Source organism: Bacillus cereus group sp. MS39 (assembly GCF_040448665.1).
Classification (GTDB): Bacteria; Bacillota; Bacilli; order Bacillales; family Bacillaceae_G; genus Bacillus_A; species Bacillus_A wiedmannii.
Window position 1 is genome coordinate 2,643,018 of sequence record NZ_CP123058.1, and the last position, 57,671, is coordinate 2,700,688.

The window sequence follows — 57,671 nt, forward strand, 5'->3', positions numbered from 1 at the left end:
AGAAGAAAAAGAAGAACATTTAAATGAAAAAGATGCGATTGTGAATTTCCGTAAGCATTTAATTCATGAAGCGCTATTAACTGAATCTGAACTTGTCGATATAGAAAAGGCAGTAGATGAAGCAGTTCAAAGATCAATTGAATTTAGTGAAAATAGTCCATATCCAGAGGATGAAGAATTATTAAAAGATGTATACGTTTCTTACAAATAAGAGGAGGGTGAAAAATAATGACTAGAACAGTAAGTATGTCAACTGCAATTAATGAAGCGATGAAAATATCAATGCGTCGTGATGAAAATGTAATTTTAATCGGAGAAGATGTTGCAGGCGGTGCACAAGTTGATCACTTGCAAGACGATGAAGCATGGGGCGGTGTGCTCGGTGTTACGAAAGGCCTTGTACAAGAATTTGGTCGAAATCGTATTTTAGATACACCTATTTCAGAAGCGGGTTATATGGGAGCGGCAATGGCAGCTGCTGCAACAGGATTACGTCCGATTGCTGAATTAATGTTTAATGACTTTATAGGTAGTTGCCTTGATCAAGTATTAAACCAAGGCGCAAAGTTCCGCTACATGTTCGGTGGTAAAGCGAAAGTGCCAGTTACAGTACGTACGATGCATGGTGCTGGTTTTAGCGCAGCGGCACAGCATTCACAAAGTTTATATGCGTTATTTACGAGCATTCCAGGTATAAAAGTTGTCGTACCTTCTACTCCGTATGACGCAAAAGGCTTATTATTAGCGGCAATTGAAGATGATGATCCAGTAATCTTCTTTGAAGATAAAACACTTTACAATATGAAAGGCGAAGTACCAGAAGGGTACTATACAATTCCTTTAGGGAAAGCAGATATTAAACGTGAAGGTTCTGATGTAACAATCGTCGCAATTGGAAAACAAGTTCATACAGCACTTGCAGCTGCTGAGCAATTATCGAAAAAGGGACTTGAAGTAGAAGTCATTGATCCACGTTCTTTATCACCACTGGATGAAGATACGATTTTAGCATCTGTTGAAAAAACGAATCGCCTAATTGTTATTGACGAAGCAAATCCAAGATGTAGTATCGCAACGGATATTGCAGCAATTGTAGCGGATAAAGGATTCGATCTGTTAGATGCACCTATTAAACGAATTACAGCACCACATACACCAGTTCCGTTCTCTCCACCACTTGAAAAGTTATATTTACCAACGCCGGAAAAAGTAATTGAAACCGTATCAGAAATGATCGGAGACCAATCTTTATTACATGTGTAATGAAACGATGAGAAGGGAGAGAGAAACATGGCTGTTGAAGTTGTAATGCCAAAGTTAGGTATGGCGATGAAAGAAGGTATTATTACAAGCTGGAATATTAAAGCAGGTGATAATGTAGAAAAAGGTGAACTAATTGCTAGTATTAACTCGGAAAAAATCGAAACTGAAATAGAAGCACCAGCGGATGGAACTGTTCTTGATATAGCTGTAAGTGAAGATGAGGGAGTGCCGCCGGGTACTGTAATTTGCTATATCGGTAAGCCGAACGAAAAAGTAGAAGTCTATGAAAATACAAATGTTGTAGAAGAAAAAACACCTAATGCAGAACCTAAAAATATACAACATACAGAACCATATGCGAAAGAAGTAGCGAAGCAAAGAATCAAAATATCTCCAGTTGCGAAAAAGATTGCAAAAACTGAAAATCTTGATATTAGATCATTAATTGGTACAGGACCTGGAGGAAGAATTACAAAGGTAGATGTTTTAAAGACACTTGAGGAAAGAGTTGCAATTTCAGAAGTACTTGAACAAGAAGAAAGTAAAGTCATTCCTGTTACTGGTATGCGAAAAGCAATTGCGAACCGTATGCATGCTAGCTTACAAAATAGTGCGCAATTAACATTAACGATGAAAGTAGATGTGACAGATTTAGTAGCTTTACATAAAGAAATAGCGGAAGTTGTACAAAAACGCTATGATAACAAACTAAGCATTACGGATTTTGTTTCTCGTGCTGTTGTATTAGCACTTGGGGAGCATAAAGAAATGAACAGCGCATATATAGATGACGCAATTCATCAATTTGCACATGTTCATTTAGGCATGGCAGTCGCGTTAGAAAAAGGACTAGTCGTTCCGGCTATTCGCTTTGCTAATAATCTATCTTTAGTCGAGTTATCTAAAGAGATTAAGAATGTGGCACATAAGGCACGAGCAGGCAGTTTAAGTAGTGATGATATGCAGGGGACAACCTTTACAATTAGTAATTTAGGTAGCTTTGGGATTGAATATTTCACACCAGTATTAAATACACCTGAAGCAGGTATTTTAGGTGTAGGTGCAATTGAACATGTTCCTGTATATAAAGGGAAAAAATTAAGAAAAGGAAGTATGTTACCTTTAAGTTTAACATTCGATCATCGTGTACTAGACGGTGCACCAGCAGCTGCATTTTTACGTACAATTAAACGTTATTTAGAAGAACCTGTAACAATTCTTTTATAAAGAGAAGGTGAGAAAATGAGTAAATTAGTCGTTATTGGAGGCGGACCTGCTGGTTATGTAGCAGCAATTACTACGGCTCAAAATGGGAAAGATGTCACTCTTATTGATGAAGCTGATCTTGGCGGGACTTGTTTAAATGTTGGTTGCATGCCTACAAAATCATTGTTAGAAAGTGCGGAAGTGCATGACGTTGTGAGAAAAGCGAATAATTACGGAGTTACGCTTAACAAAGGAAGTATATCAATTGATTGGAAGCAAATACAGGCGAGGAAATCACAGATCGTAACGCAGCTTGTCCAAGGAATTCAATATTTAATGAAGAAAAATAAAATAAAAGTTATACAAGGTAAAGCGAAATTTGAAACGGATCACCGTGTACGAGTTACACACGGTGATAAAGTAGATGTAGTAGATGGAGACCTGTTCATTATAGCAACAGGTTCAGAACCGACTGAATTACCATTTGCTCCATTTGATGGGAAGTGGATTTTAAATAGTAGCCATGCAATGTCCCTAGAAAATATACCGAAATCATTATTAATCGTTGGCGGTGGTGTAATAGGTTGCGAGTTTGCAAGTATTTATAGTCGTCTTGGAACAAAAGTTATGATTGTTGAAATGGCACCGCAATTATTACCTGGTGAAGATGAAGATATCGCACATATTTTAAGAGATAAACTAGAAAATGATGGCGTAGAAATATTTACAGGAGCTGCTTTAAAAGGATTAAATAATTATAAGAAGCAAGCTTCATTTGAATATGAAGGAAGTATCCAAGAAGCCAATCCGGAATATGTTCTCGTTTCTGTCGGCCGAAAACCACGTGTACAAAAATTAGATTTAGAAAAAGCAGGTGTTCAATTTTCAAATAAAGGAATTTCTGTGAATGAACATATGCAAACAAATGTATCACATATTTACGCAGCAGGTGATGTGATTGGTGGAATACAACTTGCTCACGTTGCTTTCCATGAAGGAACGACAGCAGCGTTACATGCGAGTGGAGAAGATGTGAAAGTTAACTATCATGCAGTACCTCGATGTATATACACATCCCCAGAAATCGCAAGTGTTGGTTTAAATGAAAAAGATGCAAGAGAACAATACGGTGATATTCTTATCGGAGAATTTCCTTTTACAGCGAACGGAAAAGCGCTTATTCTTGGAGAACAAACGGGTAAAGTAAAAGTTATCGTGGAACCTAAATATCAAGAAATTGTTGGGATTTCTATTATCGGTCCTCGTGCAACTGAACTAATCGGACAAGGAACTGTAATGATTCATACAGAAGTTACCGCTGATATTATGAGAGATTATATTGCAGCGCATCCAACTTTATCTGAAGCGATTCATGAAGCATTATTACAAGCTGTAGGGCATGCCGTACATGCTTAAATAGAAAATTAATAAACCACTATTCTCTAAATGAATAAACCACTATTCTCTAAATGAATAAACCACTATTCTCTAAATGAATAAGAGAATAGTGGTTTGAATTTTTACAGGAAAAATTGAATATCTTATTATTTTTTTACGTCAATTGCTGAAGTAATATCGTTCCAATCAGCAGCTAAATTGGCAGTCTTACCGTACCAATCAGCATGTTTGAATACAACACCTTTTCCATAGCCTTGTGTTGAAGTATGCTCCCAAAGTGTCGTTGAATAACTTGCTGAAGGCGATGCTGTACTTACAGAAGAAATTCTGTCATTCCAGCTAGAAGGTAAGTTTTTAAAACCGCTGCTCCAGTAAATATATTGGCCACCTTTATCTTTATGTTCATAAAAATCAGTACTACCAGCACCGCTACCTAAAGGATTAATTTTATTTTTAAGTACTTTTTTATCCTTTTCAATATAAGAATCTAATGTTTCGCGGCTAGTAAAACCATAAGCTAGCCAATCTCCATTTTCATTTTGCTCTGGTAATACCATTGTAATTTGGATGTCTTTCTTATCTTGATCACTTAATTTTGTAAGTGAATTAACATTCTGTTCATCCACTTTTAAATAATCAAAAGACTTAATTGTGTTACTTTTTTCTTCAGCACTTGCTACTCCTAGTCCTCCAGTTAATGCAAATCCCGCTACTAATGTACCTGCTACTAATTTCTTCAACATATAACCATCCCTTTTTGTTTAGATTTTGTACAGGTGAAACTTTGTACTAGTAAAATGTATTCTAATTATCAACTATTGTAAATATTCTGAAGTTTTAGAAATAAAAGGCGGAATATTTATAGTTTTGCATTTTTTCTTTAGAAAAAATAGTTATTGTAATGATATAATAAATAGATGTATTGCTTTTGTTGGATGTTAAAATGTTTTAGGAGGGAAGCGATTGAAGTATTTCAATAAAGATTGGTATAAAGAAATGCAAGTATCTGGATTTTTAATTTTCCCAGAAACAGTAGAAGAATGGGAAGAGTTATTACGAGAGAGCGAAAAGATTGGAATGGATTATAAACAAAGTTTAAGAGAAGACGTGGAAGAAAAGAAAGAAGATCTATTAAAGTTTCTACCTAAGTCATTACATCCATACATTCATGAAAATACAATTAATTTAGAATACCCATCGGAAAAATTAAAGAAACTTATGCTTGAGTGGAAAGTAGATTATGAGAAAAGAATGAGTGATTTAGAATAAGCGTATTTAGATAATTATAATACTATAAAAGAAAAGCTTGCGCAGAATGTCGTTCAACTACATGCATACTCACTACATGACAGTGTAGTCAAATCAGTAGAAAGAAGGTCAGAAGATAAGCTAATAATAACTTTAGATTGCAGTGGTACTTTCAGTGAATTTGATAAACTGGAAGTAACTTTTACAGGCGTAACGAAATGTTCTATTCCGGAACATTTTGAAGGTGCTTGGTGGTTATGTCATGAAATAGATTTTATTAATGAGGGTTTCGAATTGGGTGTTTTATTTGATTGCCCATTTGAAGAAGTGACGATTTGTGCAAAAGACGTATTGCTTGAGATAGGTAACTAGTAAACTTTATAACTTTACAAATAAAAAACAGTCCTATATGACTGTTTTTTATTTAGATGCTAAATTATCAAGTTTCCAATATATATCTGTTAAAGGGCAGCTTTGCTATCTATATATAAATACATATTATTTAATTATTTTGGTGAAGTTTTCAAGTTAAAAAGGATAGAAAGAGGGAGAATACTGTATAAAACGGAATAAATAAGAATTGAAAATATTGTAAAATGGAAGAGGTGTGCATATAATTAAAATAAAGATTAAATTTCTGAATCTTCAATAATGGTGGTGGGAACATGTTTACTGAAGAGCGTAGAGAAAAAATTTTAGAGTTACTGAAGAAAGATGGAAGGGTAATTGCTAAAGATCTTGCGGAAAGTTTCGATATGTCTATTGATTCTATAAGAAGAGATTTATCTATTATGGAGAAGGATGGCTTGTTAAAAAGAACACATGGAGGTGCAATCGAACTTACTAGAGTAAGGAATTTAACTGCTGAACCATCGAAACGTTATCGTGATAGTTCACTAGGTGAAGAAGCGATTGCGAAAGTTGCTGCATCCTACATACAAGAAGGAGATTCTGTTTTTATTGGCGGGGCCTCTATTCATTATACTATGTTAAAATATTTACCTGAAACATCGTTTACAGTGATTACGAATGCTTTAGAAATTGCTAGTATGTTACGGGAATATAAGAACATTGATACGTACTTAATTGGTGGAAAGGTGAAACCATCAGGAAATATGACAGATACACTTGCCTCTGAAATGATAAGTAGATTATCTATTGATCTTTATTTCTCTACAGGTGGTGGCATTTCATTGAACGGTATAAGTACTGCAACTCCGGAAGTTGCTTATTTTGGAAAAACAGTAAGTAAAATTGCTAGAAGAAATATTTGTTTAGCTCCTCATAGTAAACTCGGAACAAATTGCTTTATAAAAGGAGAGTCACTGAGAGAAATTGACCTTATTATAACAGATGAAGAGACTAGTAAAGAAACGATTCAACAATTTGAGAAACAAGGCAAAGAAATTTTGATAGCATCAATAGACTGCATTTAAAAGGAGTTTGTAATGTTTATAAAAGGACAAGAGTTTCATATAAATGGATTAACTTATACAATTCGTTCTGCATCTGAAACGGATGCTGAGCAGTTATCGGAAATTAGAGTTCAGATCGATGGCGAAACTGAAAATATGGATAGAGAAGCTGGAGAGGGATTTATAGATAAGATAGGTTTTCAAAATATAATAAAAACAGATAGTGAAGAGACGAAAAATCTCTTTTTAGTTGCAGAAGTGCACAATCGAATCGTTGGATTTTCAAGATGCGAAGGTTCAAATCTGAAGAGATTATCTCATAAAGTAGAATTTGGCGTTTGTATTTTAAAAGAGTTTTGGGGATATGGAATGGGTAAGAGTTTATTGCAACAATCTATTCATTGGGCTGATGAAAATGAGATTAAAAAGATATCATTACAAGTATTAGAGACAAACGAAAAAGCCATTCAGCTTTATAAAAAATTAGGATTTGAAATAGAAGGTATTTTGAAAAATGATAAAAGGCTTTCGGATAGGAAGTATTATAATACGGTTGTAATGGGAAGGTGTATTTGAGTCTGTTCATAAAAGAGGGGGAAATGTATGTTTTATATAAGAAAGTACTATATAGTAAAAAATGAATTTATTAAAATATTTAATGATCATTTCAATAACACGAACTTACCTAATCAGTTAAAGCACGGCTCTAGGCTAATAGGGCGCTGGATGAAAGATAATAAGAATGACACGACTGAAGTGTTTGCCATATGGGAATATGATAGTTATGAACAGTATAAAGAAATTGAATCAAAAATTAGAAGTGATAAGATGCATGTTAAAAGAATACATGATTGGTATGAAAAACATGGCGGAAGAGAATATGTTTTACAGAAGTACATAGTAGAGTTAAAAAATGAAGAGTTAATATGTACTGTAAAGTGATAGAGGAGTGATGGATAATGAGAATTAAACCAAAATTATATTTTAGTTTAGCATCTACCATTTTATTTGCAATAGCGGTGATAGTTTTCTTTATAAACGGCACTCCACAAAAGTGGTTTTGGTTATGTATTTTCTTTGCGTCCATTATACAAAATATAGTTTTACTAAAAAAGAATAAAGAAGCGAATTAGGATATTCAAATTATTAACATATTTGTGTCGTCTTTCTAGTTTTATTGAAAACGCTTTTATTCAGTTTTATAATAAAAGTATGTTTTTACAGATCTCCAAAACAATGAATAGGGAGATGATACAATGTTAGCTTCACCGTTTTACTTACATACATGGAAAAAGTTTGTTGATGAAGGAGTCCTTGATTCGAACCGTATAAACGAAAGAATTTCAGAGTCATGGCATCGATGTAAACAAGCAAATGTGAATCCTCATATGAATAAAGGTCAGAAAATTTTGTCTTCTAATATTTTTCAGGATCAAAAGAAAAAGAGTGAAATCTTCCTTGATATAGCAATACCTCAATTACAAAATATGAGGAAAACCATTGATGAACTGCAAATGATGGCATTATTAATTGATCCAGACGGTTACGTTCTATCGCTAAGTGGAAATCAACAAACGTTAAAACGAGCGAAACATATTAACTTCATTGAAGGTGTGAAATGGACGGAAGCAGCTGTTGGTACAAATGCGATAGGAACCGCGTTACAGATTGAAGAGGCTATTATGATAAGTGGTACAGAGCATTATTCTGTCGCATCTCATAGCTGGAGCTGTGCGGCCGCTCCCATTCATAATGATGACGGGAAATTAATTGGAGTTCTAGATTTCTCTTGTCCAATTGAATTTTCACATCCGTATATGCTCGGGATGGTAACCTCGATTGCACATGCGATTGAACGTGAATGTAGTATTCGAGTGCATCAAAATGAATTACATTTAATCCATCGTTTTTTAGATGTAATTGACAGTGATGAACAAGTTGTCATTTGTAATCATCGTGATGTTATCGTTTCTGCAAGCAAGAAGGTTCGAGAACGAGTTTCTAATTGGTCACGAATGAAACTTGAAGATTTAATGCAACATGGATTGAAGCCTAAATTAGAAGTACCAGTATATAGTAATGATAGAATGATTGGGAAATGTATTTATGTAAAGGAAAATAAACAAGGAAATGTATTTTCAACTTCCCCATTTATAAACGGAATTACTTTCCCAGGAGTTATTGGGACAAGCAATGCATTTCAACATACTTTAGAAGAAATTAAGCTTGTATCTCCAACTGACGCTAGTGTATATGTTTGTGGTGAAACAGGTGTAGGGAAAGAATATGTAGCGAGAGCGATTCATGAAAATAGTCCAAGAAAAAATGGCCCTTTTATAGCTGTTAATTGTGGTTCATTGCCGAAAGAATTAATGGAAAGTGAATTATTCGGTTATGCTGAAGGTGCGTTTACAGGTGCGCGGCGCCAAGGATATAAAGGGAAATTCGAACAAGCAGACGGTGGAACAATATTTTTAGATGAAATTGGTGAAGTGCCGCCAGAGATGCAAGTAGCATTATTGCGTGTTTTACAAGAACGAACAGTAACCCAGATTGGCAGTTCAAAAGAAGTACCAGTAAATATTCGTATTATTACAGCGACACATAAAGATTTACTGCGATTAGTAGAAGAAGGGAAATTCCGTCAAGATTTATATTATCGGTTACATGTTTATCCGCTATATGTTCCATCGTTAATAGAAAGAAAAGAGGATATTCCGTACTTCATACAAGATTTTTGTGAACGAAAGAATTGGAATGTTGTATTTCCAAAAAGCATTTGTAATCAATTTTCTCAGCATACATGGCCCGGAAATATTCGAGAATTATTAAATGTAGTAGAACGCATTTACATTTTGTCGCAAGGTCGCGAAATATGCGAAAAACAAATCTCTTTTTTATTACAAACTATGATGGAAAATCAACATCAACTTGCATTGCAAACAGAAAATAAAACGGAGCATACATTAAATTTCCGGGAAAAAATACAGCGTGATAGCATGATTGAAGCGCTAGAAAAGACAAACGGAAATGTTTCATTAGCTGCCAAACTTTTAGATGTACCTCGAAGTACATTTTATAAACGAATGCAAAAATATAAGCTATAAAGTAGATTTTTGTAATCTACTTTTTCTTTGTGGGCTCATGTTCTGTCGGAATGTGCGCTTACCGGGGAAATAATAGAATAGTTAGAAATTAATTTCCGGCAGGTGGACTTTTGTGAAGTATATTGAAATTGGCATCGGAAATAGGTGGTTTGTTCGAACGGAAACTGAAAATAAAGATGGAACTGAATTTGAGGAACGAGGAATTATAAAACCTATTTATTTTGAGTCTTTATATGTACGAATTTGGTTTCGGAAAACGTGTTTTATTTTTGATACGAAAGAAGGGGTTAAGAAAGTAAGAAAAAGTAGAGATGAGTATAAGTTTATTGTTGGAATTGTAAGTAGGTTAAAACAATAGAATTAAATAGGGGGCTGTTACTTTTACTTACATCGCTATTTTGTATTATTGTATCGTTAATGAAATATTTAAAATGAGCTTTTACTTAACATGTTGAGTAACAGCTTATTTTTTGAAGTTTTCTCATTAAAAATAGTAGTTGCTGTTTGGTACATTTCTTTATCAATGCAAAATCTTTTTGTTATCCAATAAGCAATCTCAGATGTGGTAAGACTATGTTCGCTTTTCTTACCTTGGAAATATCGTTTTAAGACATTATCATTAAATGATAGAAATTCGTTTACTAGTTTTTCTGATGACATATTTTTTTCCTCTCTATATAGAAGTTAGCATTAAAAATATTATACAATTAATATCAGAAAATACAGTTATTCATTAATAGAGTGGGAGAGATTTATATGTCGATGTCGCTATATTATAAAAAAATCCGTGAGCAATTAGGCCATGAACTAATTCTAATACCGAGTGTAGCTGCTGTTATTAAAAATGAGCAAGAGAAAATCTTATTTCAATATCCTGGTGGAGAATACTGGAGTTTGCCAGCTGGAGCAATTGAACTTGGGGAAACTCCAGAAGAAGCAGTAGTTCGGGAAGTTTGGGAAGAAACAGGATTGAAAGTGCAAGTGAAAAAACAAAAAGGGGTATTTGGAGGAGAAGAGTACCGTCATACATATCCAAATGGCGATCAAGTGGAATATATTGTTGTTGTGTTTGAGTGTGAAGTTACTAGTGGCGAGCTAAAATCGATAGATGGTGAATCTTTAAAACTACAATATTTCTCTTTATCCGAAAAGCCACCTTTAGCGTTACCGTACCCAGATAAAATATTTTTATAGATGTAAAATAGCACACCTTACTTCTTGAAGGTGTGCTATTTATATAATCCTGTCGTATACATCTCAGTTAACGTATGTACAATCTCTTCTAAGTCGATCTCTTTATCATTTTTCACAATCGCCCAAAGAAACATTTCATTCATCGCGAACCAAGCACGTGCTACAATTTCTTTATTTAATTCAGGCTGTGCTAATCCACTTTCTTGAGAGTACGTAATATCTTGCGTAATATTTTTTATAAAGCGTTCCCGTATCTCGTCCCATTTTTGACGTATCTCTTTTGATAATCCGATTGCTTCTTGTACAACTTGCAATATAGCTCGTTCTTTCTCTGCTAATTGTAGAAATGCTCTAACTTGATTTTGAATCATGCTACGTGCTTCTTCTTTTGTTTGAGGCGAAAAGGAGCGCTCAGCAATATCATAAAATTGATTCATAACATTTTCCATTAAAACTATGAGGAGATCATCTTTGTTTTTAAAGTATACATATGCCGTTCCATAACCAGTTTCTGCATGTTTAATAATTTGTGTAATTGTCGTTTTTTGAAATCCGTTACGTATAAAAATAGTGTACCCAGCGTGTAATAGTTTCTTCTTTGTTTCTAAGGAGCGGTGTTTTCTTGCTGAAAGAGTATTGTTTTTCAAAGAATCACCTCTTTATACTGAAATATCTGAAAATATAACTGTATTGTAAAAGGAATTTATATATAAAGTCAACTGACATAATATCATTGACGTTATATCAACTAAGGTGATATATTTCAATTAGTTAGAATAAAAAGAAAATTAAAAGAAGGTGACACCATGTATAAAGAACCATTTCAACCAACTTATGAATATGCGCTTGAATGTGATAAACATGATGAACTGAAAGATTTTCAAACTGAATTCTATAAAAAAGAAGGAACAATATATTTAGATGGAAACTCATTAGGACTACTTTCAAAAAGAGCAGAGAAATCGTTACTTACGTTGCTACATTCATGGAAAGAGTATGGAATTGACGGCTGGACTGAAGGTGAGCATCCGTGGTTTTTCCTTTCAGAGAAATTAGGTGAATTGACAGCGCCTCTTATTGGAGCTTTACCGGAAGAAACAATTGTAACCGGTTCCACTACTACGAATATACACCAAGTTATTGCGACGTTTTATGAGCCGAAAGGAATACGCACAAAAATCCTTGCTGATGAATTAACATTCCCGTCAGATATATATGCACTTCAAAGTCAAATTCGTTTAAAAGGATTAGATCCAGATGAGCATTTAGTACGAGTGAAAAGCCGAGATGGTAGAACACTTTCTGAAGATGATATTATTCACGCAATGACAGATGATATCGCGTTAATTTTATTACCTTCTGTACTATATAGAAGTGGCCAAATCCTTGATATGAAACGTTTAACAGCGGAAGCACATAAGCGTGGTATTCATATTGGATTCGATTTATGTCATTCAATCGGTTCTATTCCGCATTATTTCAAAGAATGGGATGTTGATTTCGCAATTTGGTGTAATTATAAATACTTAAATGCAGGACCTGGTGGTGTTGCGGGCCTTTATGTAAATAAAAAGCATTTTAATAGACTTCCTGGATTATCAGGGTGGTTTAGTTCTAGAAAAGATAAGCAGTTTGATATGGAACATACATTAACAGCTGCTGATCATGCAGGTGCTTATCAAATTGGTACACCGCACGTATTAAGTACTGCACCTTTAATCGGTTCTCTTGAAATTTTTAAAGATGCTGGAATAGAACGTTTACGTGAAAAATCGCTACATATTACAAGATACATGCTTAATTTAATTAATCATGAATTAAAAGACTTTGGATTTACAATTGGAAATCCATTAGAGGATGAAAAACGAGGCGGGCATATTTATTTAGAGCATGCAGAAGCAGCACGCATATGTAAAGCGCTAAAAGCAAATGGAGTGATCCCTGATTTCCGTGCACCTAATGGCGTTAGACTTGCGCCAGTTGCTTTATATAATACATACGAAGAAGTATGGCATTCTGTTCGAATTTTAAAGAAAATCATGAAAGATGAAGAATATAAGCAGTTTGAAAATAAGCGAGAGGTTGTGGCATAAACATGAAATCATCAGAGTGGATTGATATTTCACAACCGCTAAATAATGATATTGCCACTTGGCCAGGAGATACACCGTTCTCGTATGAAGTTTCATGGTCAAAAGAAGAAAGTGGTTCAGTAAATGTCGGAAAGTTAACGATGAGTATTCATACAGGTACTCATATTGACGCACCGTTTCATTTTGATAATGATGGAAAGAAAGTAATAGATTTAGATGTTCAAGTTTATGTCGGTCCAGCACGGATCATTGATGTTTCTAATCTTGAAAGCATTGGGAAAAAGGAATTAGAAAACTTTCATTTAGAAGGCGTAGAACGCTTGTTGTTACGCACATCTTCACATGGTAAAGCGAATGAATTCCCAGTTGTAATCCCGCATTTACGTGCTGATATAGCACCATTTCTTTCTGAAAAGGGAATTCGTTTAATTGGGGTAGATGTACCATCAGTAGATCCATTAGACGATAAAGAATTAGCAGCGCATCACCAATTGTTTAAACATGGTATACACATTTTAGAAAATGTCGTACTAGATCATGTAGCAGACGGCGATTATGAATTAATCGCATTACCACTTGCCTTAACAGATGCAGATGGAAGTCCAGTTCGAGCAGTTATTAGACCAATATAAGTAGAATTATATAAAAAGGGGCAAAGGGGCGTTTGGCTAATATGAAAGAAAATGAAAAGGTAATTATGGAAAAAGGAATTCATACGGACTTTAAAGAGAATATGACATACGGGGAGTATTTACAATTAGATAGTTTACTATCTTCTCAAAAGAGATTATCAGATCATCATGATGAAATGTTGTTTATCGTGATTCACCAAGCAAGTGAACTTTGGATGAAGCTTATTTTACATGAGTTAAACGCAGCAATCGAATCTATTAAAAATGATAAATTACAACCAGCTTTTAAAATGTTAGCACGTGTATCAAAAATTCAGTCGCAAATTATTCAATCTTGGGATATTCTTGCGACATTAACGCCATCAGAGTACATTGAGTTTCGTGATTCACTCGGTCAAGCTTCTGGTTTTCAATCGTATCAATATCGTATGATTGAGTATGCGCTTGGCTATAAAACGCCTCACGCATTAAAAATTTATGAAAAAGATCCAGAATTACACGCTCGCCTTCATACAGCGCTACATACACCAAGTTTGTATGATGTCGCAATTCAAGCTCTTGTAAAAGAAGGATTCCCTATTCATAAAGATGTGTTAAACCGTGATATTACGCAGCCTTATGAAGAAGATGCAACGGTAGAAGCGGCATGGATAGAAGTGTATGCAGATGTGAAGAAATATTGGGATTTATATCAGCTTGCTGAAAAATTAATTGATATCGAAGATTGGCTACAACAATGGCGTTTCCGTCATATGAAAACGGTAGAACGCATTATCGGACATAAAATGGGAACAGGTGGATCTTCTGGTGTATCTTATTTGAAAAGGGTACTTGATCAATGTTTCTTCCCAGAGCTTTGGAATGTTCGTACAAAATTATAAAAAACAAACCTGTCAGTTTATTACTGGCAGGTTTGTTTTTTATTTGAACACATTTATGTTTTAATTAAAGCTACAAGATATAATAAATAAGGTAATGATTTAATTGGAGGTAAAGTGTTGGATTTCAAGCAACTAGAAAATAAATTTGAAAAGAAAAAAGTAAATACATTTCTCGTTTATCAAAAAGGTGAGCTAACAAATGAATATTATAAAACGATAGAATGTGCAAGTAATTTATATAAAATAAATTCGATTACAAAAAGTATTGTGTCCATATTAGTAGGTATTGCAATCGATAAAGGATATATAAATGATATACATACACCGATTACAGAATGGATTGAAAATGTATCTAATGAAAAGCAGGGTTTGACTCTTTATCATTTATTAACGATGACTACAGGTGAGGATTGGAAAGAGTTCGGAAATGGAGTAGTGTTCCCAAATGATTTTGTAGAATCGGAAAACTGGGTGCAGTACATATTAGAAAAACCAATAATTGAAGAATCCGCTACAAAAATGAATTATAACTCAGGGTCTTCACATTTGCTTAGTTATATTATTCAAGAAGCTACTGGAATACCGACAGAACAGTTTGCGAAAAAATATTTATTTGATCCTTTACAAATTACTGAATATGAGTGGCAGCAAGATCCTCAAGGCATACATGTCGGCGGCTTCGGTATGAAAATGAAATCTAAAGATTTATTAAAGCTCGGAATATTATGTTTGCAGAATGGATATTGGCAGGGGAATGAAATTGTATCCTCGAAATGGTTAGAAGAATCAAGTACACCTCTATTTGAAACGTATGAACATGTCGGGGCATATGGATATCACTGGTGGGTATTGAATAACGAAAGATTTCACATACCGTATTGTATGTACTTTGCTATGGGGTACGGCGGACAATACATCGTTATCATACCTCAATTAGAGCTTGTTGCTGTAATAAGTAGTCATATGCCAAAACGTGGACTCGTTCCATTGAAATTATTTATTGAACATGTACAAGAGAATGATAAGTTGATATAAGAAGAGGAGAGAATGTATGAGAAGTGTAAAAACATTATCTTTATTTAGACTATGTTTAAGTCTTCTAGCATGTAGCGCCATTATTACGCAATTTATAATAAGGGCACAAGTGAAACCGTTCAATCCAGTTAACTTTTTTAGTTTCTTTACGATCGAAAGTAACATCTTAGTTGCATGTATTCTCCTTTTAAGTAGCATCGGAACAGCTACATTTGGTCGGTCAGAGCAGTTTAGTATACTTCGTGGTGCCGCAACTGTATATATACTTACGACAGGACTCATTTATTTTTTGCTATTAAGAGGATTAGAAGAATCACTTCAAACCGCAATACCATGGGTAAATACGGTGCTACATTATATCATGCCAATTGCCATGCTTTTAGATTGGATTATAAATCCACCTAATAAGAAAATCACTTGGAAACAAGCTGCAAGTTGGCTCTTATTCCCGTTCTTTTACGTTGTGTACAGCTTAATACGTGGCACGATTGTAAATTGGTATCCTTATCCGTTTTTAGATCCGAGAATAGGCGGATATGGTAGAGTACTTTTATACAGTATAGGGATAGCGATTGCAATTGGTGCTATTTGTATATTGGTAAGGTTTTTAGGGAATCGAGATTTTAGGAAAGAATTTTAGAAATGAAAGAAACCCCACTGTTAACATTTTAATAGTGGGGTTTCTTTCATTTTATCTACTTGTCTTATGAAACGACATTTTTATAAATTTATCCGTCTTCGTTTCAAACTCAACATCAACAAAAACACCATATTCTTTTCCATCTTCACGTAGCCACAATTTAAATTTTTCAACCGTTATTTGAACGGTTTTCGGTTTTCTACCTATATGAAGGTAATCAATAATCTCCGCTTTTGGGTATTGTTCTTTCGTCTTTTCTACAGCAAGTTTCCCCCATTTGGCATACGGAGGCTGCGCATGAACAATTGATGGGACAGTATATATATTTGAACATGTAGTTATGAACAAAATGACGAGTGCGATACGCTTTAACAATTTTTTCATGATGAACTCCTTTTATCTTTTTTTATATTGTTTACATATTTTTTCAACGATATGAGTTTGGATTTTTTTGTCTTCTTTACATAAAAGCGAGGCTTTTACAAAACATAACCAAGAAATCATTTACATAATTAAGGAGGGAAAATCATGCGTCAAAAAGCTATTTTTAAAATAGCAGTTTTACTTGCGTTCATAGGACTATCTTTGATGGTCAGTAGTATACAACTAAAAAATGTTGAAGCTTTTTCTAATCAAGTCATTCAAAGAGGAGCATCTGGCGAAGATGTCATTGAACTGCAATCTCGTTTGAAATATAACGGATTTTATACGGGAAAAGTGGATGGTGTTTTCGGATGGGGTACATACTGGGCACTTCGAAATTTTCAAGAGAAATTTGGACTACCTGTTGATGGTTTAGCTGGAGCTAAAACGAAGCAAATGCTAGTAAAAGCAACGAAGTATGACAAGTCAACAGCTAATAAAGGAACGACAACGAATAAAGGAAATAGTGGTGGTACTGCACAAGAAAATAAACCATCTCAAAGTAAAGGGACAAATGTTCCAAATGGTTATTCTCAAAATGACATTCAGCTTATGGCAAACGCGGTATATGGAGAATCTCGTGGTGAACCGTACTTAGGGCAAGTTGCAGTAGCTGCGGTTATTTTAAATCGAGTTACAAGTGCATCATTCCCAAATACCGTTTCGGGTGTAATCTTTGAGCCAAGAGCATTTACAGCGGTAGCAGACGGACAAATATATTTAACGCCAAATGAAACAGCGAAAAAAGCTGTATTAGATGCAGTTAATGGATGGGATCCAACAGGAAATGCATTGTACTATTTCAATCCAGATACCGCAACAAGTAAATGGATTTGGACTCGTCCACAAATTAAAAAGATCGGGAAACATATTTTCTGTAAATAGAGCGGAGGTGGAATTGTGTTACGAGGTATTGTAATCGTATTATTAACAATCGGTGTAGTTGGAACTGGATACTGGGGCTATAAAGAGCACCAAGAGAAGAATGCAGTATTAATTCGAGCAGAAAATAGCTATCAACGTGCGTTTCATGATTTAGCGTATGAGGTTGATTTATTGCACGACAAAATTGGAACAACGCTTGCGATGAATTCACGTGCATCTTTATCACCTGCATTAGCAGACGTATGGAGAATAACATCTGTAGCTCGTTCGGATGTAGGACAACTGCCTTTAACATTAATGCCTTTTAATAAAACGGAAGAATTTTTAGCAAATATCGGTGATTTTAGTTACCGTGCAGCCATTCGTGATTTAGAAAAAGAGCCGTTAAATGATCAAGAATACAAAACGTTGGAAACTTTATATTCAAATGCAGGCAATATACAAGATGAACTAAGAAAAGTACAACATCTTGTTTTGAAAAATAATTTACGCTGGATGGATGTTGAGATGGCACTCGCATCAAATCGTGATCCTGCAGACAATACAATTATTGATGGATTAAAAACAGTAGAGAAAAACGTAACATCGTATTCGTCTACAAACTTCGGACCGACCTTTACTAGTGCGCAAAAAAATAAAAAAGGCGGATTTGAAGCAGAAGGAAAAGCAATTTCTAAAGATGAAGCAGCGAAAATTGCAAAATCGTTTTTGAACTTAAAAGGAAATGAAAAAGTAGATGTTGAGAAAAGCGGAAAAGGTGCGAAAGAATCTTTTTATAGTGTGAAAATTAAAGACGAAGCAACAAATAATGAGTTTTATATGGATATTACCGGAAAAGGCGGATATCCAATTTGGGTTATGAATAACCGAGAAATTAAAGAACAGAAAATTAGTTTAAACGATGCAGGAAGTAAAGGTTTTACATTTTTAAAGGACCACAAGTTTAATAATATGGAGCTTTTTGATAGCTCACAATATGATAACGTTGGTGTATTTACGTATGTAGTAAATGAGAATGGCGTACGAATTTATCCAGAAGCAATTCAAATGAAAATTGCTTTAGATGATGGTTCTATCGTTGGTTTTTCCGCAAAAGAATATTTAGCATCACACCAAAAACGAACAGTTCCCTCAGCAAAGCTAACTGCGGCAGAAGCAAGAAAGAAAATCAATCCAGATGTTAAAGTTATGGAAGAACGTAAAGCTGTCGTAGTAAATGATTTGCATAATGAAGTACTTTGCTATGAATTTGTAGGTACTTTAGGGAAAGATACGTACCAAATTTTCATTAATGCAAATAGCGGAGCAGAGGAAAAAGTGAAGAAAATGCAAGCTGTTGAAAAAATTTATGATTAAACTTTAATAGTAAAGTGGTGAGAATAATGAAAATCTTAATATATATGTTGATGATTTGCTTTTTTATAACAGGATGCAGTATTGGAAAAAAGGACAATCCAAACGAAAAACCAGAGCAAAAAAATGTTTCGACGAAAAATGTTAATTATACAAACAAACCAAATAAGCCAAATGAAAAAGCAGCGGATCATTTAGCATCTTTAGCCGCAAGTGTGCCAGGTGTGAATGATGCAACAGCGGTAGTTGTGGGGAAATATGCTATTGTAGGTATTGATGTAAAAGCGAAACTCGATCGAACTCGCGTGGAGTCCATTAAATACTCTGTAGCAGAAAGTTTAAAAAACGATCCGGATGGTGCTAATGCAGTCGTTGTAGCGGATGTTGATACGTATGAACGACTGAAACAAATTGGAAAGCAAATTAAAAAAGGAAAAACAGGTGAAGGTATACTTGATGAGTTAGCAGCAATTGTTGGCCGAGTAATGCCACAAGTTCCAAATGACATGATTGAAAATCGAGAAACGAATCCAATTAAAGATAATGATAAACAATTACCAAAAGATGAAGAACAAGAACTAAGAAAAGAACAGAATGACCAATCAAATAATCATTTGAATAAATAAAACTAACCCCGTACTAAAATGTACGGGGATTTTTCAATATAATATTTAATATTCAGTTTATTTTTAAGGGAATATATGGTTTAATTATGATGGGAGGGACAACTGTTATGATGAAAAAAAGCGCATTAATAGTATGTAGCTTATGCTTAGGTTTCAGTATGACAGCGTGTGAACAGAAGAAGGAAATGAAAAAACAAACAGCGACTTCTTCTACTGTGATGGAAAGGCAGCAGAAAGATTCTATCAATATAAATCATTTCTCGAACATAAATGAAGGAATGACTTATACAGAAGTGAAAGATGTAATTGGTTTTGATGGTAATTTACTTATAGAAGAAGGTGTAGAAGATTCTACACAAATTAAACAAATTTTTTCTTGGAAGGGAAGCAATCCAACTTCATTAGTTGAAATTACCTTTTTAGATGGAAAAGTGCATTCAAAAGCGCAGCAAGGTTTAAGTTAATAAGTTGAAAAATGGGAGAGTTTAACATGAACATACATACAGGGGAAATTCAATTAGTTCCGTATAAGGAGAAATATAAAGAAGTTATACAAACATTTACTTTACCAAGTGAACAAGTTCAATTCACATCAGATCCAGGTGAATTATTGGAGAAAGCAAAAAGTGATCGAACAAAAAATGTGATTGTTATTTTAGATTACAATGGGGTACCTGTTGGTCTTTTCGCCTTGCAAACGGGAGATAGAGTACAGGAGTTCACAAATAATGAAAACGCTCTACTTTTAACTTCGTTTTCTATAAATCAAAATAGACAAAGAAAAGGATATGCTAAAAAGTCATTGGCACTATTACAAGAGTTTGTAAAACGTTATTTTCCGATGAAAAATGAAGTTGTACTTGCTGTGAATGAAAAAAATATTCCTGCACAAAATTTATATGAACAAGTCGGCTTCCAAGATAAAGGCTTTAGAAGAATGGGACCAATTGGTCAACAAATTATAATGCATTTATCTATCATGAAATAACGAGAAGAAAAACTTACTCTTGCATAACAAAGTAGTAAGTTTTTTTATTTTGAAAGACAAGAGAATAAATATTAAAAGGCTATATTTAAGAGTAAAGAAATTATAGCTAGTTACATAAAAAAATAAAGATACTTGAAAAGCATTAATTTTAGTTAGTTGTACAATCATTAAATAATACTTTTGGGGGTCATAGCTTTATGGAAATAATTCAATTACTAAAGAAGGATGACTTATTTAATAAGGCAGTAGATGTTTTTTGGAAAGAATGGGGTGAGGAAGGTGGGCGTGCTTTTTATGAAGATTGTATGACTAATGCTTTAACTGATCCAAATGACATACCGAGTTTTTACATTGCAAAAGTAGATGATAAGATTATCGGAACGTATGCATTAATCCGCAATGATTTAAATAGTCGTCAGGATTTGAGCCCGTGGCTAGCATGTTTGTTTGTAGATGAAAAATTTAGGGGCAACTCTATAGGAGCAAAACTGTTGAATCATGGACTGCTAGAAGCAGCAAAAAAAGGGTACAAATTTCTTTATCTTACTTCCGATCTTAAAGGCTATTATGAAAAATATGAATGGGAAAAAATCGGAGTTGCTTATGGGCCTAGTGGAGGATACATACCTTTGTTTAAAAAGTCAACTGCACTATAATGAAATTAAACAACTATAAGAATCTTACTTCAATAAAATGTAGCAAGGCTCTTATAGTTTATATTATTACATCAATTGTGAAACACTTTGAATAAGGAGAAATGATATGACAATTTATATCGCATTACTAAGAGGAATCAATGTAGGCGGGCATAAGGTAATCAAAATGGCGGATTTAAAACAAATGTTTGAATCAATAGAGTTAAAACAAGTAAAAACATATATTCAAAGCGGTAATATCGTGTTCGAATCTGAAAATGATGTTGATTTTTTAAATAAACGAATACAATCGGAAATTAAAAACGTTTTTGGTTTTGATGTTCCAGTCATGTTAAGAACACATGAGGAATTTATAAATATGATAAAAAGATGCCCCTATGAAGCCGATTCATTGCTAGAAGGTGAAAGTATACATGTTACTTTCTTAGCAAACGAACTTTCTGAAAAAGAAAAAGATCAGCTGCTTATGCAAAAAAATGAGACTGAAGATTGCTATATTTATGAAAAAGTTGTGTATTTATTTTTCAAAAATAGCATTCGAAATTCTAAATTAATGAACCAGTTTCAGAAGTTACATACACCAGCTACAGTAAGAAATTGGCGGACTGTGAATAAATTAAAAGCGATAGTTGAGGGAATGTAAATATAAAAAGATGAGATTCACTTAGAGCAGATAAATGTTTAAGAGACTATGGTTATAGTATAAAATAAACGAATTAAGGGGTAGGTAAGATGGGGAAATTTGTGAAAGACCAAAAGGTAGTTGCATTTACATTTGAAGGGTTGGCACCATGTACGGTTGTAAGAGTTGGTTGGATTTTTATCATGGTACAAGTAGAAGAAACGAAACATTTATATTCTGTAACAAAAAGTAAATTAACACCTATAGAGGAAGAGGAACACTACCTTTTAGAAGAGAGTATTGATGAAGAAGGGGTATTCGATATAGGTAGATTATTTGCTAAAATAGAAGCAGAAGATATGGACCTTGCAAAGAAATCATTTGAAGAAAATGAAGACTTCAAGAAATACGAAGATTTTCACAATCCATCCGAAGGGAAACTGTATGGTGGAGAGTACTATACTACAATAAAAACAGGTAAAGAGTTACTAGAACAATACTTTAATCGAGAAGAGCTAGAGCGTAATGGTACTAATTAAATTAGATGTGAAAACGGTTAAAGGCCAAATCTTATTTATGTTAGGTATATAGACTAAAAAATTTATATTTGATTATTGGGAGGATAAAATAATGGATTTGGTAAACAAATTTTTAAACGGCTTGAGAGCAGCATTATCAACAGATGATCTCGAAGCACTAAATAAATCGTGCGGTGCTACAAAAGAGGATATTGATATATTAAGGTTGAAATATCCGAATTGTCCAGAATCATTAATCTCTTTACTTGAAAATATCGATGGTACATATTGGCGGAAATATGGAGAAAACAAAGTTGCGGTATGTATTTTAGGCTCAGATGTTGAAGAGTATCCATATTATTTGCTTTCTACACAGCAGATGCTCGAAAGTTCAAAAGAAGAAGAAGACGTATCCTATCTTTTAGAATACCAAGATGACGAGGATGCTGTTGATTCTAAGATAAATCCACAAGGACTTCTCCCTGGCACTTATATTCATTTTTCAGACTGTATGAACAATGGTGGAACATCAAGACTCTATATTGATTTTAACCCTTCTGATGAAGGTGTATGTGGTCAAATAATCCGTTTTTTGCACGACCCTGATGAATATGAAGTGATTGCAAACAGCTTTGATAAGTATTTACAGAATCTTATTGATGGTGATTTTAATTTTCTAGAAGAAGAATCTCAATAATTTGTCTACAAACTCATTTAAAAGGTTAGAAATTAAACAACTTTAAAGAGCCTTACTACAATATGATTGGTAGCGAGGCTCTTATATTTTTTAATCAGAATTAAATAACATTATTATCACTTTACAAAATCTCATCTTTTTATTTATATTGTTTTGCGACTATAAGTTCGACAATAGGATAAATAAAGAATGAAGAGCAAAGGGCGATAAAAAGAGGAAGATTCTTTATTTCATCGAGTAATAGGAATGCAAATCCTTCTGATAATATTAAAATAAAAAACATAAGGCATATAAGTGCAAAATAAGAAATTTTAAAGCTTTTATATTTAATTTGTTGTCCCATTTCATCTTTGCTTTCTTCTGATACTCCGTTTGGATCTCCCCACGTAATATGATTGATGAGGTAGCTAATTATTATTGCACTTGCGAAGATTGTTCCACCTAAAATCGCACCTTCAGAGATGTATTTATAGACTCCATGTATAAGTACTCCAAGTAACGATAAAACGATTGTTAGTAAAATGAAATTTTTGCGATTCATATTAGAAATAACACCTCCATAGTTGTAAAAAAATCTTTACATCCATAGTATAAAATTGGAAAAGTTTTATGTCAAATACTTTTTACATAAATGGTGCAAGAACATGATATTTTGTTTTTATGATTAATAAAAAATTACATTACATTTGAATGTAAAAGAATGGGCTCGCATATATTTGGAAGGGATGTCAGATTAATTTAGGGGGTAGTTATGTCTATTCTATTAAAAGCTGGTGCTGATGCAGGAAATAACGGTTTGAAGTTAATGGTGAAAGGGCAAGACCCTATTTTTATTCCGAGTATATATTCTTTATATATAGGAGAGCCTACAGGATTGTTAGATGAGAGTGATGTTTCATTATCCGAATTAGAAAATCACATTGACGTGACCATTAGTTCTCCATCACTAATGTTAAATAACGTGCGGTATATCGTTGGGGAAAAAGTCATTCAAGATCAATTAAAAGGCACTGAGGTTGAGAAGAAATCAAATAAGTCAACTGATGAGTTAATGGTTATTACAATTCTATCTGGTTTAGCAGTAAGTGCTATGCGTCAAAGTCCAACTTCAAGTCATATTAATATTCGTTATGATTTATCTGTTGCTCTTCCTATGCAGCTTATTACACAAGAAATAGCTGCGGAAAATGCGAAACGTTATATGGGGAATCATAAGGTTGTGTTCCATTATCCAAACGGACGTGATGTGACAATTAATATTTCAATCGAATATTGTAAATGCCTACCTGAGGGCGCTTCTGGTACGTGGGGCATTGTATATGATGAAGAAGGAAATGTTGTGAAACATAAAATAGAATGTGAACAAAATCAAGTTTCAGAAATTGATTTTGTTGATAAAACTTTATTGTCTTTTGATATTGGTGCAGGGACGACAGAAGAAGTAGTTTCACTAGGTGTGAACTTTAGACCACAACTAAGTAAGGGCTTATCATACGGTGTGAAAGAAACGTTACTACAAATTATTACAAGATGGAATCGGAAGTATCCAACAAAGACGATTGATAGTATTACAGAGTTTAACCAAATTTATTTAAATGAAAAGCACCCAAGAAATGCGTTACTAGTTGAAGAATCACAACCAGCATTATTAGGTTTAGCAGCGCGTGTCGCAACAGATATTATAAACAAAATTGATGACATGAAGGACGATCCATACGTATTTATTTATGGCGGGGGCGCAGTAATTATTAAAAACAGTTTAAAAATGATTTTAAAACAAAAAGGACGACTAACAAATGTAATCTTTGTAGATAATCCATTATTTACAAATGCACGTGGATTATTAGTCTACACTTGTTCGCCAAAATATAGAGAGCATAAGCAAAAAGAGTTAGGATTTACAAACTTAACGATAAGTTAGTTGGTGGAAGTATGCGATCTAGGCGATATAAACGTGGTGATCGAGTAAAAATCAATATTCATAAATCAGTATCACCTGAAATGATTGCATGGCTGAATAAACAATCAAACCCAACCAATTTCTTTTTCTTTGCAGCGCAGCAACTCTTTAAACAAGTAGGAGATATTGATGTGTCAAAAGCTATACCAAGTAGCCATGTTTTCTCATTATACGTGGAGCCATCATCTTTATTAAAGGTCGAAGTAAATCCCTTTAAAAACGTGCCACTAGAAGCTAATAAATCCACCGAAAATATAAAAAAAAAATCATGGGAATCTGTTGATCAATTAGATTGTCCGTTTTTTTAAACATAGAAAAAATAAGTATTGCCCATCACTATACATACGGATACAGTGATGGGCTTTTTTACATGTAACGAATAGAAGGGGCACAAATTATGGTGTGCCCCTTCTATTCGTTATTTATCTATATTTTAGATGTATGTTTAATAACTTCATGAATGATGTCTTCCCAGTCATCAGGATGATTTTCATGTCCTGCGCCTTCAAGGGTTAGTAGGACTGAGTTAGGAATTTCATCAATAAGTGCGAGACCATGTTCAAAAGGGAGTGCAGTATCGTCTGTTCCGTGAATAACTAATGTAGGTGCTTGTATGGAGTGAAGCACACCTTCATAAGCAACATCACCTTGAAGTAAAGCGTGATTAAACATACTTAATAGATTGTTTGCGCGTTCTATTTCTTGTTTTACTTGATTATAGACTCTTTTTTCATCAAATGTTCGTTTGGATCCACATAATAGGCGAGATCCGGAAACTAAATATTTTGCTACAACATTTTTATTTGTCCAATCTAAATGCGTGCCATTTGCGTGATGTGTTAAAATTCTTTCGTCCATCGGAGGTAAATCGCGCGTGTTATCGTCAGAGCCTATCACACTTGTAGCCAGTAATGTTAACGTTAAAATTCTGTCGGGATGTTTTACAGCAGCAATTTGAGCGATCATTCCACCTAATGACATACCGAATAGATGTGCTTTATCAATATGATAAGCATCGAGTACCCCAATTGCATCTTCAGCCATATCTGTAACTGTATAATTGGAAGTTCCAGGCTCATATGTAACAGAGCATCCCACATCACGGTTATCAAAACGAATAACAAATTTCCCCGTGTTAGCTAACTGTTCACAAAACTCTTCATCCCAATAAACCATTGAACACGTAGCGCCCATAATTAATAAAATAGCTGGGTCTTTAGGGTTCCCAAAGTTTTCTGTACATATATCAATCCCGTTTATTTTAAATATCTTTTCAGTCATAGAGTTCTCCCCATTTCTTTTGAATGTAATTGAAAATACAGTTTTGAGTGATTCTAAGGTGAGTGTACGTTTTTTTACGGAATTCATAACGCTTCTTACGTAATTACCCCCAAAAATAAGTTTATGATAATTCAAGGCAAAAAATTTTGAGAAATATTTGTATGTTATTAAAATAAATAGCAAGGAGGAATGGAAATGAAAGCAATTGTTATAGATCAATATGGTAGTGTTGAAGAATTAACAGAAAGACAAGTTTTAAAACCGGTTGTTAAAGATAACGAGGTATTAATACGCATTCTCGCAACATCTATTAATCCTGTTGATTGGAAAATAAGAAAAGGAGACTTACAACAACAGTTACGATTTTCATTTCCAATTATTTTAGGGTTGGATGTAGCTGGGGTTATTGAAGAAGTTGGGGAAGAGGTAGAGTGCTTCAAAGTAGGAGATAAAGTATTTACGAAACCTGAAAATATAGGGAAGGGCTCTTATGCTGAATTCATTACAGTAAAATCGGATTTAGTATCTTATATGCCTACTAATCTAAGTTTCGAAGAGGCAGCTTCTATTCCTCTTGCAGGACTTACAGCGTGGCAAAGTCTTGTAGATTACGCAAAAATAAAAAAACATGACCGAGTACTCATTCATGCTGGAGCTGGCGGAGTTGGAAGTTTAGCAATCCAAATCGCAAAATCATTTGGAGCTTTTGTTGCCACAACTGCAAGTAGTAAGAATGAAGAGTTTTTAAAGTCTTTAGGAGCGGATCTTGTTATTGATTATAAAAAAGATAAATTTGAAGAACTACTATTTGATTTTGATATTGTGTTAGATACAATAGGTGGCGAAGTACAAGAAAAAAGTTTTCAAATTATAAAACCTGGTGGTGTTTTCGTTTCGATTGTTCATGAGCCAATTCAAAAAGTAAAAGGGATAAAATCAGGTTTTTTATGGCTAAAACCAAATGGAAAGCAACTAGAAGAATTATCAAATTTAATTGTACATGGAAAAATAAAACCAATCATAAGTAAAGTTGTGCCGTTTAATGAAGCAGGGGTTAGAGAAGCTCATATTTTGAGTGAAGGTCAACACGTTAGAGGTAAGATTGTAATGAAAGTGGAATAAAAATGATTAAGTATCCTTCAAGAAGTAAATACCACAAACCAAAAATATTTGTGGTATTTACTTTTTAGCTTGAAGATATTGTGCATATGCTTCTATAGCTTATAGTTTCGTACTGTATCATGTAATTTCTCTAAACCAATCAACATATCTTTTTCATTTAACATAGAATAGCTAAGCCTTAATTGGTTATTATTTGTATCATTATTTAATAGACAAGCTGTTCCTGGTAAAAAAGAGACATCTACTTCATTTGCTTTTTGTAATAAGGTAAAGGGATCTATCGAATCAGGAAGTGTAATCCATAAATTAAAGCCACCATTTGGTATTTCAAATCGTAATTCTTTAAGTGGTGATAACATATCAATCGTTATATCACGTCTAATTTGTAAAGCCGTACGTAATTTTTCTAAATGATTTTTCATACGTTCTGCACGTAAAAAAGGAAGGAGTGCTTTTTGCGTTAATAAAGGACTACCGATATCCATTGAACCTTTTACAGCATATAACCATTCAAAAATAGGCCCATCGGCAATAAGAGATGCGATACGCAATCCTGGTGCTAACGTTTTACTAAATCCTTTTATATATATTACATGACCATTCCTATCAAAATTTTTGATAGGAGAGGAAATAGTAGCACCCTCAAAATATATTTCTCCGAAAGAATCATCTTCAATTATAAAAAACTCATATAGCTCTGCTAGTTCTATAAGTTCCATTCGCCGTTCATTGCTCATTACTGTACCTGTCGGGTTCTGGAAAGTTGGATTCGTATACAATAATACGGGATTTTTACTTTGACAAATATCATCGATTAAGTCGGAGCGAACTCCATGATTATCAAGAGAAACTGGTATAATTTTAGCACCTTTATTGATGAAAATATCAAGCGCAGCACTGTAACAAGGACTTTCCACTAATACAATATCACCAGGTTTTAATAATGTTTGAGCAATTAAATCAATTCCTTGTTGTGCTCCGCTTGTAATTAATAATTGAGATGGGTCTGTCACTAATTGTTGGTGTTCATGTAAATAATTTGCTATTTCAACACGTAGTTCATAATCGCCTTGAACTGGCCCATACGTTGCTAGGATCATCTGGTCTTTATTCAGTATTTTATGCATTTCATCAGCTAAGAATGGATTTGGCAATAAACGAGGATACAAAATCGCTTGTGAAAAATCGTAATATTTTCGGTGCTGATTCATTGCATATTGAGATCGCATAACATTAATCGTTTTCATTTGTTGCCAGTTATACGGAATTGGTTTGAAACCTTTCTTTCCATGTTTATGTATATAAGCACCTTTCCCTTGCTCAATGCGAATATATTCTTTCTTTTCTAACTGCTTATATGCTTTACGAACAGTTAATAGGCTAATCTGCAAATCTTCGGCCATAGAGCGTAAAGATGGAAGTGCGTCACCGTGTGATAGCATGCCACTTTGTACTCTTTCAACAATTTGCATATATATTTGCTGATAATACGGTATGTTGGATTCTTTACAAAGGACAATCTTCATGGTTTCACCTTTTTCGTTTTTATTTCATTAAAGCGAAAAATATAAAGAGAATCAACTAAAATTTTAAGTAACTGTTATATACATAGATACACTGTTATACACCATACCTTCTATACTCATGGTAAGAGTAAAAAGGAGGAAGAAAAATGGTTATTTTCAATTATATTTTAGTATGTATTATTTTCGGAACAACATTTTTAACGATAAAAATTGGGATTGAGGCAGGAGCGCCCCCGTTATTTTCAGCAGGCATTCGTTTCTTTTTAGCAGGCGTCATTCTGATGATTATATTTAAGTTAAAGCGAAAGGAAATTATGCCACATGTATTTTCAAAACGTATTATATATGCTGGTTTTTGCTTAACGTTTATGACATTTGCTACATTGTACTGGGCGGAACAATATATTTCTTCAGGGTTAGCTGCTGTACTTTCTGCTACGGGGCCGATGATGATTTTATTATTACAAGCAAAGAGAAATAAGGCGAAATTACAAAAAGAGCAACTCGTAGCATTAATTATTGCACTAATAGGTGTTGTTTTTGTTTCTTTACCGGGAATGCACCAAGAAATCAGCTTCATATGGAGTATCGCTTGTTTTGTTTTAATAATAGGAGAGTTATTTTACGGAATAGGCTCTATTCGCTCAAAAGAAATACTTTCGGATTTACAAAGTGTATCACCATTTCTCATTAATGGTATTCAAATGTTTTACGGAGGGGTTTTATTACTAATCGCATCCGTCATAGTAGAACAACCGAATGTATCTGTATTAGCTTCATGGAGTGTACAGTGGCCTATTTTATATCTTATCTTTATCGGATCAATTGGTGGGCACGGATTATATTATTGGCTCTTATCAAAAACAAATCCTGTATTCCCGTCAACGTGGTTATATGTATCACCGTTAATTGCTATTATTGTAGGATATATCATATTAGGAGAACCTTTAAACCCTACAATGGGAATAGGTGCTTGTTTTATTTTGGTTGGTGTATTTTTAGTTAATCGCTCCACACTCCGGAGCTATTTCAAACAAGGGAAATTATTTGAGAAGGAAATGTAGTTGTATAAAGAAGCAGCCCTGTTATATATAGGGCTGCTTGAATTTTATTAACGATACGGATTGACTTTATTTATTGGAAAGGCGTAATATTATTAAGCTATATGAAAGAGAACTGTAAAAAGAGGGGAGTTATTATGAAAATGAATTGGACTGAAGTAAAGGAAAAAATTCGACCGCAAATTTCAAAACCATCATATGAAACTTGGTTTTCTAATACTACTGTTTTATTAGAGGATGATATATTAACGATTTATTGTCCGAATGAATTTGCACGTGACTGGTTAGAATCTCATTACAAAGAATTAGTATTTCATACATTAAGAGAAATGTTTAATACGACGTTTGAAATTCAGTTTGATTTATGTAATGGCGAACCAAATAAATTGAAAGATGTTCAAAAAGAAAGGCTTAATAGCTGGGATGAAGTAAAGAAAGCATTAAGGCCAAAAGTAGCTGAGAAAACATTTATGACATGGATTAGAAATACAAATGCTATTATAGATGAGAATAAGTTAATAATCTTTTGTAAAGATGCTTTTCATCGTGATTTGCTTGAAGGTGAGTATAAAAATATAATTTCAAATACCGTACAGAAAATTACTAATGAAGAATATCAAATTTGGTTTGAAATAGGATCAAACGCCGCTTCAATATCACAAACTCATCATATGCAAAATAAGCAACTCACTTCCGGACAAGAGGAATCAAAAATAATTTGGAATCAAATAAAAGATAAAATACAAGTAACAATTTCAAGACCTTCATATGAAACATGGATCAAAGAAACGACAGCCAGTATACATGAAAATTCATTGACTATTTATTTTAAAAACGAATTTCAACAAGAGTGGGTTGAAAAGTCTTATAAAGATTTAATTTCGCATATAGCAAAAGAGTTAACTGGAAATACATATGAGCTTCAATTTGAATTAAAATCAAATACTATTGCAACCGATAATGGTGAAAAATCAAAATCATCTACTGAAAATACTATTTTCGAATTATGGGAGCAGTTCAAATCGTCCAATGATGATTTAAAATATAATAAAGTAGAAGATAGCGATAAACGCATTCAAGCTTTAGAAGAAAAAATAGTGAAGTTGGAAAATGTAATAGATACATTAGTGGGAAAATTAGAGGTGGTAGAATTAAAAACACAGTTGGAAAAATAACCAACTGTGTTTTTTACTTAATTCGCTTTATTTATAAATCCTTTATAATGACGTTTCACAAGCTGACTTTCTAAAGTCTTCATTGTTTCAAGTGCTACACCGACGATGATAAGTAAGCTTGTACCACCGATTTGTGCAGAAGGTGGTAATGTAGCAATTTTCGTGAATACGAGCGGTAAAATTGAAATTGCGCCTAAGAAAATTGCACCGATAAATGTTAAACGGTATAAAATTTTAGTTACATATTGTTCTGTTGATTTACCAGGACGAATACCAGGTACATATCCATTTTGCTTTTTCAAATTCTCAGCCATTTGTTCAGGATTTACTTGAATGAATGCATAGAAGTATGTGAAAGCAACGATAAGACCGACATAAAGTGTCATTCCAATTGGATGTGCAAAATCAAGATTTGCAACCAACCATTTTGATACGCTTGAATCAGGGAAGAGCTGCGCAATTGTACGCGGCGTCATTAAAAATGCGGAAGCAAAGATTACTGGAATTACACCAGCACTATTTACTTTAAGAGGTAAATGAGTGTTTTTTGCTCCTTGATATTGATTGTTTCCTGAAACAGCTTTTGCATATTGAATTGGTATTTTACGCACAGCTTGTTGAATGTAAATAACGCCAACAACTATCGCTAAAATTACGAGACCAATTAAAACCATCTTTATGATGTGCATGAATAATTGATCGCCTGCATTTTGAAATTGTTGTAAATAAATTTGGTTCGCAACATTTGGAATCGCTGCAACAAGTCCTGCGAAGATAATCATCGAAATACCATTACCTACTCCGTTAGCGGTAATTTGTTCGCCTAACCAAAGTAAAAATGCAGTACCTGCAGTTAAAACTGTCGCAATAAATAAGTATGTAGTCCAGCTTTGATCTGTTATTAATTGCCCACCTGCTATATTATTAAAACCATAAGACATCCCAATGGATTGTATGAATGCGAGAATGATTGTAAAGTATCGAGTAAATTGAGCTGACTTCTTACGGCCCATTTCACCTTGCTTTGCCCATTCCGAAAATTTAGGTATAACGTCCATTTGTAGTAATTGTACTATGATGGAAGCTGTAATATATGGTGTAATACCTACAGCGAAGATCGAGAAGTGTTGCAATGCTCCTCCACCAAATACGTTTAGCATACCTAAAACGTTGGCTTGATCTTGTACCTTTAATACCTCTGCGTTAGTATGAGGAACTGGAATAAACGTGCCAATTCGAAAAACGATTAACATCGCCAATGTAAAAAGGATTTTCCTTCTTATCTCAGCTACTCTCATGAAATTTGAAATCGTACGAAACATTTTGTCGCCTCCTATATTTTTATCAGTTCAAAACTGATGATTATATCCCGATGAAGTAACCACAAACCTCCTTCCGCATTAAATTCATTTGACAAATGGAATTTTATACATTTTGTAGTTTTCATGGATATAAAAATATAAGGTGTTTTTTAGCGACCTATAAGCTTTTCGTAATCATTCAATACACATAATATATCGAATAAATTAACAAATGTACATACATACGCATGAAAAATGAATGAATAGGGGCATTTTTTACATTTATTTAATGCTAGATTGATAATTAGGAACGTTTTATGTAGTTGTATTGAAAGGATTCGGTGGAAAGTATTAGGGTGTAGCTGTAGCACATGATAACCTCAAGGAAATCTTCAAGGATGTTGAGAAAACTCATATATTTAGTCGTGAATTAGCGAAACTATTAAAGCAAGAAAAGATTTGATTGAAATAGTAGTGAAGGAAAATCTTTTTTCTATAGAGAATATTTCTAACGCAGGAATCTAAGTATATAGGTTCTAATGAAAGGAGAATTCACATGAATATATTTGTAAATGACAAGTTTTATGAAACGAGAAATCAATTATTTGAGGAAATTACTTTGTTAAGTGATGCTCAATTTAATAAAAAACCAGATAAGGATAAATGGAGTATAGCACAAGTTTGTCATCACTTAGTTTTATTAGATGAGAGAGTTATAACGGTTATTTCGTCAGGATTAAAAAAGATGGATAGTTTCCAAAATGAGCGTAAAGAAATTCACACTATTGTATTAGATAGATCGATAAAATTTATAGCACCAGAAATGATTGAACCAAGTATAGAACCATTTGAAGTGCTGCAAATGGTTGATTTGTTAAACGACTCTAGAAAAGAATTGATGCGTTTTCTGAGTACAATAGAAGATGAATCTAAATTAGCAAAAAAATCAGTGATCCATCCAGCTCTTGGAGAATTACTTCTTGATCAGTGGATAGAGTTAATCTATTTGCATGAACAGCGTCATATAGAACAAATCAAAGAGATACAGTTGCTTTGTGAAGTTGAAAAGTAAAAATTATTATCTATTTATTGAGCGATTTAGGATAGCATCAAGGGTTCGAGTGATAAAATACAAATCCTGATTAAAATTATGATGAATTTAGTTGAAAGCAACCAATGAGCAGAAGAAAATAAGAAACTAGCAGATCTTACTCTTGAAAAGGAAACGAACATTCGAAAAAAACTGAATCCGAATTACTGTATAAGTGTAACCTCGTCTTAAATGAAGGCGGGGTTATTATTTTTGGAAGTGATCTCAGCATTTTCATTTAGAAGGAAATAAATTAGCAATGAAATCCGAAAATGTAATCAGCATTACACACTATATCTTTAAGTTATAATGATTTTCGGAAATGAGTTATATGTCCATAATTTTGAAAGTACATATACATCTACCATTGGTTTAGCGCTCTTCACACGTTGGAGGAAGAAGTAAATACTATTCTGCTAGGGGGTATATGCATTTTATTCTCTATATTTTCACAACAGAACCACCTCCAAAATTATCTTTTGCAGTTGAATTTTTCCGAATAATAAGTTACATTTTTAAAGTTCAAGCAACTTTATAGCAGTACAAAAAGGGGAGAAATATTGTTATTATGCAAAAAATGAAATGGAAGAACTATGTATGCTATTTTATTATTCTTATGCTTCTTGTAACAGCAGTAACAGCCAAACCAGCTATTTCTAAGGCTGAGGAATCTGATGTTAATATTACATTGTTAGGTACGGCAGATATTCATGGTAGATTTATGCCTTGGGATTATGCACTTGATGGAGCAAATACGAGTGGAAGTTTAACGCAGCTTTATACGGTTATAAAGAAGGTGCGTCAGGAAAATCCCAATACTATATTAGTAGATGCTGGGGATACAATTCAAGGAAACTCGGTAGAGTTATTCAATGATCAGCCACAATCGCCAATGATGGTAGCGATGAATACAATGGGATATGATGCTTGGGCATTTGGAAATCATGAATTTAACTTTGGATTAGATACATTGAAAAAAGTTAGTGAGCAATATAAAGGCAAGACGTTAGCAGGAAATATTTATAAGGAAAATGGAGAGCGTTTTCTTCCTGCATATACAATTGTTGAAAAAGGTGGAATTAAAGTCGGAATTATTGGTATGAATACACCAATGATTAGTGATTTCGAAAAAGGGACAGATCATTTGGATGGATTGGTAGTGAAAAATCCAGTAGAAGAGACAAAAAAGGCAATTAAAGAATTAGAGGGTAAAGTAGATGTAATGGTAGGGGTTATGCATATGGGACTAGAAAATGAGAATGGAATCCCTGGTACTGGTGTTCAAGATATTGCGAATGCTTGTCCGGAACTAAGTGCTATTTTTGCAGCTCATATGCATAAACTTGTTAAAAAAGAAGTTGTAAATGGCGTTATTATTACAGAACCAGATAAATATGGAACACATATCTCGCGTATTGACCTTACTTTTACAAAGCAAGATGGAAAGCTGGTTTTAAAAGATAAAACTGCTACAGCTATACCTGTAAAAAATACTGATGGAACAACAGTAGTATCTGATCCTACACTTGAAGACACACTGACACCTTTTCACGAGTATGCGAGGGGAGATGCAAATGTTGTAGTCGCTCAATTAAAGGGTAGAAACCTTGTTCCTGAAAATGAAATAAAGGGTATTCCAAGTGTGCAGATTCAAGAGACACCTTTATCAGATTTCTTTCATGAAGTTATGCTCTACTACAGCAAAGCAGATGTAGTAGCCCATCAAATTGATAATGACTATGCCCGTTTGGATGTAGGTCCTATTAAGAAAAAAGATATTGCATATAATTATCAATATGCTTTGGGTGAAATTACGGTATATAAGGTAACTGGGAAAGACTTAAAAGACTATATGGAATGGGCGGCAGGGTATTTTAACTCATCTCGTGCCGGAGATGTAACAGTTAGCTTTGATAAAACCCGTCGTGCTTCTAAATACAGTACGAATGATTTCTTTGGAGGCGTAAAATACGAAATTGACTTAACAAAACCATATGGAAGTAGAATTACAAATTTACGTTCTATTCGTACAAATAAACCAATCAAAACGAACGATGTTATGAAGCTGGGAATGAATGCGTATAGAATGGAGGCTCTTCAGGCAAAAGGTGGAGCTTTAGAGGGACGGAAATTTGAACAAATTTGGTCATCTAAACAAGAGAATGCATTCGGAGAAACTGGTGGAACCATTCGTAACCTTGCTATTACATATTTAAAAGAGGTAAAGAATGGTGTATACACACCAAAAGTTATGCATAATTGGAAAATTACTGGCGTGAATACACATTCTTCAGAGCATAGGGCTGTAGTGGATCTTGTAAATAAAGGGATTTTAGAAATTCCAAAAACTGAAGATGGAAAATATACAAATATAGCATCTATAAATACTAAAGATTCAATTACAAAAGAAGAGATTGTAGCACTCTCACACAAAGCTAATATTAATCCAAATCAGTTTAATCATGTAAAAAGAAAAGGTGAATTTTACAAAAAACTTAGTAGGATAATTAAATAAATATAAAATAGATGGCTCTCGTGCAAAAAACTATTAAACTTGGACATACCATTATCCTAAAAAGTTTGTGATCGGTATGGAAATATAAAGACTCAACGATAAAAAAACCCCTGGATCATTAAACAAATCCGGGGGATTTTTTATTTAAATAATTATGGTTTTATTTCTTACTATGCATATTTATAATATCCTTAAAAGAACATACCTTACAACATTATATTAAAAAACTAAATTGCAGATGCGCTGCCTCATTAAAGTATTTGTCTACTATATACATCTTAAAACAAAACATGAGATTTCTTTTTCTTGTTTATCAAGGTCATTAGTATTCATTTGGTCCATCTTTATTCTAAATCAACTTCATTTCCGAAATATAAGTTTAAATAAGTAATATAAATTATAAGATGTTCTATAATAATTGTTATTTTAATAGCATTAAACCTACTCTTAAAATAGTAAAGAGTGGGTTTTTATGTTGTTATTTAGATGTAAGGGTACTTTGATTAGAATGAATATAGATAATTAACAACTAACCAATTGGAGGAGCACCTAAAAGGGCTCTTTTTTATTGAAATTAATATACATATATGTGTCGTTCTTTCTTTATACCATCGACCACATATATGTAATTTTGCATAATGTTACATAAATTGTGTATTTTCTCTTTTTTTCGATAGAAACAGGAAGTATACTTTGTACAAGCTTTCTATTTCAAAAATTATACGAGGTGAACAAAATGAAAAACAAAAAGACATTAACTAAGGTAGCATTAACAACAGGCTTAGCTTTAACAGCTGTAGCACCATACGGGGTAGGTCATGCAGAGGAAACAGACCAACTACAAATTCAAATTCAAGAGGAATCGTTCCGTTCGGGTGAACTTACACAACCGTCACAAAAGGCACCAGAGAATGTAGTAAAAGATGCTCTTAAGGAGAAAACAGAACAAGCTCTTTCTCCAAAGCAAGTCAATGGAGAAACAGGAGTAGATTATAAAGTTCTTCAAAAACGTGGTTCATATGATGGGACTACACTTGTACGTATACAGCAAACATACGAAGGAAAAGAAGTATATGGTCATCAATTAACTGCACACGTAGATAATAACGGTGTTATTAAAAGTGTTTCAGGTGATAGCGCGCAAAATTTAAAACAAGAAGAATTGAAAAAACCTATCAATCTATCAAAAGATGAGGCGAAACAATATATTTATACGAAGTACGGGAACGATATCAATTTTATTTCTGAGCCAGAAGTTAAGGAAGTTATTTTTGTTGATGAAAATAATGGACAAGCAAGTAATGCATACCAGGTTACATTTGAAGCTGCAACACCAAACTATGTTTCCGGAACATATTTAGTAAATGCACAAAATGGTGATATGTTAAAAAATATGGTACAAGAATCTAACTTAAAAGCAAGTGAAAAACTAGTTGGAGCATTAAAGAAAAGTAAAAAAAGCAATCTTACATCATTAACTGGAACAGGAAAAGATGATTTAGGTATATCACGTACATTTGGTATCTCTAAACAAAGTAATGGCAAATATGCTCTTGCTGATTATACAAGAGGGCAAGGAATTGAAACATATGATGTGAATTATAGAGATATTACTAAAGAAGAAAGCTATTATCCTGGTACATTAGCAACTAGTACTTCGACAACATTTAACGATCCAAAAGCAGTAAGTGCTCATTACTTAGCAACAAAAGTATTTGATTTTTATAAAGATAAATACAAGCGTAATAGCTTTGATAATAAGGGACAAAAGGTAGTTTCAGTTGTACATGCTTGGGATTCTGGAGATACGAATGATCCGAAAAATTGGCAGAATGCATTAAGTGCTAATAATGGAAGTATGCTTGTATATGGAGATCCTATCGTCAAAGCATATGACGTAGCTGGACATGAATTTACACATGCTGTTACTTCTAGCGAATCTAATCTTGAATATTACGGTGAATCAGGTGCAATTAATGAAGCGCTATCTGATATTATGGGGACATCTATTGAGAAATACGTAAATAATGGTAGCTTTAACTGGACGATGGGAGAACAAACTGGTTCTGTTTTCCGTGATATGGAAAACCCGGCTTCTGTTCCATCTTCACTTGGAGTACCATATCCAGATGATTACAGTGAATTTAACGATTTTAATGGATGGGATCAAGGTGGCGTTCATTTTAATTCAAGTATTATTAATAAAGCTGCGTATCTCATTGCAAAAGGCGGAACTCATAACGGTGTAACTGTCAAAGGGATTGGTGAAGATAAAATGTTTGATATCTTCTATTATGCAAATACAGATGAGTTAAACATGACTTCTAATTTCAAAGAATTGAGATCAGCATGTATTCGAGTGGCAACTAATAAATATGGTGCGAATGCAGCTGAAGTTCAAGCAGTACAAAAGGCATTTGATGCAGCAAAAATTAAGTAAGTTAGAAATATAGTTATCATTCATATATTAATACATTATGAAAAGCAGTTGATGCCCTTTTAAGGATATTAGCTGTTTTTTTTACGTAACTATGCATTAGTGAAAATAAACTTACTAAGCAATAAATAGGCTGTCTCTCTTCAATAAGTTGCTACAAATATATAAGGTTTAAAGTGTATAAAAACAGAAAATTAATAATATATTGACCTCTTTATAGAAAGTACTATAGAATGAAAGCGATAACAAACGGTTGCTTTAAAATGATTTCCCTGATCTTTTAGTATTTATAAATATATGAAGACATAAATAAATCTATTTTTTTAAACATTAATGCAAACGTTTTCGTATTAAAAAGATCATTGAAATACATATGTGAAAATAGCCAATATGGGGGTGAGGTAAACTAGATTTTTAGATTGATTTAAGCAGTGGAATTTAGTACGAGCATAATAAATCGTGCGTACTATTTAAAGAAAGGGTGTATGTGGTGCAAATGATAAAAAGATTAATTAGCAAATCAGTTTTATTACTTACTATAATCGTTATGTTATCATCTGTTTTCTCTTTTCAAAGTGTAAAGGCAGTTTCAAATTCGAAAACAACTGAAGTTATCATTCATTACAAAGAGCAATCTGGAAATACAAAAGACTGGAACCTTTGGATATGGGGTGAAAATACAAATGGTAAATCATATGAATTTACTGGTGAAGATGAATTTGGAAAGTACGCTAAGATTAATATAGATGGTAACTATAATCGCGTAGGATTTATCATTCGTACAAATGAGTGGGAAAAAGATGGTGGCGATCGTTGGATTGAAAATATAAAGGACGGTCGTGCTGAAGTATGGATTCTTTCTGGTGATGAAAAAGTATATAACTCTAAGCCTTCTTCGGATCTATCAATTCAAAAAGCAACTATTGATAGTTTCAATGAAATTACTGTAACCACTAATATCCCGTTTCATATTAAGGAACGGAAAATTGAAATTGAAGGCATTAAAATTAAGAATATTAGTCCTTATGATATAAACAGTGGAAATATTACTAATAAAGTTAAAATAATTACAGAGCAGAAAATTGATTTAAAACAGACATACAAAGTTAAAATTGAAAACTTAGCTTATACGAATACTGAAATCGGTAAAGTCATTCGTAGTGAGGAGTTTGATCATTCATTTTATTATGGCAGTAACGATTTAGGTAATATATATACACCACAACATACAAAGTTCCGTGTATGGGCTCCTACTGCGAGTGAAGTGAAGTTAGTTACATATAAAAAATGGAACGATAAAATAGGTACTGAAATAAACATGCAACAAGGTGAAAAGGGCACTTGGAAAGCAGAACTTAAAGGGAACCAAAAAGGTCTCTTTTATACGTATAAGGTGAAAATTGGTGATAAGTGGACTGAAGCAGTTGATCCGTATGCACGTGCTGCTTCTGTAAATGGAGATAAAGGTGCGGTTGTTGATTTAGAAGAAACAAATCCGAAAAAATGGAACGCTAACAAAAAGCCGAAATTTAAAAATCCGGAAGATGCTATTATTTATGAATTGCATGTACGTGATCTTTCTATCCAGCCCGAAAGTGGCATTAAACATAAAGGAAAATATTTAGGTGTAACAGAAAAAGGAACAAGAGGGCCTGGAGGTGTGAAAACAGGACTTGATCATATGAAAGATCTTGGTGTTACACACGTTCAGCTTTTACCGATATTTGATTATGCTTCAGTAAATGAAGAGAAATTAAACGAACCACAATATAACTGGGGATATGACCCGAAAAATTTCAACGTTCCAGAGGGATCCTATTCTACAAATCCATATGAGCCAACTGTTCGAATAACTGAATTAAAGCAAATGATTCAAACACTGCATGATAATAATCTTCGTGTTGTTATGGATGTAGTCTATAACCATATGTATAATGCTGCTGAATCTAATTTTCATAAGTTAGTTCCAGGTTATTATTATCGTTACAATGAAGACGGAACATTTGCAAATGGCACCGGAGTAGGAAATGATACTGCTTCAGAACGAAAAATGATGAGGAAATTTATGATCGATTCTGTAGCATACTGGGCAAAAGAATACAATTTAGACGGATTCCGTTTTGATTTAATGGGTATTCATGATTATGAAACGATGAATGAAATACGTAAAGCTGTTAATCAAATTGACCCCTCTATTATACTGCATGGAGAAGGTTGGGATTTAAATACACCTCTTGCAGCAGAGTTGAAAGCAAATCAAAAGAATGCAGAAAAAATGAAAGGGATTGCCCATTTTAATGATAATATACGTGATGGATTGAAAGGTAGTGTATTTGAGGAGAAAGAAAATGGGTTTGTAAATGGAAGGGAAAACATGGAAGACCGTATTAAAAAAGGTATTACGGCAGGAATTGACTACGATACAAATTCGTCTACTTATCAAGATCCGGAGCAGGTACTAACTTATGTGGAAGCACATGATAATCATACTTTATGGGATAAACTTGAGTTGACTAATCCAGGTGACAGTGAAGAAGTACGAAAACAAATGCACAAATTGTCTTCTTCGATTTTATTAACATCACAAGGCATTCCATTTTTACATGCAGGACAAGAGTTTATGCGCACGAAATATGGTGATCATAATAGTTACAAATCTCCTGATTCAATTAACCAGATAGACTGGTTGCGCCGTGCAGCATTTAATAATGAAGTAGATTATATGAAGGGCTTAATAGAATTACGCAAAAAGTACTCAGCTTTTCGAATGACATCTGCAGAACAAATTAAAAAACAGGTATCTTTTATTGATGCTCCCAAAAATGTTGTGACTTATTCAATAGACGGAAAGGGCAATGGGAATAAAAACGAAAACTTTATGGTGGCTCACAATGCGAATAGAGAAGCTGTTGACATAACGCTTCCATCGAAAGGTCCTTGGAAAGTACTAGTAGACGGTAAACAGGCAGGTAGTAAAACACTTTACGTTGTCCATGACAATAAAATTAAAGTTCCTGCATTAAGTTCATTTGTTTTAAAAACAGAGAAACAGATCAAATAAATGCCACAAGCAGAGTGAAGGTTGTTTTCACTTAGCTTTTAAAGTTAAAATGGTATAATTTCACATACTGTAATTATATTACAATTTAATAAACAAAAAGAGAAGAACTCACCAAGGTTCTTCTCTTTTTTATGTGTAATAAAGGTTTCCATCATTGTAGATATAAGAGTTTTTGAAATAGCGAAAGGCAAGACGATGAACCTATTTACAAAATGACGAGAAAATGACAAAACTGTAAGAATGCACGAATGTTTGTAAGAAAGTTCGATGTTTTCCTTTTTCTTTTTTTATTAAAGTAAAAAAGAAGAAAGCGATGTCATAAAAAGTTGATATTTTTAGATGAGTACAATAACCAAAACTATTCATGTAATAAAAGTATATGGCAATCAGTAAAACACTTTACTAAAAAGGAGGGATTTGAAATGTCTTTTTCTCAATTCAATATTGATATTTTTCGAGCAATTAATGATTTAGGTAAACAATATTCATTCCTAAACTCAACCATGGTATTTTTGGCAGAATATATGGTATATATTTTAGCTTTAATTATTTTAGCTTATTGGTTTACTGGGGCTAGAAAAAGTAGGGTGATGGTTATTCAAGCGATGATTGCTTTTGTGATTGCTGAGGTGATCGGAAAAATAGCAGGGAAATTTCATCTGAATTATCAACCGTTTGCAGCATTGCCTGATGTTAATAAACTTATCGACCATACTGTAGATAATTCATTTCCTAGTGACCATACAATTCTCTTCTTTTCGATTTGTTTTTCGTTTTGGCTTGTTCGTAAAAAAACTGGATGGTTATGGCTTATACTTGCATTTTGTGTAGCGATTTCTCGTATTTGGGTAGGGGTTCATTATCCATTTGATGTTGCAGTAGGGGCTTTAATAGGATGTATTTCAGCGGTATTTTCGTATTGGTTAGTACCAAAATTATCTTTTATTAGGCAATTACTTACTCAATATGAAAGAGTAGAGAAACATGTTTTACCATCTAAAAACAAATCAAAGCAATTTTGAGTATACAAGTATGTGAGTCTTTTGTATTAACAAATGGCATTACTTTAAATCGTCTTGGAGGTCATTTTAAAGGAGGAACAGTTTTACACTGGAAAGGTGGAAATCATATTAAAAGTATTTTGTAAACAAGAGTGATATCATTTAATTGGTTGCCGACTGTCATTAGGTTAGTTTTCATGTACAGTTATCCAAACCTGATTCCACTTCTTGCTAGTAAAGTAAGAGAGATTATAATGTTTTTCATCGAGTCGTGTCAGAGCATGCTAACCTTGCTGTTCAGAATTCAGCAGATCGATACATAAAAGCACTGCAGGGAGCACTTTTTAACACATGAGATGTTTCAATATTACTTGTAGACATCCTTAAGAAATTAAAATTAATAGATAAGTTTAGAGCATGTTATTATCATCTTTTTAATACATGCTCTTTTTATTTAATTACTGACACTTACAAGTCATCAACAATCTTTATGTTGAAAAATCTTAGTGTACGAAATTCGCGTTTTGTTGGTACTACCCCATCGCTATCAAGCTAAGCTTATGCAAAGTCAATTTTGAGCGAGATTGTTTCTTTTTTCTAAAGGGCAAGTGTAGATGATTGAAAGATTTGCATACGAAATAAACCCTAACGGGTTTCACTTTTTTGAATTAAGCGGCTTGATTATCAGACATGGTACAATTGTAAACGACACCTAATATATCAAAGACCGTTTTTTTCTCGTATCGATGAGATTTCCGCCCGTTTTGCTGTAGGAGATTGAATAGGCGAAGTAACACCTTTGATAGCTCTTGGGTGTTTTTTTGTATAGTTTGGAATAGAAGAAGAAAATAGTCTTTAATCATATATATGGCTTTATACTCACTAAGCTCTCGTTTTTTCTTCATGAGGAGCAATTGGCGCATTTGAAACATGATAGAAGAACAGAGTAGAATGGCAATCAATTGACCATATAAATGGCACTCCAATCGTTCTGGTTTTATCTTTTTACAATGATGAATTTGAAAGAATGACTTCCACGTTTTAAATAAAATTTCGATTTGCCAACGCAAAGAATACCAGTCATGTACCTGTCCCATCGGGACAATATCTGTAGGGGTGTTTGTCATATATACATTGATACCACTGAGTCGTTTACTACGAGGAGAATACTTCATTCCTTTCTTTTTTTCTCTTACAGTTTGATCTTGTAATCGTTTTTGTTGTTGTACTTTTGTTAGTCGATGAACAATCACACGAGTTGGTACTTTATCCATCATTCCTACATAAGCATCGGATATTTCACATGTTTGTCCTGGCTGAAGAGAGTTCATTAAGAACTCCATATCTATCTGGATATACTCTGTACCTTTCTTGATTCTTCCATCTTGAAAATAATCAGGGGTGGGATTTTTTTGATAAATACGTGTATTTGATTTAATACGAGAGATATAGTAAGCCTTTTTATCTTGTATATGTTGAAGATCTTTCAAGTGAAAATAACCTAAATCTCGGATACATAAATCATTCGCTGTCAAAGTTGGGGTACACAGAGAACCATAGGTTCGATCATGTTGTTTACCTGGACCCGTATGAATATGTAGGAACTGTCCACTTAATAAATCATACTCAAGCTGAATCTTCACCCCCGCTGTATGGCTGCATCCTCCTGCACCTGGATAAACAGATGAAAATACATCGGGAAGTTGAAATGCAGTTGAATCCAAAATACGAATACGCTTGAAAACAGAAGTGTATGGAGCAGAAATCGGCATAGATGCGGCCAATTTTTTGCTTAGTAGTTCGGCTAGTAGGTGTTGTAAAAGTTGGACGGCCGCCTTATTAAACCGTTGATTCAGTCCCTCAGGACTGATGAGTACTTCTGTTGATGCTTCTAAACAGCTAGATAACTGAGTTAAAGAAGTCATAGCTACATTTTGGCTCACCCATACACATAAAGCTACTAAATCTTTTGCTTGGTACTTACTGGTTCGTTGTACAAAACCAACATCTCTAGCAAGATCCCGTAAGGTATTTGGAGATAAAAAACTTTGAATCTCTTGAGCAAATAGTTGTAATTCGTCAGACACAGAAACAGACATAAAAAACGCCATCCTTTCTTATAATTCTACAGAAAGGATAACGTCTTTTTTTCTTTACGGGTAGTGTAAGACCTTAGCTTGATAGCGATGTATTGGTACTCCTTATAGACAAAATAAAAAAGAAAAGCTTGTGTTATAATCAATCATCGTCATCATTATCACGATCGAAACACTGAGTGAACGAATCATCTGGACATTCCCCAGGGATCGGTTCACACGGGTTAAAGTTTTGATTATCGAGAACTTCGTATGGTCTCATCATATCATGGTCTTCGTGTTCAAGGATGTGGCAGTGCCACGGGTAGATTCCTATAAATGGCCCAAAACGCGCAATGATACGGGTGACCTCCCCAGGATTGGCACGAACGGTATCTTTCCAACCCATCTCGCTTGGATCGGGTGGTTGTGGCGGTCCAACTATAAGGTCAGGACCATTTGGATCACCAGTAAACGTAGCACGATTCAAAATTTGAAAAGTAACAAGGTGCAAATGAATAGGGTGAGTGTCCGGTGTAGTATTGTAAAGCTCCCAAATCTCTATCGTCCCATTATATGGGGTTTCTGTAAGGGGCATTTGATTCCAATCTAGGTTATTTAATAAAAGTTTTAAACGCCCGAATTCATCGGTAGTTTCAACTAAGAGGTTTTTTCGTACGATTACAGCATCATTAGGATCCAAGTGTTCTAAGCAACTTAACTTTTTTGGAATTTTACTGTTGTCAGGTTTGTGCAATTTTTGTTTGACACAAAATTCCATAATTTGTGTCAGGTCTGAAGAAGGTGGGGCACCGTTAGGGAATGGAGCTGGTGCGTCATTTGTTAAGATAATACTTTGACCTTTATGGTTTGAAAAATCGATAATAACATCGACACGTTCAGCTGGTGCAAGGATGATTTCGGATACGATGATTGGTTTTTCCAAAAGTCCTCCTTCTGTGCCAATTTGGACAAAATTTTGTCCAGAACTCAACTTTATACGATAAAAACGAGCGTTAGAGCCATTAAGGATGCGGAACCGGTATTTCCGTGGCTCGACTACAAGATAAGGCCATACTTTTCCATTGACTAGGATGGTGTTTCCAAAAAATTCTGGTACAACTGATGGATTTGGTAATGTTGGATCTATTGGTGGAGGTGGTTGTGGCGCTGGAGGTGGCTCATGTCCTGGTTGAGTTGGATAGAACAGTTCACCATTAGGATAAAATGAACGATCTTGTATGACTAGTGGAATTTCAAACTTTCCATTTGGTAAGTTCAATTCTTCCTCTTTCTTATCTCGAAGGAGATAGAACCCTGCAAGTCCTGCATAAACGTTCAAACGAGTGATTCCAAGGGCATGGTCATGATACCATAGAGTCGCAGGTCGTTGACAGTTTGGATAATAGTAAACTTCATGCACGAATTTCGGGCCAACATTTTCAAAGTTTCGTGTAAACCATGCTTCTGGATATCCGTCATTTTCCGGTCTAACCCGACCTTCATGCAAATGTACAACTGTCCTAACAGAAGGTTTGTCTGGTTCTGCGCCATGAATAGTTCGATCTACGGGTAGCAGATGTTCAAAAGGTAATTCATTTTTCCATTTGACTAAAATAGGGTGATTTCTTCGTGCTTCGAATGTAGAACCAGGGTACATACCGTTGTAACCCCAAACGGTAGTTGGCGGCAAATCACGATGTAACTTCTGTTCGACTTGCTTCATAGTTACCTCATAGAACGGAATGTTATCACACCTATCTTTCGCTTTTAAGACAGGTGGAATAGGTAATGCATCTACAAACTTCTCTAAAGACATATGTCTGCCTCCTTTTTAAATAATCAGAATATCGCTTCACCTTATATTTTTATACCTAATCATCTTATGTGAAAAGAAACTTGAACAGAACTTACACTAAGAAAATGTAATGCATCGTTCTTTATATAATGAAAAAATGAATTTAATTCTCATAAATAAATGTAGAGAGAAAAAAATTCGTTTTGGGTGCAACCTGTTCTGTTAGGTTGATGGGCATGGGGTATCACCACATGCCCATCAACTTAAGAATTCCAAATTACCCCAAAACAAAAAAATGAGCTTTTTTGCTACAAGTTAGCACAAAATTTCGTTTTTGGGGTAGTTTTATTTTCTTAGCTTGATTTCGATGAGCGGTACCCCATAAAGGACCCTGATACATAATTGATGTTCTGCCATTTGTAGAAAACAATCCACTTATACCATTTTAACAAGAAGAAATATCTCGTCCATGTTGTAATATTGGCTTACGTTAAGCTTGTGAAAAAATCATATTCATGTATAATACAATTGATGTATGATACAATAGTTGTAGGAGGGTGACCTTTTTGAAAAGAGAAGATGCCTTAAAACTAAGAACAGATATTAAGAAAATGATTATAATAACTGGGGTTTTTGAATCTCAAAATTTGCCCAATGGACCATTTGAAAAACCTTTACCAACTTCTCAAATGATGGCGTTAGAAGAACTAGAGGTGGAAAAATTAACTGTTTGGCAACTATCCAATAAACTTAGATTAGAGACTTCAACTGTAAGTAGATTGGTAGATAAGTTAGTAAAAAAAGGGCTTATTTATCGTGAAGTAAATGAAAAAAATAGAAGAGAACTTTTTCTGCACCTCACAGAAAATGGTCACATAACTGTTAATTGCTTAAGAGAGCAATCCATTACATTTTATCAAAGTATTCTCAATAATTTATCAGAATCAGAACAAAAAATAGTTGTGGATGGTTTTGAATTATTTATTGATTCTATTTCTAAGCCTTTTGATTAGAGTGAGGTAAATCATAACATTTGGAGGATAAAATGAGTTTGGATTTTGAACGTCCTATTATTGAATTAAAAGAGAAATTTGATGAATTAAAGAAAATTATGAAAGAAAATAATGTAGATTTATCGTCAGAAATTCATGTATTAGAAAAACGTTTAAATCAAATGCAAGATAAAATTTATTCTAATATTACATCTTTTCAACGAGTTCAAATTGCAAGGCTACGTAACCGGCCCACGACATTGGACTATATACCTTTATTGTTTACAAACTTTTTCGAACTTCATGGTGATCGATTATATGGTGATGATAAAGCAATGATAGGTGGTATTGCAAAATTTAAAGGGATGCCCGTTACGGTTATTGGTCATCAAAGAGGTAGAAATACAAAGGAAAGTATAGAAAGAAATTTTGGAATGGCACATCCAGAAGGTTATAGAAAAGCGCTAAGACTTATGAAACAAGCTGATAAATTTAATCGCCCTATTATTACATTTATTGATACAATAGGCGCCTATCCAGGGAAAGGGTCTGAAGAACGTGGAATTTCTGAAGCGATAGCTCGAAATCTATTTGAAATGGCTACACTTAAAGTGCCAATTGTTTGTATTGTAATTGGAGAGGCATCAAGTGGTGGAGCTCTTGGCATTAGTGTCGGTAACCATATCCATATGTTAGAGTATTCATGGTACTCGGTAATTTCGCCAGAAGGAGCAGCATCTATCCTATGGAAGGACGCTAAGTATGCTCCAGAAGCTGCTGAACATATGAAAATTTCAGCAAAAGATTTAAAACATTTAGGAATTATTGATGAAATCATTCCTGAAATTAAAGGTGGAGCACAAAATGATATAAAATCACAGGCAAAAATGATTGAATCTGTAATCGAATCATCTCTAAAAAAATTGATACTATTATCCTCGGAAGAGCTTATACAACAGCGATATGAAAAGTATAGACAAATAGAGAATTATAAATGAAAGTATTTAAAGTCCGTATTATATTTCGGAGGATTCTCGTAAAAAAATTCTAAATATTTTGTAAGTAACCTCTTAAACTGGGATATGCTGATACTATTACTCTACAAAAGATGTGTGATCGGTATGGAAACGGAAAATTTGTTCAAATGGAAGCATTATCAGCAAGGTATTATTTTGTTAACTGTACGTTGGTACGGTACAACTTAATTTTTCGTGATTTAGTAGAAATGATGAGGAACCAGGATTATCCTACCATTATGCTAGAAATATATATGTTATATTTTCTTTTCCACTACCTGTGCACCAGAACCAAAAAATACGCTATTCTTTCTGTAGAATCATAGGAAAGGATGGCGTTTTTGTATGTATCTATCAATTTCTGACGAATTATAATTATTCGCTGAAGAATTATATGAACATCTTACTCCTTCATTTTTGGAAAATCTCGCTAGAGAGCTAGGTTTTGTAAAACGAAAACGTAAATTTTCAGGGTATGATTTAGCTACTATATGTGTCTGGATTAGTCAACGAGTAGCGAGTGATTCATTAGTCCGATTGTGTAGTCAGCTACATGCATCAACAGGAACTCTTATGAGTCCTGAAGGACTAAATAAGCGCTTTAATAAAAAGGCAGTGTTCTTTTTGAAACATATTTTCTCCACATTATTAAAAAATAAAGTTTGTGGAGGTACACCTTTGAAAATGACGTGATTTCTATGAGAATCATTAACAATCCCCATATAGATATTTAAATAGGCTCTCTATATTTAACGTATAAAAATTACACATTAAATATATTTTTTATGTTACATACATTAATTTAAGCTTAATTTCTCTTTTTTTATAAGCTCCTTAAACGGACTAACTTCTTACCAATCTTCAAAAACGCTTACGTTTTTAAATTTGTGTTCTAGTTTTTCTTCAACAGATAAATACATAACTACACATAAACTCCTTATATCTCTAGATAAACTACCGATTAGCTCCATATAGACTCTAGATAACCTATATAGAATACAAGTTATCAAGGAGGTAAGAGAAAATGAATTTTATGAAACGAGCAATTCTCAGTATGAAAAAAAGGATAGGAACATCATTAATTTTGATAGCAGTTTTTCTGATTGTTACAAATTTGGTTCTTTCAGGGTTCACAATCCAAAATGCATCAAAAAAAGCAGCGGATGCTGCAAGAAAAAAACTAGGTGCAGATGTTACTTTAGGTCTTGATTTTGATAAATTAGGTCAACAAGCTCGTGAAACTGGAGAGATGCCTAATCCACCGAAGCTTAACACAAAAGAAGCATATCAATTAGCGAAGTCAAAATATGTAAAAGACTATAATTACATAGGCAATACTTTCGGAATTTCTGATGGGCTTAAACTAGTAGGAGCTTCAGAAGGAGAAGATGAAGGAAAAGGTAAAGTGGGAATGGCGGCTGTACGAGGCGGTTCAGGCTCTGGTACAGAAATAGATATGAATGCTTCTTTTATGATTGAGGGAGTCCGCAAGACAGCTTTACAAGAAAGCTTTAAAAACGGAAAAAGTAAAATCATTGATGGAAAACCAATTACAGAACAGATGAAAGATCAGAATGTAGCTTTAATGGAAAAACGATTAGCGGAATTAAACAATTTGAAAGTAGGAGACAAAGTTACAGTGCAATCAGGGGATAAAAAGGAAACCCTTGAGGTTGAAATTATCGGTATTTACGAAACGAATGAGCAAGCAATGGGGCAACAGGCTCCTCCTATAATGGATCCAGCTAATAAACTATATATGCCGCATTCAACTATGAAAAAATTAGAAGTAGATCAAGGTATAAGTAGTGTTCAAGTCGTGTATTTCTTGAATGATCCACAATACATTGATGCATTTAAAAAAGAAGCAAAAAAATCTAATATTGATTTTAATTATTATAAATTAGATGCACATGATTCATTGTACAAACAAATGATTGGTCCTATCGAGAATATCTCTTCGACTTCTCAAATGATTATTTATATTGTATCGATTGCTGGTGCGATTATTTTAGGATTAATCATTATGCTATCAATTAAAGGACGTCGTAAGGAAATGGGGATTCTGTTATCTATTGGAGAGAAAAAGTGGAAACTGATGGCGCAGTTCGTAATAGAAGTAGTATGTGTCGCTATTTTAGCATTTGGATTATCCGTAACAACTGGAGCTAAAGTTTCTCAATATATCGGGGATCATTTACTTTCGAGTGAAATTGCTTCAGCGAGCGAAGAAACAGACACTACGCGAAATGGTACTGTAATGATGTCTGGACCTGGTGGTACTTTACAAAACCAAAAAGAAGATCCAATTGATAAAATTGATGTAAGTGTAACAGGAGAAGATGTAGGAAAAATGGGGGGGATTGGACTAGCTATTGCTATAATAGCAACGCTTCTTCCGGCATTATCTATTCTACGTTTAAATCCAAAACAAATTCTTTTAAAAGATGAATAAGGAGGCTTAATATGGAAACGATTTTACAATTTAAAAACTTGGATTATTATTATGAAAGTAATGGGAAAAATGTAGCGATACTAGATAATGTCAACTTTTCTTTTCAAAAAGGTCATTTTTATACAATTTTAGGACCATCCGGATCTGGAAAAACCACAACTCTAAGCTTAGGTTGTGGACTGGATGTCCCCAAAAATGGTTATGTACTGTATAATGGGAAAGATATTCGAAAAATTGGTTTGGATCGATACCGTAATCAAAATGTATCTGTAATTTTCCAATCTTATAATTTGATTACCTATATGACTGCTCTTCAAAATGTCCTAACAGCAATGGAAATTACAGGTGTCAAAGTGAAAAATAAGACGGTAAGGGCATTAGAATTATTAGAGAAAGTGGGACTCACAGAAATAGAAGCGAAACGAAACGTCTTGCAACTAAGTGGTGGGCAACAACAACGTGTAGCAATTGCTCGAGCGTTATCTTGTAATGTTGATTTACTTATTGCGGATGAGCCAACAGGAAACCTCGACGAAGAAACGGCCATGGATATAATAGAACTGTTTCAAGAACTTGCACATAAAGAAAATAAATGTATTATTGTTGTGACGCATTCACAGGAAGTTGCTAGAAAATCAGATCGTGCAGTGTATTTAAGTAATAAGAAGTTGGTCGTAAACGAAATCTAATATAAACATCGTAGTTTTTCAATTCACATAATTTTCGAAATTCATCACTTTCAAAAGCTTATATTTGATTTATAATAAAACCAAGCCATAATCAAAATGGTCTCCCTGTATTGAATGTTAAGATAGTTTGTTGTTCCCGTTGTAACAATATTTGAAAAAGAACTTGTAGGATATTCTACAGGTTCTTTTTATTAATTGGTTACTTATATCATGGGGTAATTACACATAAAAAACGGGACATTACCTAGATATATGATCTAAATACTATCCCGTTTAATTATTTATCTACATAGTTATTGAAGAATTAAACCTACTATCATAAATAAACTACATACTATCATCCAACCAAACGCACAATAGCCGAAAATTCTAATCCATTTAGGTAATTGATTCATGTTAACTTTATTTGAGGGAACTCCTTGCATAGAAAACATCATTTTTTGATCTCTATCCCTATTATTTTGTTGTTCATACATAGCGTCATCACCTTTCCTGAACTATAGTGTTTATAGTATACGAGCCTGAAGAAAATTATGCACAGAATAGAAGGGGATAGCTTACATCTTATGTGGTGAATTTTATAAATAAAGACGTTTAATTAGTCATGGCTCTAAGCACTAATCCTTTATAAATACTGAAAAAGAGCCCTACTTAAATAGGACTCTTTTTCTTCAAGTATTAACTTGCTGGATGTGCATCAGAACCAAGATAACGTTCTTTTAGACTTTGAACATGATGAAGCTCATGGCCAGCAATGATGTATGCTAATGCACGTACTGTAACTTCAGAATTGTTCGCATATCCTCTTTGTAACCAAGCTTCTTTATCTAAGATTCTAAGTAAATACAGGGTAGATTGGCGAACAACTATTAAATTCTCAAGAAGAACTTGCATAGATTGCTTATCAAAAGCAGCTCTAAGAACATACATATCATCGTTATAGCCTGGAAGTTCTGCTGTCTCGCCTCGAGCAATAGATAGCAATCGATACGCCATAATTCGTTCTGTATCCGCTATATGACCGAGTACTTCTTTTATACTCCATTTAGTAGGACCATACCGAAAAAGTCCCTCACTATCAGAAATTCCCTTTAATAAAAGATTCGTTTTCTTCATTTGTTGTTCTAAAATATGTATGATATTTCCGTCTGATACCAAGTTAATATACGTTGCATAATAGGAGTTATATTCACTTATCTTTGGTCTTATTTGCATACGAATCATCCTTTATATTTAATTTTTACATATAGCTTATCATAAAAGAGTTCCAAATTAATCTGAAAGTTTGATTTCACATTAAAAAGAAACAAGAATGAATTTGCAATGCGTATGTGTAAACACCTAAATTAGTTTGATATACAAATAGAGCCCCATATGAATAGGACCCTATTTCTCATTTTCTCTATATAGCTAAAGATTTTTTGGGGGTTTTTAAGTATTTTGTAAGTTTTCATAATAAATCGAAAGAGCTTGATTTCACATTAAATAACAAACATGAATAGGAATTTACATTTAATTCGCAGGGTACTTCTCATTTACAAGATCTTCAATGTTATTTGCTTCTTTAATTTCTTTTGATGATAACCAATTTGTATTTCTTGTTCCAGACTTATTTTTTAAATTGATGTCAAAGTTTTTCGTATTTAGTTCTTCTTTAAGGATTGTGGTTACTTTGATTAAATCCTCAATTAAAGGGGGATTATTTTCAAATATAGTATTGGTCGTATTAATAACTAAAGTCACTATATATTTTCGATATTTTTCATCATCCGAACTTGAATACGTAATACCTTCAATTGAAAATCGATCGTTTTGCATTTCATGTAATTTTTCTTCTACTTTGGTCTGCGTTCTAATCCAATTTTTCCAGTATTCGTTTATTGGGTCCTTCATTGTGGATTTCATTGTTTGTAACAGTTCTTCTTTTGTTGTTACTCTTTGTACATTTTTAAAAGGTCCACCTAAAGATTTACCAGTATGATCTTTAATTTCTAGTTCTGTTATCTTTTTATTATTCTTCTGAATCAGTTGAAATAGGGCATATAAACGATCTAATTCTACGGAATCCAATTGGCTAAAGTCAATCTCGTTACTCATTTGCAAAGTTAATAGCAACTCATCTGTTGGGCTTCCTTCTTCTGGATTTTGATTATCCAACATATATTGCAGAACATTTTCATTTTCATTTTCCACGTACCCTAACTTTTTCATTTCTTCTAGAGTTGGTTGGAATTTCTGATATGCCTCATATGTTTTTTTTCCATATTTGTATTCATCACCTACTATATATGAATAGAGGAGGCCTTGTACCTTTACTCGAAATTTGAAATTTTTGTTATTTTTTTCTTGCACAGTATGGTAGGTATTACCACCATTATTTTCATTTATCGAGCTCCAATCTGTTACCACAATATCGATACCGTGTTTTTCTTTTATATATTCTTGTACCTCAGATTCATTTTCTTGATTACAACCACTTAAAAATATGAAATATACGACTAGTAATATTACATTTTTTATGCTTTTCATATAAGCACTCCCTACGTAAGAATTAATTCTTGAATGTACAGCACAATGCAAAGCTGTCTTTTCCTTCGTCATTTACGCTAACTTTTATACAGTTTAAACTTTAAATGATTAGAGCCTTGATGTTTTTCGCCCATATCAGCCCGAACATTACTGTTTTGAAATACAGAAAATTGATTTGTTTTAATCTCTTTTTAAATTCTACAAGTATATGATTTATCAGGTTCATCTTTACACTGTATTTTCATATCGTAAGAACAATTGTACAATAAAAATTGATTGTATTAATAAAATATCCCTTCCTTTAAATCGATACGGCGGAATTTATCAAAGAAAATGCTTCGTTCTACCAAATTTTCTTTACGATTAAATGCTTGATATTGCGATTGTAGGGGAAGATGAAAGGTTTTTAGGCATTCTTACCCACGCGAGAGTGATTGAACTACTACAAGAATCGTGGGGAGGTAGGTACACACTAACCCTTGGGACAATTGAACCCTAATAAGTTTATACTTACTACAAAAACAAACAAACTCGTCCTACTAAAAGGGGAGTTTGTTTGTTTTTTGTTCAGATAAAGGAATGTTCATGCAAAATTGCACACTATGTTCCCTATTTTGTATAGAATACTTTATATCTAGTGTTTCAAGAATTTGTTTAACAATATATAGACCTAAACCACTTCCTCCGGTATTTCGATTCCTAGATTTTTCAATTCGATAAAATGGTTTGAAAATTTGTTGTATATCTTCATCTTTAATATTGATACCTGTATTTATAATTTGCATTTTAATTTGACCTTGTTTAGAATCCTTACTTAACTTTATATAGACTTTTTCATTATGTGGTGAATACATAACTGCATTATGGATAATATTTTTACATGCTTTTTCAAAAAGAACACGATCTGTATAAACAGAAAGGTCAGAGTCAATTTCTTTTATTATTTGGATGCTTTTTTGAGAAGCGAAAAATTCAAGATCTTTTGTGATTGTACCAATTAACTTTGAAAGATTAACTTCTTCTATTTTTAGTTTAAAAGTGTGTTGTTCTAACTTTGACATACTTAAAATTTCACGAACTAATTGTTCCATACTTTCAATAATTTGATGATTTTTCTTTAAATATTGATCACGATTTTGATAAGGGCCAATATTGTATATCATCCCTTCTAAGTATCCTTTCATTACAGTAAGAGGGGACTTTAATTCATGTGCTACAATCGCAAAAAACTCTCTGCGTTTTGTTTCTATTTCTCTTTCTTTTTCAATATCATTTTTTAATTGTTCATTTGCTTTTTTTAAATCAAACATAGCTTGTTGTAAGTTAATAGACATGTCATTCAAACTATTAGATAATTCTCCTAACTCATCTGTAGAACGAACCTCAATTTTTTCGGAGAAATCTAAATTTGCCATCTTTTGTGCACCCTCATTAATATAAATAAGTGGCTTTGTAATAAACCTGGAATAGAAATAAGCACTCCCTATACCAATTACGATCACAATGATACTAATATAGGGGAGAAAGCGCACTAATACTTGCGAAGCTTCATCAATCGGTTGAAATGTTGCGAACACTACAAGCGTTAAACTACCATCTTGGAATTGAATTGGTTCCGTAACATTATATGAATTGCTAATGGTACCTGCATTCTCAAATCGTGCTGCTTTAGTAACTACTGTTGTTTGTGTACCACGTTGAATAAAAGAAAATGAAGGCGAGTAAATAATTATTCCTTCTTTATTTTGAAGCGAAAGCATCGCGTTATTTTTTTTTGCGTATTCATCAAAAAGTGGTATCGCATCTTGAAACGTAAGATCTTTTGACTTATCAATTATTTCTTTTATCCCTGTTTGAAGTTGATCTGTTTTGTATTGCTCATAAAACGTAGGGAGAAAGAAATATAAAGTTAAATAAATCAATACTGCAAAGGATAACAAGATGAGAGATGTAGTCATAAAGAGTTTATAAGTAATTTGCTTCATCTTCATGATTTTTAAAATTTTATTCATCCACTTTATAACCAATACCCTTTATTGTTTTAATGTAGGGAATAGCTAGTTTTTTACGTAGGTTTTTAATATGTGTATCAATTATTCGTGTTTCTCCAAAATAATCGTATCCCCAAACTTTTTCTACGATATTTTCTCTTGTAAGTACTTTTCTCTCATTTTGAAATAGTAGTTGTAGAATTTCGAACTCTTTGGTCGTTAACAAAATTTCAACATCATCTACATATACTCGATATGCATCAACATCAATGCGCACTTCTTTAAATACCAAATGATTATTTACATTTTTATCATAACTTCTTCTAAGTACAGCTTCGACTCGTCTAATTAAAACATGAAACGAAAAGGGTTTTGTTATATAATCATCAATCCCAAGATCGAACCCTTTCATTTGATCTTCCTCTTCTTCTAACGCAGTTAGCATAATAATTGGTATGTTTGACTGACTTCGAATCATTTTAGCAACTTCAAATCCATTAAGATTGGGCATCATTACATCTAGAAGAACTAAATCAAAGGATTGCTTATTAAATTGTGTCATACCCTCTAGTCCATCTGAAGCAACTACCACTGTATACTGTTGTGTCATTAAAAATTGTTTAATTAATTCCTGAATTTCTTGATCGTCCTCAACCACGAGGATATGATAGTTTTTCATAATATCACCTCTGGTAGTCATTATAGCCGTACTATCTGTAGTTTATGTGGAGATACAGTAGGAAACTTCATAGGACGTTTAACGTGTTAACTCCATTTTCAAGATCCTGTATTCTCCATAAAAAAGTATTATTACCCATATTCCTTTTTTATGGAGAAATATTTGTGTGCTTGAAAAAACTTATCATATAAAAAGCTGAACGATTAATATTTACAAAAAACTAATGTATAATAATGTAAATTGTATGTAGTTTTTTAACTGTTTGAAAATATACTTTTGATACTTTACTAGAAGGGGAAAGGGAGATGAATTTAAATATAAAAGAAGCCAGCGAAATTCTAGAGCGTACGCCACAAACTTTGTAGTTTTTTTGCTAATTTAGTAAAGGCCTAAGGTGCGAACAAGGGATTATTTAAATCATGTGAGAAAGGTTGTGAAATTATTTGAGGAGTTATAAAGCTATGCTGTTTGATTTAGATGATACGTTACTTGATAGGGATAAGGCAGTAGATAACTTGTTTTTATTAGTTTTAGAAAAGTGTTATGAGGATGTTAGTGATACAGTCAAAAACAATATGTTACAGAAATTCAAAGAATACGATAAAAGGGAATACGGCATTAGTAATAAAACGATAGTTTTAGAATCATTATTTGATGAATTCGCGCCAATATATAGATTACCACACAATTATATCCAAGATTTTTGGAATGAAAATTTCCCTACATGTTTTTCAATAGACCAAAATACTATTCATTTCTTAAATCATATAAAGAGTCACTTTAAAATTGGAATTATAACAAACGGCTCAACGCATAGACAAAAAGCTAAAATAATTAACACGAATTTAAACAATTACTTTGATACGATTATTATTTCTGAAGAAGTGGGACTTAGTAAACCTGATAAACGTATATTCGAACTAGCATTAAATAAGCTTAATGTGCAACCAGAAGATGTATTATTTATTGGAGATGACTTAGAAAAGGATATTGCTGGTCCTCAAAATGCAAATATAAATGGTGTGTGGTTTAACCCT

54 protein-coding genes and 5 pseudogenes (2 of these 59 cut by a window edge) are annotated in these 57,671 nt (G+C 33.5%); 44 read left to right on the top strand and 15 right to left on the bottom strand.

Annotated features, from left to right (window positions below):
- The 4 genes in view from acoA to lpdA are tightly spaced (at most 27 nt apart) and all read left to right on the top strand, a layout consistent with a single transcriptional unit that may run on beyond the window.
- A protein-coding gene (gene acoA, locus QEP67_RS14025) for an acetoin:2,6-dichlorophenolindophenol oxidoreductase subunit alpha (protein ID WP_000921266.1) crosses the window boundary here: on the top strand, positions 1-211 show its end. 788 nt of this gene lie to the left of the window's left edge; 211 of the gene's 999 nt are visible here — the last part of the coding sequence; its start codon lies beyond the left edge, outside the window; it ends in the stop codon at positions 209-211.
- A gap of 17 nt (positions 212-228) precedes the next feature.
- Entirely contained in the window at positions 229-1,263 is a 1,035-nt protein-coding gene (gene acoB, locus QEP67_RS14030; RefSeq protein WP_000198893.1) for an acetoin:2,6-dichlorophenolindophenol oxidoreductase subunit beta, read from the top strand.
- A 27-nt stretch (positions 1,264-1,290) separates the two neighbouring features.
- A complete protein-coding gene (locus QEP67_RS14035; RefSeq protein WP_000257798.1) occupies positions 1,291-2,490 on the top strand; it encodes a dihydrolipoamide acetyltransferase family protein in 1,200 nt (399 codons plus the stop codon).
- Between the two features lie 15 nt (positions 2,491-2,505).
- On the top strand, positions 2,506-3,885 hold the full coding sequence (gene lpdA, locus QEP67_RS14040) for a dihydrolipoyl dehydrogenase (protein WP_000041228.1): 1,380 nt from the start codon (positions 2,506-2,508) through the stop codon (positions 3,883-3,885).
- 128 nt (positions 3,886-4,013) lie between these two features.
- On the opposite strand, the gene QEP67_RS14045 is transcribed toward lpdA, so the two are convergent.
- Positions 4,014-4,610 (bottom strand): hypothetical protein, encoded by a 597-nt coding sequence (locus tag QEP67_RS14045; protein WP_000914458.1) that lies wholly within the window; start codon positions 4,608-4,610, stop codon positions 4,014-4,016.
- Between the two features lie 220 nt (positions 4,611-4,830).
- On the opposite strand from QEP67_RS14045, the pseudogene QEP67_RS14050 reads away from it, so the two are divergent.
- The 7 genes and pseudogenes from QEP67_RS14050 to QEP67_RS14080 all read left to right on the top strand — a co-directional run bounded on the left by QEP67_RS14050 (position 4,831) and on the right by QEP67_RS14080 (position 9,995).
- Positions 4,831-5,487 (top strand): annotated as a pseudogene (locus tag QEP67_RS14050) (DUF4085 family protein).
- A 293-nt stretch (positions 5,488-5,780) separates the two neighbouring features.
- On the top strand, positions 5,781-6,551 hold the full coding sequence (locus QEP67_RS14055; RefSeq protein WP_000493611.1) for a DeoR/GlpR family DNA-binding transcription regulator: 771 nt from the start codon (positions 5,781-5,783) through the stop codon (positions 6,549-6,551).
- A 12-nt stretch (positions 6,552-6,563) separates the two neighbouring features.
- Positions 6,564-7,106, top strand: coding sequence for a GNAT family N-acetyltransferase (locus tag QEP67_RS14060; protein ID WP_000470021.1), 543 nt, complete (start codon positions 6,564-6,566; stop codon positions 7,104-7,106).
- Positions 7,107-7,133: 27 nt separating this feature from the next.
- Complete coding sequence (locus QEP67_RS14065; RefSeq protein WP_000499410.1) at positions 7,134-7,472, top strand: NIPSNAP family protein; 339 nt, start codon at positions 7,134-7,136, stop codon at positions 7,470-7,472.
- A gap of 17 nt (positions 7,473-7,489) precedes the next feature.
- Positions 7,490-7,663: a hypothetical protein gene (locus tag QEP67_RS14070; protein ID WP_001220675.1), complete on the top strand. Its 174-nt coding sequence runs from the start codon at positions 7,490-7,492 to the stop codon at positions 7,661-7,663.
- Between the two features lie 123 nt (positions 7,664-7,786).
- Complete coding sequence (locus QEP67_RS14075; protein ID WP_000881403.1) at positions 7,787-9,637, top strand: sigma-54-dependent Fis family transcriptional regulator; 1,851 nt, start codon at positions 7,787-7,789, stop codon at positions 9,635-9,637.
- Between the two features lie 112 nt (positions 9,638-9,749).
- Complete coding sequence (locus QEP67_RS14080; RefSeq protein WP_000873845.1) at positions 9,750-9,995, top strand: DUF3977 family protein; 246 nt, start codon at positions 9,750-9,752, stop codon at positions 9,993-9,995.
- A gap of 68 nt (positions 9,996-10,063) precedes the next feature.
- Here the strand turns inward: QEP67_RS14080 and QEP67_RS14085 are convergent.
- A pseudogene (locus QEP67_RS14085) lies at positions 10,064-10,264 on the bottom strand (hypothetical protein); the annotation flags it as partial.
- A gap of 129 nt (positions 10,265-10,393) precedes the next feature.
- Here QEP67_RS14085 and QEP67_RS14090 point away from each other — a divergent pair.
- Positions 10,394-10,831, top strand: coding sequence for an NUDIX domain-containing protein (locus tag QEP67_RS14090; RefSeq protein ID WP_000062933.1), 438 nt, complete (start codon positions 10,394-10,396; stop codon positions 10,829-10,831).
- A 35-nt stretch (positions 10,832-10,866) separates the two neighbouring features.
- On the opposite strand, the gene QEP67_RS14095 is transcribed toward QEP67_RS14090, so the two are convergent.
- On the bottom strand, positions 10,867-11,478 hold the full coding sequence (locus tag QEP67_RS14095) for a TetR/AcrR family transcriptional regulator (protein ID WP_000795025.1): 612 nt from the start codon (positions 11,476-11,478) through the stop codon (positions 10,867-10,869).
- Positions 11,479-11,637: 159 nt separating this feature from the next.
- Here QEP67_RS14095 and kynU point away from each other — a divergent pair, with 159 nt between their 5' ends.
- The 5 genes from kynU to QEP67_RS14120 all read left to right on the top strand — a co-directional run bounded on the left by kynU (position 11,638) and on the right by QEP67_RS14120 (position 16,112).
- Entirely contained in the window at positions 11,638-12,924 is a 1,287-nt protein-coding gene (kynU, locus tag QEP67_RS14100) for a kynureninase (RefSeq protein WP_000276305.1), read from the top strand.
- A 2-nt stretch (positions 12,925-12,926) separates the two neighbouring features.
- Positions 12,927-13,556, top strand: coding sequence for an arylformamidase (kynB, locus tag QEP67_RS14105; RefSeq protein WP_000842468.1), 630 nt, complete (start codon positions 12,927-12,929; stop codon positions 13,554-13,556).
- Between the two features lie 41 nt (positions 13,557-13,597).
- Entirely contained in the window at positions 13,598-14,437 is an 840-nt protein-coding gene (kynA, locus tag QEP67_RS14110; RefSeq protein ID WP_000661951.1) for a tryptophan 2,3-dioxygenase, read from the top strand.
- A 117-nt stretch (positions 14,438-14,554) separates the two neighbouring features.
- Positions 14,555-15,472 carry a serine hydrolase gene (locus tag QEP67_RS14115; protein WP_000346227.1) on the top strand — a complete coding sequence of 306 codons (918 nt, stop codon included), beginning with the start codon at positions 14,555-14,557 and terminating at the stop codon, positions 15,470-15,472.
- Positions 15,473-15,488: 16 nt separating this feature from the next.
- A complete protein-coding gene (locus QEP67_RS14120; protein ID WP_064460371.1) occupies positions 15,489-16,112 on the top strand; it encodes a Pr6Pr family membrane protein in 624 nt (207 codons plus the stop codon).
- A gap of 51 nt (positions 16,113-16,163) precedes the next feature.
- Here the strand turns inward: QEP67_RS14120 and QEP67_RS14125 are convergent, their stop codons facing one another.
- Positions 16,164-16,496, bottom strand: a complete 333-nt coding sequence (locus QEP67_RS14125; RefSeq protein ID WP_000734891.1) for a DUF3889 domain-containing protein — start codon at positions 16,494-16,496, stop codon at positions 16,164-16,166.
- A gap of 144 nt (positions 16,497-16,640) precedes the next feature.
- Here QEP67_RS14125 and sleB point away from each other — a divergent pair, with 144 nt between their 5' ends.
- The 9 genes from sleB to QEP67_RS14170 all read left to right on the top strand — a co-directional run bounded on the left by sleB (position 16,641) and on the right by QEP67_RS14170 (position 22,880).
- On the top strand, positions 16,641-17,420 hold the full coding sequence (gene sleB, locus QEP67_RS14130) for a spore cortex-lytic enzyme (RefSeq protein WP_048566276.1): 780 nt from the start codon (positions 16,641-16,643) through the stop codon (positions 17,418-17,420).
- 15 nt (positions 17,421-17,435) lie between these two features.
- Complete coding sequence (gene ypeB, locus QEP67_RS14135) at positions 17,436-18,776, top strand: germination protein YpeB (RefSeq protein ID WP_064472494.1); 1,341 nt, start codon at positions 17,436-17,438, stop codon at positions 18,774-18,776.
- 26 nt (positions 18,777-18,802) lie between these two features.
- Positions 18,803-19,399: a YhcN/YlaJ family sporulation lipoprotein gene (locus QEP67_RS14140; RefSeq protein ID WP_048566278.1), complete on the top strand. Its 597-nt coding sequence runs from the start codon at positions 18,803-18,805 to the stop codon at positions 19,397-19,399.
- 107 nt (positions 19,400-19,506) lie between these two features.
- Positions 19,507-19,863 carry a hypothetical protein gene (locus QEP67_RS14145; protein ID WP_000976460.1) on the top strand — a complete coding sequence of 119 codons (357 nt, stop codon included), beginning with the start codon at positions 19,507-19,509 and terminating at the stop codon, positions 19,861-19,863.
- A gap of 26 nt (positions 19,864-19,889) precedes the next feature.
- Entirely contained in the window at positions 19,890-20,387 is a 498-nt protein-coding gene (locus tag QEP67_RS14150; protein ID WP_048566280.1) for a GNAT family N-acetyltransferase, read from the top strand.
- Between the two features lie 197 nt (positions 20,388-20,584).
- Positions 20,585-21,043 (top strand): GNAT family N-acetyltransferase, encoded by a 459-nt coding sequence (locus QEP67_RS14155; protein WP_000402854.1) that lies wholly within the window; start codon positions 20,585-20,587, stop codon positions 21,041-21,043.
- Positions 21,044-21,149: 106 nt separating this feature from the next.
- Entirely contained in the window at positions 21,150-21,686 is a 537-nt protein-coding gene (locus tag QEP67_RS14160) for a DUF1697 domain-containing protein (RefSeq protein ID WP_048566281.1), read from the top strand.
- An 89-nt stretch (positions 21,687-21,775) separates the two neighbouring features.
- A complete protein-coding gene (locus QEP67_RS14165) occupies positions 21,776-22,204 on the top strand; it encodes a hypothetical protein (protein WP_000514636.1) in 429 nt (142 codons plus the stop codon).
- A 91-nt stretch (positions 22,205-22,295) separates the two neighbouring features.
- Positions 22,296-22,880 carry an SMI1/KNR4 family protein gene (locus tag QEP67_RS14170; RefSeq protein ID WP_048566282.1) on the top strand — a complete coding sequence of 195 codons (585 nt, stop codon included), beginning with the start codon at positions 22,296-22,298 and terminating at the stop codon, positions 22,878-22,880.
- A gap of 139 nt (positions 22,881-23,019) precedes the next feature.
- On the opposite strand, the gene QEP67_RS14175 is transcribed toward QEP67_RS14170, so the two are convergent.
- A complete protein-coding gene (locus QEP67_RS14175; RefSeq protein ID WP_001080451.1) occupies positions 23,020-23,421 on the bottom strand; it encodes a hypothetical protein in 402 nt (133 codons plus the stop codon).
- Positions 23,422-23,631: 210 nt separating this feature from the next.
- Between QEP67_RS14175 and QEP67_RS14180 the strand changes: the two genes are divergently transcribed.
- Both QEP67_RS14180 and QEP67_RS14185 read left to right on the top strand, forming a co-directional pair.
- On the top strand, positions 23,632-24,801 hold the full coding sequence (locus QEP67_RS14180) for a ParM/StbA family protein (RefSeq protein ID WP_000025617.1): 1,170 nt from the start codon (positions 23,632-23,634) through the stop codon (positions 24,799-24,801).
- A gap of 11 nt (positions 24,802-24,812) precedes the next feature.
- Positions 24,813-25,148 carry a hypothetical protein gene (locus QEP67_RS14185; protein ID WP_001257748.1) on the top strand — a complete coding sequence of 112 codons (336 nt, stop codon included), beginning with the start codon at positions 24,813-24,815 and terminating at the stop codon, positions 25,146-25,148.
- A 118-nt stretch (positions 25,149-25,266) separates the two neighbouring features.
- Here QEP67_RS14185 and QEP67_RS14190 read toward each other — a convergent pair whose 3' ends face one another.
- Entirely contained in the window at positions 25,267-26,121 is an 855-nt protein-coding gene (locus QEP67_RS14190; protein WP_353706618.1) for an alpha/beta hydrolase, read from the bottom strand.
- A 195-nt stretch (positions 26,122-26,316) separates the two neighbouring features.
- On the opposite strand from QEP67_RS14190, the gene QEP67_RS14195 reads away from it, so the two are divergent.
- The gene (locus tag QEP67_RS14195) at positions 26,317-27,243 is read left to right on the top strand and encodes an NADP-dependent oxidoreductase (protein ID WP_000644575.1); all 927 of its coding nucleotides are present in this window, start codon (positions 26,317-26,319) and stop codon (positions 27,241-27,243) included.
- A gap of 92 nt (positions 27,244-27,335) precedes the next feature.
- Here QEP67_RS14195 and QEP67_RS14200 read toward each other — a convergent pair whose 3' ends face one another.
- Entirely contained in the window at positions 27,336-28,769 is a 1,434-nt protein-coding gene (locus QEP67_RS14200; protein WP_353706619.1) for a PLP-dependent aminotransferase family protein, read from the bottom strand.
- A 146-nt stretch (positions 28,770-28,915) separates the two neighbouring features.
- Between QEP67_RS14200 and QEP67_RS14205 the strand changes: the two genes are divergently transcribed.
- Positions 28,916-29,833: an EamA family transporter gene (locus QEP67_RS14205; protein ID WP_048566284.1), complete on the top strand. Its 918-nt coding sequence runs from the start codon at positions 28,916-28,918 to the stop codon at positions 29,831-29,833.
- Between the two features lie 134 nt (positions 29,834-29,967).
- Complete coding sequence (locus tag QEP67_RS14210) at positions 29,968-31,005, top strand: DnaA N-terminal domain-containing protein (RefSeq protein WP_048566285.1); 1,038 nt, start codon at positions 29,968-29,970, stop codon at positions 31,003-31,005.
- Between the two features lie 17 nt (positions 31,006-31,022).
- Here the strand turns inward: QEP67_RS14210 and secY are convergent, their stop codons facing one another.
- Complete coding sequence (gene secY / locus QEP67_RS14215) at positions 31,023-32,327, bottom strand: preprotein translocase subunit SecY (RefSeq protein WP_000490148.1); 1,305 nt, start codon at positions 32,325-32,327, stop codon at positions 31,023-31,025.
- Between the two features lie 535 nt (positions 32,328-32,862).
- Between secY and QEP67_RS14220 the strand changes: the two genes are divergently transcribed.
- The 6 genes and pseudogenes from QEP67_RS14220 to QEP67_RS14245 all read left to right on the top strand — a co-directional run.
- Entirely contained in the window at positions 32,863-33,378 is a 516-nt protein-coding gene (locus QEP67_RS14220; RefSeq protein WP_001020420.1) for a DinB family protein, read from the top strand.
- Between the two features lie 586 nt (positions 33,379-33,964).
- Entirely contained in the window at positions 33,965-35,911 is a 1,947-nt protein-coding gene (locus tag QEP67_RS14225) for a 5'-nucleotidase C-terminal domain-containing protein (RefSeq protein ID WP_048566287.1), read from the top strand.
- Between the two features lie 736 nt (positions 35,912-36,647).
- Complete coding sequence (locus tag QEP67_RS14230; RefSeq protein ID WP_074650446.1) at positions 36,648-38,351, top strand: M4 family metallopeptidase; 1,704 nt, start codon at positions 36,648-36,650, stop codon at positions 38,349-38,351.
- A 487-nt stretch (positions 38,352-38,838) separates the two neighbouring features.
- Positions 38,839-41,409: a type I pullulanase gene (gene pulA, locus QEP67_RS14235; protein ID WP_353706620.1), complete on the top strand. Its 2,571-nt coding sequence runs from the start codon at positions 38,839-38,841 to the stop codon at positions 41,407-41,409.
- A gap of 422 nt (positions 41,410-41,831) precedes the next feature.
- Positions 41,832-42,431: an undecaprenyl-diphosphatase gene (locus QEP67_RS14240; RefSeq protein WP_000010594.1), complete on the top strand. Its 600-nt coding sequence runs from the start codon at positions 41,832-41,834 to the stop codon at positions 42,429-42,431.
- 14 nt (positions 42,432-42,445) lie between these two features.
- Positions 42,446-42,765: pseudogene (locus QEP67_RS14245) on the top strand (hypothetical protein); the annotation flags it as partial.
- Between the two features lie 313 nt (positions 42,766-43,078).
- On the opposite strand, the gene QEP67_RS14250 reads toward QEP67_RS14245, so the two are convergent.
- Together QEP67_RS14250 and QEP67_RS14255 are read right to left on the bottom strand one after the other, a co-directional pair.
- A complete protein-coding gene (locus QEP67_RS14250; RefSeq protein ID WP_151035438.1) occupies positions 43,079-44,509 on the bottom strand; it encodes an IS4 family transposase in 1,431 nt (476 codons plus the stop codon).
- Between the two features lie 139 nt (positions 44,510-44,648).
- Complete coding sequence (locus QEP67_RS14255; protein ID WP_353706621.1) at positions 44,649-46,304, bottom strand: multicopper oxidase; 1,656 nt, start codon at positions 46,302-46,304, stop codon at positions 44,649-44,651.
- Positions 46,305-46,849: 545 nt separating this feature from the next.
- Here QEP67_RS14255 and QEP67_RS14260 point away from each other — a divergent pair.
- From QEP67_RS14260 to QEP67_RS14285, 6 genes and pseudogenes are all read left to right on the top strand, one after another.
- Positions 46,850-47,296, top strand: a complete 447-nt coding sequence (locus QEP67_RS14260) for a MarR family transcriptional regulator (protein ID WP_000817665.1) — start codon at positions 46,850-46,852, stop codon at positions 47,294-47,296.
- A gap of 32 nt (positions 47,297-47,328) precedes the next feature.
- Positions 47,329-48,273, top strand: a complete 945-nt coding sequence (locus QEP67_RS14265) for an acetyl-CoA carboxylase carboxyltransferase subunit alpha (RefSeq protein ID WP_000050729.1) — start codon at positions 47,329-47,331, stop codon at positions 48,271-48,273.
- A 123-nt stretch (positions 48,274-48,396) separates the two neighbouring features.
- A pseudogene (locus QEP67_RS14270) lies at positions 48,397-48,506 on the top strand (IS6 family transposase); the annotation flags it as partial.
- A 130-nt stretch (positions 48,507-48,636) separates the two neighbouring features.
- Positions 48,637-48,957: pseudogene (locus QEP67_RS14275) on the top strand (IS4 family transposase); the annotation flags it as partial.
- Positions 48,958-49,315: 358 nt separating this feature from the next.
- The gene (locus QEP67_RS14280; RefSeq protein ID WP_001010209.1) at positions 49,316-50,746 is read left to right on the top strand and encodes an ABC transporter permease; all 1,431 of its coding nucleotides are present in this window, start codon (positions 49,316-49,318) and stop codon (positions 50,744-50,746) included.
- Between the two features lie 11 nt (positions 50,747-50,757).
- Positions 50,758-51,435 (top strand): ABC transporter ATP-binding protein, encoded by a 678-nt coding sequence (locus tag QEP67_RS14285; RefSeq protein WP_000447848.1) that lies wholly within the window; start codon positions 50,758-50,760, stop codon positions 51,433-51,435.
- 293 nt (positions 51,436-51,728) lie between these two features.
- Here QEP67_RS14285 and QEP67_RS14290 read toward each other — a convergent pair whose 3' ends face one another.
- From QEP67_RS14290 to QEP67_RS14310, 5 genes are all read right to left on the bottom strand, one after another.
- Positions 51,729-51,911, bottom strand: a complete 183-nt coding sequence (locus QEP67_RS14290; protein WP_000273231.1) for a hypothetical protein — start codon at positions 51,909-51,911, stop codon at positions 51,729-51,731.
- 202 nt (positions 51,912-52,113) lie between these two features.
- A complete protein-coding gene (locus QEP67_RS14295) occupies positions 52,114-52,650 on the bottom strand; it encodes a DinB family protein (RefSeq protein ID WP_048566319.1) in 537 nt (178 codons plus the stop codon).
- A 297-nt stretch (positions 52,651-52,947) separates the two neighbouring features.
- A complete protein-coding gene (locus QEP67_RS14300; RefSeq protein WP_048566320.1) occupies positions 52,948-53,964 on the bottom strand; it encodes a hypothetical protein in 1,017 nt (338 codons plus the stop codon).
- Positions 53,965-54,503: 539 nt separating this feature from the next.
- Entirely contained in the window at positions 54,504-55,976 is a 1,473-nt protein-coding gene (locus QEP67_RS14305) for a HAMP domain-containing sensor histidine kinase (protein ID WP_001033672.1), read from the bottom strand.
- Entirely contained in the window at positions 55,969-56,634 is a 666-nt protein-coding gene (locus QEP67_RS14310; protein ID WP_000800742.1) for a response regulator transcription factor, read from the bottom strand. Before QEP67_RS14310 ends, QEP67_RS14305 begins: the two co-directional genes overlap by 8 nt.
- Positions 56,635-57,095: 461 nt before the next feature.
- On the opposite strand from QEP67_RS14310, the gene QEP67_RS14315 reads away from it, so the two are divergent.
- Positions 57,096-57,671: the 5' portion of an HAD family hydrolase gene (locus QEP67_RS14315; RefSeq protein ID WP_000895700.1), read on the top strand. 102 nt of this gene lie beyond the right edge of the window; 576 of the gene's 678 nt are visible here — the first part of the coding sequence; the start codon lies at positions 57,096-57,098; the stop codon falls past the right edge of the window.

Excerpts from the sequence above, each read along its gene's own strand:
- QEP67_RS14230 (WP_074650446.1), top strand. The coding sequence starts at position 36,648 with ATGAAAAACAAAAAGACATTAACTAAGGTAGCATTAACAACAGGCTTA.
- QEP67_RS14120 (WP_064460371.1), top strand. The coding sequence starts at position 15,489 with ATGAGAAGTGTAAAAACATTATCTTTATTTAGACTATGTTTAAGTCTT.
- QEP67_RS14155 (WP_000402854.1), top strand. The coding sequence starts at position 20,585 with ATGGAAATAATTCAATTACTAAAGAAGGATGACTTATTTAATAAGGCA.
- QEP67_RS14075 (WP_000881403.1), top strand. The coding sequence starts at position 7,787 with ATGTTAGCTTCACCGTTTTACTTACATACATGGAAAAAGTTTGTTGAT.
- sleB (WP_048566276.1), top strand. The coding sequence starts at position 16,641 with ATGCGTCAAAAAGCTATTTTTAAAATAGCAGTTTTACTTGCGTTCATA.
- QEP67_RS14145 (WP_000976460.1), top strand. The coding sequence starts at position 19,507 with ATGATGAAAAAAAGCGCATTAATAGTATGTAGCTTATGCTTAGGTTTC.
- QEP67_RS14190 (WP_353706618.1), bottom strand. The coding sequence starts at position 26,121 with ATGACTGAAAAGATATTTAAAATAAACGGGATTGATATATGTACAGAA.
- QEP67_RS14175 (WP_001080451.1), bottom strand. The coding sequence starts at position 23,421 with ATGAATCGCAAAAATTTCATTTTACTAACAATCGTTTTATCGTTACTT.
- QEP67_RS14060 (WP_000470021.1), top strand. The coding sequence starts at position 6,564 with ATGTTTATAAAAGGACAAGAGTTTCATATAAATGGATTAACTTATACA.
- QEP67_RS14255 (WP_353706621.1), bottom strand. The coding sequence starts at position 46,304 with ATGTCTTTAGAGAAGTTTGTAGATGCATTACCTATTCCACCTGTCTTA.
- QEP67_RS14310 (WP_000800742.1), bottom strand. The coding sequence starts at position 56,634 with ATGAAAAACTATCATATCCTCGTGGTTGAGGACGATCAAGAAATTCAG.
- QEP67_RS14185 (WP_001257748.1), top strand. The coding sequence starts at position 24,813 with ATGCGATCTAGGCGATATAAACGTGGTGATCGAGTAAAAATCAATATT.
- QEP67_RS14240 (WP_000010594.1), top strand. The coding sequence starts at position 41,832 with ATGTCTTTTTCTCAATTCAATATTGATATTTTTCGAGCAATTAATGAT.
- QEP67_RS14210 (WP_048566285.1), top strand. The coding sequence starts at position 29,968 with ATGAAAATGAATTGGACTGAAGTAAAGGAAAAAATTCGACCGCAAATT.
- QEP67_RS14195 (WP_000644575.1), top strand. The coding sequence starts at position 26,317 with ATGAAAGCAATTGTTATAGATCAATATGGTAGTGTTGAAGAATTAACA.
- QEP67_RS14285 (WP_000447848.1), top strand. The coding sequence starts at position 50,758 with ATGGAAACGATTTTACAATTTAAAAACTTGGATTATTATTATGAAAGT.
- kynA (WP_000661951.1), top strand. The coding sequence starts at position 13,598 with ATGAAAGAAAATGAAAAGGTAATTATGGAAAAAGGAATTCATACGGAC.
- QEP67_RS14055 (WP_000493611.1), top strand. The coding sequence starts at position 5,781 with ATGTTTACTGAAGAGCGTAGAGAAAAAATTTTAGAGTTACTGAAGAAA.
- QEP67_RS14140 (WP_048566278.1), top strand. The coding sequence starts at position 18,803 with ATGAAAATCTTAATATATATGTTGATGATTTGCTTTTTTATAACAGGA.
- QEP67_RS14150 (WP_048566280.1), top strand. The coding sequence starts at position 19,890 with ATGAACATACATACAGGGGAAATTCAATTAGTTCCGTATAAGGAGAAA.
- QEP67_RS14290 (WP_000273231.1), bottom strand. The coding sequence starts at position 51,911 with ATGTATGAACAACAAAATAATAGGGATAGAGATCAAAAAATGATGTTT.
- QEP67_RS14170 (WP_048566282.1), top strand. The coding sequence starts at position 22,296 with ATGGATTTGGTAAACAAATTTTTAAACGGCTTGAGAGCAGCATTATCA.
- kynB (WP_000842468.1), top strand. The coding sequence starts at position 12,927 with ATGAAATCATCAGAGTGGATTGATATTTCACAACCGCTAAATAATGAT.
- acoB (WP_000198893.1), top strand. The coding sequence starts at position 229 with ATGACTAGAACAGTAAGTATGTCAACTGCAATTAATGAAGCGATGAAA.
- QEP67_RS14045 (WP_000914458.1), bottom strand. The coding sequence starts at position 4,610 with ATGTTGAAGAAATTAGTAGCAGGTACATTAGTAGCGGGATTTGCATTA.
- secY (WP_000490148.1), bottom strand. The coding sequence starts at position 32,327 with ATGTTTCGTACGATTTCAAATTTCATGAGAGTAGCTGAGATAAGAAGG.
- kynU (WP_000276305.1), top strand. The coding sequence starts at position 11,638 with ATGTATAAAGAACCATTTCAACCAACTTATGAATATGCGCTTGAATGT.
- QEP67_RS14125 (WP_000734891.1), bottom strand. The coding sequence starts at position 16,496 with ATGAAAAAATTGTTAAAGCGTATCGCACTCGTCATTTTGTTCATAACT.
- QEP67_RS14180 (WP_000025617.1), top strand. The coding sequence starts at position 23,632 with ATGTCTATTCTATTAAAAGCTGGTGCTGATGCAGGAAATAACGGTTTG.
- lpdA (WP_000041228.1), top strand. The coding sequence starts at position 2,506 with ATGAGTAAATTAGTCGTTATTGGAGGCGGACCTGCTGGTTATGTAGCA.
- QEP67_RS14205 (WP_048566284.1), top strand. The coding sequence starts at position 28,916 with ATGGTTATTTTCAATTATATTTTAGTATGTATTATTTTCGGAACAACA.
- QEP67_RS14165 (WP_000514636.1), top strand. The coding sequence starts at position 21,776 with ATGGGGAAATTTGTGAAAGACCAAAAGGTAGTTGCATTTACATTTGAA.
- QEP67_RS14250 (WP_151035438.1), bottom strand. The coding sequence starts at position 44,509 with ATGTCTGTTTCTGTGTCTGACGAATTACAACTATTTGCTCAAGAGATT.
- QEP67_RS14200 (WP_353706619.1), bottom strand. The coding sequence starts at position 28,769 with ATGAAGATTGTCCTTTGTAAAGAATCCAACATACCGTATTATCAGCAA.
- QEP67_RS14265 (WP_000050729.1), top strand. The coding sequence starts at position 47,329 with ATGAGTTTGGATTTTGAACGTCCTATTATTGAATTAAAAGAGAAATTT.
- QEP67_RS14295 (WP_048566319.1), bottom strand. The coding sequence starts at position 52,650 with ATGCAAATAAGACCAAAGATAAGTGAATATAACTCCTATTATGCAACG.
- QEP67_RS14225 (WP_048566287.1), top strand. The coding sequence starts at position 33,965 with ATGCAAAAAATGAAATGGAAGAACTATGTATGCTATTTTATTATTCTT.
- QEP67_RS14070 (WP_001220675.1), top strand. The coding sequence starts at position 7,490 with ATGAGAATTAAACCAAAATTATATTTTAGTTTAGCATCTACCATTTTA.
- QEP67_RS14160 (WP_048566281.1), top strand. The coding sequence starts at position 21,150 with ATGACAATTTATATCGCATTACTAAGAGGAATCAATGTAGGCGGGCAT.
- QEP67_RS14090 (WP_000062933.1), top strand. The coding sequence starts at position 10,394 with ATGTCGATGTCGCTATATTATAAAAAAATCCGTGAGCAATTAGGCCAT.
- QEP67_RS14220 (WP_001020420.1), top strand. The coding sequence starts at position 32,863 with ATGAATATATTTGTAAATGACAAGTTTTATGAAACGAGAAATCAATTA.
- QEP67_RS14280 (WP_001010209.1), top strand. The coding sequence starts at position 49,316 with ATGAATTTTATGAAACGAGCAATTCTCAGTATGAAAAAAAGGATAGGA.
- QEP67_RS14065 (WP_000499410.1), top strand. The coding sequence starts at position 7,134 with ATGTTTTATATAAGAAAGTACTATATAGTAAAAAATGAATTTATTAAA.
- QEP67_RS14035 (WP_000257798.1), top strand. The coding sequence starts at position 1,291 with ATGGCTGTTGAAGTTGTAATGCCAAAGTTAGGTATGGCGATGAAAGAA.
- QEP67_RS14305 (WP_001033672.1), bottom strand. The coding sequence starts at position 55,976 with ATGAATAAAATTTTAAAAATCATGAAGATGAAGCAAATTACTTATAAA.
- QEP67_RS14300 (WP_048566320.1), bottom strand. The coding sequence starts at position 53,964 with ATGAAAAGCATAAAAAATGTAATATTACTAGTCGTATATTTCATATTT.